The sequence below is a fragment of the Streptomyces sp. SID10853 genome (genome assembly GCF_010548145.1).
Lineage (GTDB): Bacteria > Actinomycetota > Actinomycetes > Streptomycetales > Streptomycetaceae > Streptomyces.
In genome coordinates, this window is sequence record NZ_JAAGLN010000002.1 from 1 (window position 1) to 56,168 (window position 56,168).

Sequence of the window (56,168 nt, forward strand, 5' to 3'; positions counted from 1 at the left end):
TCTACGAGCTCGGCGGCGACGCATCCTTCACCCTGACCGAGCTCGCCGCCGCGATCTCCGCCGCGGCCGGAAAGCAGGTTGCCTACGCCGACCTCCCGGTGACCGACTTCGCCCAGGTACTGGCCGCCGCGGGCCTGCCCGCCGAGCTGGCAGAGGTCCTCGCCGACGCCGACCGCGGCATGAGCCGCGGCGAGATGTACACCGACTCAGGCGACCTGCACCGCCTGATCGGCCGCCCGCCCGTGACCCTGGCCGAGGCACTCGCGGCCGCCCTGACGGGTCAACGCTGACACAGCGTCTGCCGGAGGAGCGCGAGGGCCTCATCGGACGGGGACCCGGCGGGAGTGGTGCACACGATGAGCGCCTGCTCCGGTGAACGGGCGACCGACAGCGTCTGCTGTGTCACCGTCACCGTGCCGACGACGGGATGGCGCAGCTCGTAGGACGCCGCATCGCACGGCGTCACCCGGTGGTCCGCCCACAGAGCGGCGAACTCCGGGCTCTTCATGGACAGTTCACCGATCAGCTCCGCGAGCAGCGGGTCGTCCGGGTGCCTGCCGACGGCGATGCGCAGGTTGCCGACCACCGTGCGTGCCTTGCGCTTCCAGTCCGCGTACAGCTCCTGGCAGTGCGGGTCGAGGAACAGCATCCGGCTCATGTTCGGGCGCCGCGCCGGGTCGTCCGGGCCGTGGAAGTCCAGGTGCCCTGCAAGGAGGGCGTGCCCGAGCGTGTTCCAGGCCAGCACGTCCGTACGGCGGCCCAGCACGATCGCCGGGACGCCGTCGACGGCGCGGAGCAGGTCGTGTGTTTCACCGGCGAGCTTCTCGGTGCGCGGGCGGCGCGGCCGGGGCGTGTGCCGGGCGGCGCCGGCGAGCCGGTCGAGGTGCTCGCGCTCCTGGCCGTCCAGCCGGAGAGCGCGGGCGATCGCGTCGAGCACCTCGGCCGAGGCGCCGCGGGACTGGCCCTGTTCCAGCCGTGCGTAGTACGAGACGCTGACCCCCGCCAGCTGGGCCAGCTCTTCACGCCTGAGCCCGGCCACCCGTCTGCGGGGCCCGAGCTCGCGCAAGCCGACGTCCCCGGGGCGCAGCCGCGCCCGTCGGGCCTGGAGGAAGGTGCCGAGCGGGCCGGGTCCGTTCATCACTCCAGTATTCGGTGGACGGCCCGGCCCAGCCACACCCTGCGAGGGGTAGGACAGACAGGGAGTGGTGCGTGCCCGCCCAGGTGACCAGGCTCGGTCTCATTCGGCAACGACCCGAATCCAGGACCCGAACCGAACCCAGGACCCGAGGACGGACCACATGGATCAGAGCACGGAGCAGAGCACGGAGCAGATCACCCTTGGCGACGTCACCGTCAGCCGTGTCAGAGAGTTCTACGGCTCGTCGGAGATGTCTCCGGAGCAGTTCTTCCCGGACAGTCCCCACGGGTCGTGGGACGAGCACCGCGACTGGCTGGCACCCGACTTCTGGAATACGCGGACGGACGAGTGTCATACGGCGATCCAGTCCTGGCTGCTGCGCAGCGAGGGGCGCACGATCCTGGTCGACACCGGCGTGGGCAACCACAAGGACCGGCCGTACGCGCCGGTGTGGAACCGCCTGGACACCGACTACCTCGACCGGCTCGCCGCCGCGGGGGTGCGGCCCGAGGACGTCGACATCGTGATCAACACCCATCTGCACATCGATCACGTCGGCTGGAACACCCGCCTCGACGGGCGGACCTGGGTGCCGACCTTCCCGAACGCCACGTATCTGATGCCGCGGCTGGACTTCGACTTCTGGAACCCGGCCAACGAGAACAAGAGCGTGCTCGGCCGAGGGAACCAGAACGTCTTCGAGGACAGCGTCACGCCGGTCCACCGGGCCGGACTCACCCACCTGTGGGAGGGGACGTACCGGATCGACAAGAACCTGCGTCTCGATGCCGCTCCCGGGCACACTCCGGGCTCGTCCGTGCTCACCCTGGAATCCGGCGGCGATCAGGCCCTGTTCGTAGGGGACCTGGTGCACACGGCGCTGCAGATCGCGGAGCCGGACACCAATTCCTGCTTCTGCGAGGACCCGGCGGAGTCCCGCGCCACCCGGCACAAGCTGCTCGGCCGCGCCGCCGAGAGCAACGCGCTCGTCTTTCCGGCGCACTTCGGCGGCCGCGGCGCCGCGGAGGTCGCGCGCAGCGGATCGAAGTTCACGGTCAAGGAGTGGGCGGGCTACTCCCGCATGTCCTGACGTCCCCCTCCAGTGACCTGACGTCCCCTCCAGCCTCTGAACTTCTCAGCCGCTGGACTTCACAGCCGCTGAACTTCTCAGCTTCTGAATTCCTGAAAGGAAGCATGTCCGTGTTCCGACAGGCAGCTCCGGTCGTGGAAATCCCGGCAGGCACCGTGCGCGGCCTCCGTGACGGATCGGGCGAGCGCTACCGCGCCCTCCCCTACGCGGCGGCCCCCACCGGCGCCGGCCGATTCGCCGCACCCGCACCGCATCCGGGCTGGTCCGGTGTCCGGGACGGCACCCGGCCCTCGCCCACGGCTCCGCAGCCGGCCCGCGACTTCGGCCGGCTCGACATGACCCCCTACTTCGGGCCGGGCTGGGTGCCCGGCGAGGAGTATCTGACCGTCGATGTCCACACACCCGCGGCCGACGGCGCCAGGCGCCCCGTCATGGTCTTCGTGCACGGCGGCGGCTTCGTCACCGGCTCGAACCGCGCCGCGCTCTACGACGGCAGCGCGTTCGCCCGCGACGGCATCGTCCTCGTCACGGTCAACTACCGGCTCGGCATCCCCGGGTTCCTCGATCTGTCGGGCGCTCCGGCCAACCGCGGACTGCTCGACGTACTCGCGGCGCTCCGCTGGGTACAGGACACCGTCGCGGCATTCGGCGGTGACCCCGAGAACGTCACGGTCTTCGGCCAGTCCGCGGGCGCCACGCTCACGGGCGCGCTGCTCGCGACACCGCGGGCGCGCGGCCTGTTCCGGCGGGCGATCGTCCAGAGCGGCAACGGCGCCGGCGCGTTCACCCCGGAACAAGCACGACGGGTCACCGCCGCGGCGGCCGCCGCACTGGGTGTGGAGCCCACCGCCGATGCGTTCGCCCCGGTCCCGGACGAGCGCTTCCTGTCGGTCCTGCCCGCGCTGGCCGGACTCGGCCTCCGCACCAGCACCGCCACGGACCCGCTGGCCGGGCTCAGCCCGTTCAGCCTGGTCCTGCCGGTCCAGCCCGCCGACGCTCTCGCCGAAGGACCGGCGGCCGACGTCGACCTGCTGATCGGCACCAACACACAGGAGGGGAACCTCTACCTCGCGCCGCAGGGCGCACTGGAGTCCACCACGGAAGCCGACGTCATCGCCCTCGCCACCCAGGTCCATACGGACCCGGAGGCAGCCCTCGCCACGCACCGCGCGGCGCGGCCGGGCGGAACACCGGGCGAGCTGCGCTCCGCCGTGCTCGGGCAGGCCCTGTTCGAGGCCGGTACGGCGCGCATGGCGCAGGCGCACGCCCGGATCTCGGGCGGCCGTACGCACGTCTACTCCTTCGGGTACCGCTCGACGGCCCTGGAGGGACGGCTCGGCGCCGCCCACACCGTCGAACTGCCCTTCGTGTTCGACAACGCCGACGAACCCTGGCTGCACGGGGACACCCGCCTGCTGGGCCCCGGCCCCGCGCCGACGGGACTCGCGGCCCAGGTACACGGCGCCTGGGTCGCGTTCGCCAACACCGGGGACCCCGGCTGGGCTCCGTACACCCCGCAGCGCCCCTCGGTGAAAGCCCTCGGCGAAGACCTCGGCGACGACCTCGGTGAAAGCCCTCGGTGAAAGCCCTGGCGACTCTCAGCTCGACGCGAGCTGGTTGGCGATCTCCTTCTGCCACTTCTCGGCATCGGCGGGGTCGTTCAGGGACTTCTCCCAGTCCTCCACCGTCATGTGCAGGTTTGCGGGGCCCGCCTTCAGCGCGACGAGCAGCTCCCGGGCCGAGGCACGCAACTCGGGCGAGGTCCGCTGCCCGGCCGGGACCTCGGGGCCTGCGGCGAGGCCGAAAAGAGTGCGCGCCATGGCATCACGCTTGCTGTGTTCGACCTTCTTCCAGAACTTCAGCGCTTCCTTGAGGGCGTCCGGGCGGGAGGCGGGCTCGGCAGTGGCCGGATCGCCTTCTTCCTTGGGCGGGGCCCAGCGGTCGGGGTGGCGGGCGCCCTCATAGCGCTTCTGACCGGCCCGCCCGGCCTTGTACGCGGTGACCGAGAGCAGCAGCCCCGCCGCTGTCGCGGCCAGGCCCCAGCCGACCGGGTTGCTCGCCAGCGCCCCGGTGGCGGCCGCTGCGATCGTCACAGCGCCGCCGGCCGTTCTCACGCTGTCTCCGACCGCGCCGACCCCCTGCTTCCAGAGCTTGTTGCGCTGCTTCGCCAGGGCGTAATCCCGGGTGGTGTTCAGGACGTTGATGTCCTTCGCGCGCTGGACGTCCCCCGCGGCCTTCTCGATCGTCGAGAATGCGCCACTGGCGCGGTCCAGGGCGGCACCCAGCCGGTCCGAGAGGCCGTCCTCGTCACCGTCGTGGGCGCGTTCCAACTCGACATAGGCCTGCGCGAGCGCCCAGTGGCTCTCCACCTCCGCCTCGCGGAGCCGGGCGATTTCGGGGTCGTCCACCGGGGCGGGCACATCGATCTTCTTGACGGCCCGGTACTTGCGCGTCGTCAGCCCGACTCGCCGCGCCCCACGGACGGTCTTGACACCCGCGACGGCACCGACCACCCCGCCCCCGGCCTCACCGAGGCTCGCCGCCGTCACGATGGCCTCGGCGGGCAGGGAGTTCTTGGCAAGGCCGATGACATCGGAACCGTAGGACGCCAGGTTCTGGATCGCGTCGAGCGTCTTGGAGGAGAACTTCTTGTGCGGGGCGTGGGAGGCGGGCCCCGTCGGGTTCTCCTTGGACTCCTTGTACGCCTTCCGCGCGTCGATGACGTTGTTGACCGCCGTGACCCCGTCGGTGACGGCATTCTCGGCGCCGGCCACGGTCGAGGAGGTGTGCACCTGCTCCGCCAGCCGCGTGTCGGAGGTCTGGGACGCCTTCCAGCCCATCTCAGCGCCCGCGGGGCTCAGACCGCGCGAGACCAGGGTGTCGAGGACGTCGAGGTGCTTGTTGGCCCGCTCCAGCGCGGCGGCGATCCGCTCCCGGATGTTCAGCCCGCTACGGGACGCCTTCGCCGCCGGCTTGCCCGTCCCGTCGCCGGACACCTTCGCCGCACTGTCCGTCGCCTCAGCGCCCGTCACCTCAGCGCCCGTCACCTCACCGCCCGTCGCGAGACGCTGGACAACCATGGACGCGGCCCTGTTTCCGGCAAGCGCCTGCAGCGACCCCATCATCGGTCCGATGCCGCGCCGGTCCGGCACCCCCGCCAGATGCTCCACGCCGCGGGAGACCGGGCGGGGCCGTGGAGCAGCCGGTTGCCTCGTACGCTCGTCGAAACTGGTGCTACTCACCGGTATCCTCTCGATGCTCGTGCTGACACCGGGCGCGGGGCAAGTCGATGCATCCGGAGGGGCGTTGCCCTCCCCGCAGTATCGTCTGTCTTCCTGCCTCACGGAAGACGCTTCTCGGCTCACCTCGCTCATCTCCCGCGGGCGCGGGCATCCGCGCGGGGCGCGTGGCCGGGGGCGAGGGGCCCGGGGCCCGGGGCGCGGGATGCACCGATGCACCGATGCACCGATGCACCAAGCACAGCACCGCGGTCCCCTCACTCCGAACCCGGGCCTCCCGCCCCCAGCCACGCCAGCGCCGCGACCGTCAGTGCCGCGACGCCCGTGTCCAGGGTCGGCTGGATCACCGGGGCGAAGTGCGGGCTGTGGTTGACCGGGATGTCCTCGGCCACCGTGTCCTCCCTGACCGCCTTCGCGAACTTCTCGGGGTCAGCGCCGCCGAAGCCCCAGTAGGCGAACGGCGCGTCGAAGGCGCCCGGGATCCGGCTGAAGTCCTCGCTGGCCGTCTGGAGTTCGATCGTGCCCGCGTCGTCGCCGAAGTGCGCCGCGAACGCCTTCGCCAGCCGTTCGGCGACATCCGCGTCGTTCACCGTGGCCGGGAACGACGTGATGTGCTCGATCAGCGGCTCCTTCGGCGCGTTCGACGCGACCGCCTCCGCCCGGACGCAGCGTCCGATCGCGTCCAGCACCTGCCGGCGGGTCTTCTCGTCGTACGTGCGCACGTTCAGCTGGATGACGGCGGTGTCCGGGATGACGTTCGGTCCTGTGCCCGCCCGGATGCTGCCGACCGTCAGTACGGCGGGCGTGGTGGCGGCCAGTTCGCGGGAGACGACCGTCTGGAGCCGCACCACGCACAGCGCCGAGAGGACCACCGGGTCGACGGCGAACTGCGGCATCGAACCGTGGCCGCCGCGCCCGTACAGCGTGATGCGCAGGCTGTCCGCCGCCGACAGGAACGAGCCGGAGCGCACCCCCACATAGCCCGCCGGGTACGGCAGGACGTGTTGGCCGAGGGCCACGTCGGGGCGGGGGATCCGGTCGGTGAGGCCGTCGTCGACCATCGCGTCCGCGCCGTCGCCGTTCTCCTCCGATGGCTGGAAAAGCACGGTCAGTGTGCCCTGCCACGCCTTCGGGGACGCGGCCATCAGCCGGGCGAAGCCGAGCATGCACGTGACATGGGTGTCGTGCCCGCAGGCGTGCATCACCGGCAGCTCCACCCCGTCGGCGTCGGTGGTGGTCACCGTCGACGCGTACGGCAGCCCGGTGTCCTCCTCGACCGGCAGCGCGTCCATGTCCGCGCGCAGCAGCACGGTGGGACCGTCGCCGTTGGCCAGGACGCCGACCACGCCGGTGCCGCCGATGCCCTCGGTCACCCGGTACCCCCAGTCCCGCAGCCGCTCGGCCACCCGCGCCGCGGTCCGCCGCTCGGCCAGGCCCAGCTCGGGATGGGCGTGCAGGTCCCGGTAGAAGTCCTCAAGATCGGCGCGGATACCGTCCAGACCGCCGAGGACCTCGTCTGCGCCGGAAGTGCTGGTCATGGTGATCCTTCCCGAAGGCCGAGAGCGAAGGCCGAGAGGCATGGGCATGGACAACGGATCGGTGCCCCACCATCGTGTGCGCCCTCCGGCCGGGCTGTCACCTCCAGCGGACCTCCAGCGCACTTCCGCTTCACCGACCACCGCCGTGCCGTCCCGCCCGGCCCGTCAGGCAGAATCGGTGCATGACCCCTGAGCGCTCCACGCCCAAGCCCCCCGACCCGGTGTACGCCGACCGTGTCTACCGGTCACTCGCCGGGCTCGCGGGCGGCGTGCTGCTGCTCGCCCTCGCGCTCTGGCTGGGTATCGACGCCCTCGTCAGCGGCCACGGAAACACACCCTGGCTGGCTCTCGCCGGACTGCTCTTCGTGCTTCCGCTGGTGATCGCCTTCACCCTGCGGCCCGCCGTGTACGCCAACGACGACCGGCTCAGGATCCGTAACCCCTTCCGTTCGATCACGCTCCCCTGGGCGTGCGTCGACGACATCCGCGCCGCGTACTCGACCGAGGCGTTCGCGGGCGGCGGCAAGTACCAGCTCTGGGCCGTGCCGGTCTCGCTGCGCCGCCGCAAGCGGGCCAACATGCAGCAGCTGCGGGCGTCCGCGCCCGGCGCCCAGCAGCGCCAGAACCGCAATCCGTTCGCCCAGGGCGCGGACACCGACCAGGGCCGCGCGCCATCGGACCAGACCGTCGTCGAGCTGCGTGAGCTCGCGGAGCGCGGCAGCGACCGGCCGACGGCGCAGGGCTCGCCCGAGGTCCGCTGGGCCTACGAGATCATGGCGCCGTGTGTGGCGGGCGCCGTGCTGCTGGCCGTCCTGCTCGCCGTGGGCTGACCCGTACCGCCGGAGCACCGCCCCTCCCGGACAGGGGGTGGGCGGTGTGCCGTGTGTGCCGTGTGTGCCGTGTGTCAGGTGCTGACCGTGGCGACGGGGTCGAGGCCGTAGGTGCGGGCGTAGCCGTTCTCGGTGCCGACGAGGAGGTCGACGACCTCGAAGTAGCGCTCCCAGAACGGGGTCTCGCGCAGGGCGTCGATGAGGAGCTGGTACGCGTGGTGGTCCTCGGCTTCCCACACCCATACGTCGGTGACGCGGGCGGAGTAGAACTCCGTGTCGTAGAAGCGTGACCGGACGCCGCTGGTCCTGGCCTCGATCACGGGCAGAACCTGGGTGCTGAAGGCGTCCACACGTTCCTGGACGGTCAGAGCGAGCCACTCGGGTGTGGTCTTGACGAGCATGAACGCCGTGACCGGCGGTTCGGTTGTCGCAGCGGGCATCAGGGTGTCTCCAAGAACGGTGCAGGTGGAGGGGGATGTGGAAGTGGAGGTGAACGGCCGGGGCGCCTAGGAGAGAACGGCGGGCTTGAGAGTCCGGGCGCACCACTGCTCGAAGCTCGTGGGTGAGGCGGTGTCCCGGGTGCGGGCGACACCGGCGTCCAGGCCCTGGTCCTTGGCCCGTTTCATGTCGACGATGCCCTGGACGAACGCCTCGTTCAGGCCGTAACCGACCAGCGTGGTGCGCAGCTCGTCGAGCGGCTCGCGTACGTAGCGGACGGGGCGGCCGAGCTGTGCGGTCATGATGCGGGCCAGGTCGTTGGGGGACACGTCCTGGGGGCCGAGGACCGGGACGCTGCCGGTGCCGGTCCACGAGCGGTCCAGCAGCAGACCGGCCGCGACGGCCGCGATGTCGGCCACAGCGACGAGGGGCGCCTTGCGGTCGGCGTCGACGGAGTCGGTGAAGACGCCCCTGTCACGGATCGATTCGGACTCCTCCAGGAGGTTCTCGAAGAAGGACGGGTTGGCCAGGGCCCGGTAGGCGACACCGGTACCGGCGATGAGGTCGTCCATGGCGAGGGAGGCCGTGACCAGCCCGGCACGGTCGGCGAGCGGGGTGCCGCGACCGAGCGCCGAGACGCCGACGACATGGCCGACGCCGTGAGCGGCGAGCGCCCTGACGGCGGGGCGGGTGAAGCCGCTGAAAGCGTCCTGCGGGGTCAGGGACGCGTCCGGAGGGACGAGCCAGAAGACGGCGTCGGCGCCTTCGAAGGCCCGGTCGAGGACCTCGGCGTCCCCGTGCGAGCCGGTGACGACATCGACGCGTCCGCGCGCCGCGTCCGGCAGCCGTGCGGGGTCGCGCACGATCACCCGCAGTTCCTCACCCGCGGCGGGGGCGGACTCCAGGAGCCGGGAGAGCAGGGGGCGGCCGATGTTCCCGGTGGGAGCGGTAAGGACGATCATGGAAACCTCGCAGGTCGTGCCGGAGTGGAACACCCCCATCCTGCGAAGGATCACGGTGTTGCCACAATGGGAACTTCGGCACGCAATCTTTGACGGAAATGGAATAACCCTGGTGAGCAGCCCCGATCCGGTCCTCGACGCCAATCTCGCCATCGCGCTGGACGCCCTGCTGGCCGAGCACAGCGTCACTCGCGCCGCCGCACGCCTGCACACCTCACCCGCCGCCATGAGCCGCACCCTCGCCCGCCTGCGCCGCACCCTCCAGGACCCCCTCCTGGTCAGGGCCGGGCAGACCATGGTCCCCACCCCGCGCGCCCAGGCCCTGCGCGAGGAAGCCGCCGCAGTGGTGGGCAGCCTCCGAGCGCTGCTCAGCCCCGGCACGGGCGTCGACCCCGCCGGCCTGCGCGGCACCTTCACCCTCCAGGCCGCCGACCTGGTCGGCGCGGCACTGGCCCCGGGGCTGCTGCGGCTGGGCCGGCAGGAGGCGCCGGGGGTCTCGTTCCGCTTCCGGGCCGAGGAACTGGAGGCCGGAACCGCCCTGCGCGACGGCCGGATCGACCTGGAAATCGGATCCATCGACCACGTGGACCCCGAGACCCAGGTCGAAGACCTGGTCGGCCTCCGCATGATGGCGGCCGTCCGACCGGGCCACCCCCTCACCGAAGGCCCCCTGACCCCGGCCGGGCTTGCCGCCGCCCCTCACGTCGCGGTGAGCCGCCGCGGCCGGTTCAGCGGCCCCCTCGACACGGCGCTGGCCGAGCAGAACCTCCGCCGGCGGGTCACCTTCACCCTCCCCGGCCACCTGGCCGCGATGACGCTCGCCGCCCACAGCGACGTCGTCTGCCTCGTACCGGCCGCCCTTCCCGGCGCCGCGCCCTCGCCCCTCACCGACAACGCCACCGCACTCGGACTGCGCCTCCTCGACATCCCCCTGGCCCTGCCCCCGCTGACCGTCGGCATGGCCTGGCACCCCCGGCACGCAGCCGACGGAGCCCACCGCTGGCTCCGCGACGCCGTCCGCCGGATCCTCCGTACTCCCACGAACCCGACCACCTGACCCACAACCCCCCGGCCCGACCCTTGATCCGACCGCGTGCTCCGACCACCCGGCCCGACCCTTGATCCGACCACCCGCCGCGACTGCTCAACCGCTCGGTCCGCCCCCCCCTGACCCGACCACCCGGTCCGACCACCCGGTCCGGCCCCCGGACCCCCGCGACGCCGAACCACCGTCGCACCGACCACACGGCACCCCGTCCAGGAGCGACGGCGGGCTGCCGACGGCTGCCCCCTGTACAGGTCGCTACGCGCGTAGATATGCTCCTCTGGTGACCATGCCCACCACCGCCCCCTCCCCCGGCGCCCCCAGCGAAGGATCTGCCTCCCGTCCGGGAGACGCCCCCTCCGCCGGCGGTCTCGCCGACGTGACCGCATCCGACAGCGCGCTGCGCCGCTTCCTGCACGGGCTGCCCGGCGTCGACGCCGTCGGCCTCGAAGCGCGCGCCGCCGCCCTCGGCACCCGTTCGATCAAGACCACGGCGAAGGCGTACGCCATCGACCTGGCCATCTCGATGATCGACCTGACGACGCTCGAAGGCGCCGACACCCCGGGCAAGGTCCGGGCGCTCGCCGCCAAGGCCGTCCACCCCGACCCGACCGACCGTACGGCCCCGATGACGGCCGCCGTCTGCGTCTACCCGGACATGGCCGCCACCGCGAAGGCCGCGCTGAACGGCGCGGATGTGAAGGTCGCGTCCGTCGCCACCGCCTTCCCCGCGGGCCGGGCCGCGCTGCCGGTGAAGCTCGCCGATGTGCGGGACGCCGTCGCGGCGGGGGCCGACGAGATCGACATGGTGATCGACCGGGGCGCGTTCCTGTCCGGCCGCTATCTCTCGGTGTTCGAGGAGATCCAGGCCGTCAAGGCCGAGTGCGTACGGCCCGGAGGCACCGCCGCCCGGCTGAAGGTGATCTTCGAGACCGGTGAGCTGTCGACGTACGACAACATCCGCCGCGCCTCCTGGATCGGCATGATGGCGGGCGCCGACTTCATCAAGACCTCGACCGGCAAGGTGGCGGTCAACGCGACCCCCGCCAACACCCTGCTGATGCTGGAGGCCGTCCGCGACTTCCGCGCGCAGACCGGCGTCCAGGTCGGGGTGAAGCCCGCGGGCGGGATCCGCTCCACGAAGGACGCGATCAAGTTCCTGGTGCTGGTCAACGAGACCGCCGGGGCCGACTGGCTGGACAGCCACTGGTTCCGCTTCGGCGCCTCCAGCCTGCTGAACGACCTGCTGATGCAGCGCCAGAAGCTCAGCACCGGCCGCTACTCCGGTCCCGACTACGTGACGGTGGACTGATCACCATGGCTCTCTCATCCGCATTCGAGTACGCACCGGCCCCCGAGTCGCGTTCCGTCGTCGACATCGCCCCCTCGTACGGGCTCTTCATCGACGGCGAGTTCACCGAGGCGGCGGACGGCAAGGTCTTCAAGACCGTCAGCCCCTCCACCGAGGAGGTCCTGTCGGAGGTCGCCCGCGCGGGCACCGCCGATGTGGACCGCGCCGTCCAGGCGGCCCGCAAGGCGTTCACCAAGTGGGCGGCACTGCCCGGCTCCGAGCGCGCCAAGTACCTCTTCCGTATCGCCAGGATCATCCAGGAGCGCTCGCGCGAGCTGGCCGTCCTGGAGACCCTGGACAACGGCAAGCCGATCAAGGAGACCCGCGACGCGGACCTCCCGCTGGTCGCCGCGCACTTCTTCTACTACGCGGGCTGGGCCGACAAGCTGGACCACGCCGGGTTCGGAGCGAATCCCCGGCCGCTGGGCGTCGCGGGCCAGGTCATCCCGTGGAACTTCCCGCTTCTGATGCTCGCCTGGAAGATCGCCCCGGCCCTCGCCACCGGCAACACCGTGGTGCTCAAGCCGGCCGAGACGACCCCGCTGAGCGCGCTGTTCTTCGCCGACATCTGCCGCCAGGCCGGCCTGCCGAAGGGCGTCGTCAACATCCTTCCCGGCTACGGGGACGCGGGCGCCGCACTGGTGGAGCACCCGGACGTGGACAAGGTCGCCTTCACCGGCTCGACCGCCGTCGGCAAGGCCATCGCCCGCTCCGTCGCGGGGACCGACAAGAAGGTCACCCTGGAGCTGGGCGGCAAGGGCGCGAACATCGTCTTCGACGACGCGCCCGTCGACCAGGCCGTCGAGGGCATCGTCACCGGCATCTTCTTCAACCAGGGCCAGGTCTGCTGCGCGGGCTCACGGCTGCTCGTCCAGGAGTCGGTGCAGGAGGAGGTGCTCGACGCGCTCAAGCGGCGGCTGTCCACGCTGCGCCTGGGTGACCCGCTCGACAAGAACACCGACATCGGCGCGATCAACTCCGCCGAGCAGCTGGCCCGTATCCAGAAGCTCGTGGAGACGGGCGAGGCGGAGGGCGCCGAGCGCTGGTCGCCCGCGTGCGAACTCCCCACGTCCGGCTACTGGTTCGCGCCGACGCTCTTCACGGGCGTCACCCAGGCGCACACCGTCGCGCGCGACGAGATCTTCGGCCCGGTGCTCTCGGTGCTGTCGTTCCGTACGCCCGACGAGGCCGTCGCCAAGGCCAACAACACGCAGTACGGCCTGTCGGCCGGCATCTGGACGGAGAAGGGCTCGCGCATCCTCGCGGTCGCGAACAAGCTCCGGGCCGGTGTGGTGTGGGCCAACACGTTCAACAAGTTCGACCCGACCTCGCCCTTCGGCGGCTACAAGGAATCGGGCTACGGCCGCGAGGGCGGCCGGCACGGCCTGGAGGCGTACCTCGCCCCGTCGAGCCCGGAGGGCAAGCGCTGATGAGCACCGAGCAGCAGAACCGGCTGAGCGTCTTCAAGACCTACAAGCTGTACGTCGGGGGCAAGTTCCCCCGCTCCGAAAGCGGGCGCGTGTACGAGGTGACCGACTCCAAGGGCAACTGGCTGGCCAACGCCCCGCAGTCCTCCCGCAAGGACGCGCGGGACGCGGTCGTCGCCGCGCGCAAGGCGTTCGGCGGCTGGTCCGGCGCGACCGCGTACAACAGGGGCCAGGTCCTCTACCGGGTGGCCGAGATGCTGGAGGGCCGCCGGGACCAGTTCGTACGCGAAGTGGCGGACGCCGACGGGATCTCCAGGCAGAAGGCCGGCGCGGTGGTGGACGCGGCGGTCGACCGCTGGGTCTGGTACGCGGGCTGGACCGACAAGATCGGCCAGATCGTGGGCGGCGGGAACCCGGTGGCGGGCCCGTTCTTCAATCTCTCGACCCCGGAGCCGACCGGTGTGGTGGCGGTCCTCGCCCCGCAGGACTCGTCGTTCCTCGGTCTCGTGTCGGTCGTCGCGCCGGTCATCGCGACCGGCAACACGGCGGTCGTCATCGCCTCCGAGAAGTCCCCGCTGCCCGCGCTCTCGCTCGGCGAGGTGCTGGCGACGTCGGACCTGCCGGGCGGCGTGGTCAATGTGCTGTCGGGGAGGACGGCGGAGATCGTCGCGCCGCTCGCCGCGCACCAGGACGTCAACGCCATCGACCTTGCCGGCGCGGACACCGGTCTGGCACGCGAACTGGAGATCGCGGCGGCGGACAACCTCAAGCGGGTGCTGCGTCCACAGGCTGTGGACTTCTCGGCCACGCCGGGCACGGAGCGGCTCACGGCGTTCCTGGAGACGAAGACGGTCTGGCACCCGACGGGCGCCCTGGGCGTGTCGGGCTCGTCGTACTGAGCCGGAACTGAGCCGGTACTGAGCCGGTACACCACCCCGGCCGTCACCGCACCCGCGGTCACCGCACCTGCCGTCACCCCACCCGCGGTCACCGCACCTGCCGTACGGAGGCCCCCGGCCGCCGCTGAACTCCGTGTCCAGCGGCGGCCGGGGGCCTCTGCGGTCCCGTTCAGCTGCCGGGCAGCAGGTCCTTCAGCGCGCCGCCGCTGGTCAGCGGGGAGGTGAGCAGGGCTGTCGAGACGGGCTTGAAGTCGGCGACCTGGGTGCCGACGGCGTTGTCGAGCGGGTCGACACCGGTCTTGGCCAGCGGGTCGAGCTGGAGGTCGGCCACCGGTGCGGTGGCGTAACCGACCGCACCGGTCAGGACCCGGACCGGCGAAGGACCGAGGTGCCCGAGAGCCGCGGCGGGGCCGCTCGAACCGGTGGCCGCGGGCGTGGCGGCCTGTGCGGCCGCGCCGCCCATACCGAGCGCCGCACCGGCCACGGAGACGGTGAGGCCGATACGGAGCAGGGAGTTCCGCCGGGGCTTGGGGGCTGCATGTGATGCCATGGGATGGAGGTTCCTGACTCGCAGAGTAAGCGGATAGGCACGAAGCGTAGTTGCTGGGCGGCGTCCGTTCCAAAGGACCGCGACAACCTCACTCCTGGGAGTAGCCCGGGGCTCCGAATGCGGGAGAATGTTCTCCCGTGAGTTCCTCCCAGCCCATACCGACCCGCGTCGTCCTGCTCGCGGGCCCCTCCGGATCCGGCAAGTCGTCCCTCGCGGAGCGCTCGGGCCTGCCCGTGCTGCGCCTGGACGACTTCTACAAGGAGGGCGACGACCCGACGCTGCCGCAGGTCCCCGGCAGCGCGGACATCGACTGGGACTCACCGCTGTCGTGGGACGCGGACGCGGCGGTCACCGCGATCCAGGAACTGTGCGGGGCGGGCCGTACGACGGTGCCCCTGTACGACCTCGCCGCCAGCGCCCGCGTCGACCGCGAGACGCTGGACATCGGCCCGGCGGCCCTGTTCATCGCGGAGGGCATCTTCGCCGCGGACATCGTGGGACGGTGCGCCGAGCTGGGCGTACTGGCCGACGCGCTCTGCCTGCGCGGCCGCCCGTCCACGACGTTCCGGCGGCGGCTGCTGCGGGATCTGCGCGAGGGCCGGAAGTCGGTGCCGTTCCTGCTGCGCCGGGGCTGGCGCCTGATGCGCGCCGAACGGGGCATCGTGGCCCGGCAGTCGGGCCTCGGCGCACACCCGTGCGACGGCCCGGAGGCACTGGCCCGCCTGGCAGCGGCCGACGGGCGGTCCGAAGCCCCGGGGCGGGTCAGGCCGGTCAGGTCGGTACGGCCGGTCTGAGCTTGGCCGTTGACGCTTGCTCCCCGACCTCTGACGGCGCCGGACCTCAGTGACGTATGACATCGACAGACAGGCTCTGGTCCACTTGTTGTGGCGTGCCCAACGCTGAGTGATGTCGCGACGACTGCCTGAGCCTGGCAGGCGGCGAGACCTATGCTCGGACGCATGATCGATACTGAGCGGCTACTCCTGCGACCGCTGCATGTCGCTGACGTCGACGTTTTCGTCGAGCTCCATGCCGACCCGCAGGTCAACCGCTTCGTCGGGTCCTACTCGCGTCAACAAGCACTGGAACGCCTCACTTCGATCGAGCGGCAGTGGGCTGATCGAGGCCACGGCCTGTGCGCGATCGAACTGAAGTCGAGCGGGGAATTCATCGGCCGAAGCGGTCTGCAGTACTGGGAACAGTTCGACGAGGTGGAACTGGGGTGGACCCTTCGAGCAGACCACTGGGGGCACGGCTATGCGACCGAGGCCGCTCAAGCATGTCTGGACTGGGGGTTTGCCACCCTCGACGACGACTACTTCACGGCTCTCATGCGGCCGGGCAACGAGGCATCCGTGAGGGTTGCCGAGCGCCTGGGGTTCTCGCTGCGTCGGGAGGACCACCTACAGGGCCGCCCAGTCACGGTTTATGCCGTGGACCGTCCGACCCACCTCCCCGCTCGTTGATGTTCCGCATGAGTTCCAGGGCGAACTCAACCGCCACCACGCGAAGATCAACAGTCACCCTGCGTACGCGACCACACGAAGTGGACCAGAACCGGCAGGCAGCTTCACCGCGAGCCGCCAGCCGCCAGCCGCCAGCCGGGCCTGGAACAGCGAATCCGGCCGAGCGGTCACCTTCGGGCTCTCATCCGCGACGGCCGTCACCGCGAATGCCACACCGGCACCCAGCAGGAACGTCGCCACGCCTGTCGCCCCTGTCTCTTGCCCCTCACGGCCACGCCCTCCGCGCTGCGCCACCGGCCCTACCGCGCCACGGGACCATCAACCTGCCTACATCAGACCAGAGTTGGTGTGAGCCACAGCGCGTTCAGACCACGCGGGCGGCGCGCGTCGCGAACACCGGCTGTCAAGCCGCGACCTCAAGCACCAGCTTGCCCGTGGTCGTGCCGGACTCGATGCGGCGGTGCGCATCGGCGGCCTGATCGAGCGGCAGCGTCTCGACCTGCACCCGCAGCTCCCCGGCCGCCGCCGCGGCCACCGCGCGGCGCAGCGCCTTGCCTGTCTCCTCCGGGAAGGCGGCGGAGAAGGCGGCCAGGTTGAAGCCCGAGACGGTCTTGTTGGTGAACCACAGTTCGTTGGCCGGGATGCCGATGTCCTCGGCGCCTGAGGCGTTGCCCATCACCACCAGGCGCCCCATCGGGGAGAGCAGGTCGAGGGAGGCGCGGCGGGTGGGACCGCCGACCATGTCGACCACGACGTCGAACTCACCCGCGTCGGCGGCCTCTTCGCGCAGGATCACCTCGTCGTAGCCGAAGCCCTTGGCGATGTCGATCTTGGCTTCGCTGCCGACGGTTCCGACCACCCGCCCCGCACCCAGCAGGTGAGCGGCCTGGCCGAGCTGGCTTCCCACGCCGCCCGCCGCCGCGTGGACCAGAACGCTCTCGCCGGGCTCGATGCGGGCCACCCGGTCGAGCACGAGGAACGCCGCAGTGCTGTTGGACGGCAGCGCCGCGGCGACGCCCAGACCGACGCCGGGCCCGGAACCGAGGCCGTCCAGCGGTGCGACCAGGCTCGCGGAGGTGAGCACCACCTCGGCATAGCCACCGCTGTCGACGATCGTGAGTGCAGCCACCGGCTGCCCGACGCGCAGGCCCTCGACCCCCTCGCCGACGGCCCGGATCCGCCCCGCCACCTCGATACCGGGCACGAAGGGAAGCGGCACGTCGACGACGCCCCGCCGGTAGAGGATCTCGGCGAAGTTGGCGCCCGCGTACGCCACATCGATGGCGACCTGGCCGGGCCCGGGTTCGGGAACCGGCACGGTGGCGACGCGGAGCACCTCGGCTTCGCCGAACTCGGGGATGGTCACTGCCTTCATCTGCGCGCTGTTGCTGTTCATGGCACCGATCCTGCCGCCACGGCGGCCCGTCGAGCAGTGCCTGCTCATCCTGGGCGTGGCACCACCAGGCTGAAGTGCCGCGCCGGCGTCTCGGCGGCCACGCAGCTCGGCGTGGTGCCCGGGTACTCCGTCAGTCCCAGGCCGATCCGGCGTCTCAGCCGCCCTTGACCGCGACGCCCGCCCAGACCGGGGCGGTGAACTCCTCGCCCGACTCGCGCGACTCCGGGGTATCAGCCGCATCGGCCGCATCGGCCGCATCACCCGCATCGCCCGGCCCAGGCGCATCGGCCCCCTCGTCCGCCGCGTCCCCGTCACCCGCCGCGCCTCCGACCGCCACCAGCCGCCCCGGACGCCAGCGGTGCGGTGGCACGATGCCCGGGGCGAGCAGTGTCAGGCCGTCGAAGAAGCGCGCCACCTCGTCCTTGGTGCGGGCCTTGAGCTGCGAGCCCGACGCCTTGAAGTCGGACTCCAGGCCGCCTGCGCCCGCCTGGTCGAGGTCGCGGGCGAGATGGGTGATCACCAGGTGGCTCCCCGGCGGCAGTTCCTCCATCAGCCGCCGCACCACCGCGTACGGGTCGGAGTCCAGCGGCAGCCAGTGCAGCAGCAGACACATGCTCAGTGCCACCGGCCGGCCGAGGTCCAGCGTCTCGTGCAGCACGCCGGAAGCGAGAATGGCCTCCGGGTCGGCCGCGTCGGCGTCCATGTACGCGGTGCGGCCCGAAGGATGGCCGATGTGCAGCGCACGTGAATGGGCCAGCACGATCGGGTCGTTGTCCACGTACACCACCCGGCTGTCCGGGGCCACGCCCTGCGCGACCTCGTGCAGATTGGGCGATGTCGGTATCCCGGTGCCGATGTCGAGGAACTGCCGGACGCCGGCCTCCGCCGCCAGATACCGCGTCGCCCGGTGGATGAACGACCGGTTGGCCAGCGCTGCCGAGCGGGCCGACGGCAGGTTCACGAGGACCTGTTCGGCCATGGCGCGGTCCGCCGCGTAGTTGGTCTTCCCACCCAGCAGTACGTCGTAGACCCGCGCGGCGTGCGGCCGGTCGGTCCTCAGGTCGAGCGGGGCCCGCGCATCCGCCTGCGCCGGCCGCTCCGGCATACCGCCCATCAGGTCCCGGCCCATCAGATCCCGCTTCCGTGCTGTGCAGCCGGGCTGCCCCTGAGGCCGGCTCCCGCCCGACCCTAGACGGTTCGCGGCACGGCGGCCGAGCCGACGGCGGATACCGGCCATGGGTCGGCCACCGCCCCTGCGACGGACCGTGAACTGTCCGGGACACCCGGTGCGGCCGGGCACGAGACCGCGGCCCAGACGGCCTTCCCGTCGCCGTCGGGCGTCGTCCAGCCCCAGGTCTCACTGAGGCAGTCGATGATGTGCAGGCCGCGGCCCGACTGGGCGAGGAAGTCCGGTTCCTTGATCCGCGGGACCGCCGTGCTGGGGTCGCAGACCGCGAACAGTACGGTCCCGCGCCGCCGCAGCATCCCGAGCCAGACCGCCTGCCCGGGTCCCGACCAGGCCGGCAGGGCCCCGATGCCGTACCGCAGGGCGTTGCTGAGGAGTTCGGAGACGATCAGCGCCGCGTTGTCGACGAGTGGGCTCAACGACCAGTCGTGGAGCAGCGATCCGGTGAACCGGCGCCCCTCACCGACCGCCTGACCGCCGGCCGGCAGCGCGCAGGCCGTGAAGCCGACGGAAGCGGCATCCGTCTCCTCGTGCCGGAAGGCGTCGCGCAACGCACGGCCGAGCAGTCGGTGGACAGTCGGCCCAGGTAAGGCACCTGTTGGTCCGGTCGAGCGGGATGTCATCGCGATCTCCGAGGAGCAGCCAGACGTCACGAGCGGGTGATCGGCGACCACTATCCCCCTCCGAGGGATGGTGTCGCAACTGCATCTGCAATTACAGTTCCGGCTGACGCAATTGCTCCGGCAAGTGCAGCTGCAATTGCATATGCATGATGCCTGGTCAGACATGCGCACCACGACGAGGAGCGGTCAAGATGGGACAGATCGAGAACGGAACACGGTCCGACCTGATCAAAAATGCAAACTGGACGAAGAGTCGACACAGCGCCCCCGGGGGCAACTGCGTAGAGGTCGCCGCACTCCCCGACGGCAGCATCGCGCTGCGCAACTCCCGCCATCCGCAGGGCCCCGCGCTGGTCTACACGCGTGCGGAGATCGCCGCGTTCCTCGCCGGGGCCAAGGACGGCGAGTTCGACGCACTGTCCACCTGAGGCCCTCGGTGGCGGCAGGAACCATCCTGCTGTACGCGACCCGGGGTCGGATGGAACACTGGGAACTCTTCGTGTCCGTCCAGTCGCCTTACGGGAGTTGGCATGACCGCCATACAGCGGCCGAGCAGTGAACAGCTTTCGATAAGGCGGTACCTGGGCACCGAGCACATCGGGCCGACGGCCCTGCGCATCCTGCTGGGGGCGCGGCTGCGCCGCCTCAGGCAGGACCGCGATGTCTCACGCGTGGACGCGGGCAGGGCGATCCGGGCCTCCGACGCCAAGATCACCCGGCTCGAACGCGGCCAGGTCGGATTCAAACAGCGCGATGTCATCGACCTGCTGACCCTCTACCGCGTACTGGACGAGGACTCCCGGGCCGACTACCTGGAGATGACCCGGCAGGCCAATCTGCCGGGATGGTGGCACCGGTACAACGACGTCCTGGAGAGCTGGTTCGAGCTGCACGTCGGCCTGGAAGAGGCCGCGTCGCTCATCCGCACGTACGAGGTCCAGTTCCTCCCCGGGCTGCTCCAGACACCCGATTACGCCCGGGTCGTCACCCGCCTCGGATACCCGAGCGCCCCCGATTCCAGGGTGAACCGCCTGGTCGACCTCCGCATGGAGCGCCAGAAGCTGCTCACCCGCCCGGAGGCGCCCACCCTGTGGGCGGTCGTGGACGAGGCCGTCCTGCGCCGCCCCTTCGGCGGGGCCGATGTGATGCGCGGGCAGCTCGAATACCTCCTCGAAGCAGCCGAACTGCCCAATGTCACGCTGCAGATCGCCCCGTTCAGCGTGGGCGCGATGGCCGCGGCCGGCACGCCCATCACGATCCTGCGGTTCAACGAGCCCGACCTGCCGGACAAGGTCTATCTGGAGCAGCTGACCGGCGCGGTCTACCTGGACAAGCAGGAGGAGATCGACCAGTACTCGCTGATCATGGACCGCCTGGTCACCGAGGCTGACCCGCCGCAGGACGCCCGCGTCTTCATCAAGAAGCTCCTCGACCAGATCTAGGGCCTGTCGTCACACCGCCGCGAGCGCAGGCGCAGGCAAAGGCGCAGGCACAGCCGTCGGCACAGGAAGAAGCGTCGGCACAGGAAGAGGGCCGGACAGGCCCCCCCGGCCTGTCCGGCCCTCTTCCGTCTCCCCCGTGCTCTCCCCCTTGTTCCCCCTGTTCCCCCGTGCCCCCACCCCCGTGGGCACCCCGCCGTCTCCCCCGAAACGGCGGCCCCTCCCCCCGGTCCCTCAGGCGACAAGCTCGCCGAAGGACTCCTGCTCGTCACGGCCGAAGCTGAGGACGTCGTCCTCGCGCAGCCGGCGCAGGGAGCGCCAGATGCTGGACTTCACCGTGCCGACACTGATGTCGAGGATGTCCGCGATCTCCGGATCCGTACGACCCTCGTAGTACCGCAGCACCAGCATCGTGCGCTGCGTCTCGGGCAGCCGGGCCAGCGCCTGCCAGAGCACCGCGCGCAGCTCGGTGCCGCGCATCGCGTCCGTGTCGCCCACCGTCTCCGGGAGCTGCTCGGTCGGGTACTCGCTGAGCTTGCGCCGGCGCCAGGCGCTGATGTGCAGATTGGTCATGGTGCGGCGCAGATACCCGCCGACCGCCGCCTTGTCGCTGATCCGGTCCCAGGCCCGGTACGTCGAGAAGAGCGCGCTCTGCAGCAGGTCCTCGGCCTCGAAACGGTCACCGGTCAGGTGGTAGGCGGTGGCGTACAGGGAGGCGCGGCGCTCCTGTACGTAGGCGGTGAACTCCGCCTCCGACGCGGAGGGCCGTTCCCCCGAGGTCTCCCCGTGCGCCACCGCCTGGCTCGGCACGACCGGCTTCGCGACCGCCGCCGGTGCGTCAACGACCGTCATGTACGACGGGTGCTGACGCCCGGTGCCACGAGAGCACCCCCGCCCTCCCGCGGCACCGGACTTCTCGATGTTGCGTGCGGTCACCACGTCGTGGAGCCGCGTGATTACTGCGCCGGAGTTGTTGCTGTGCAGTGTGTTCATCTCGCGCCCCCCGCCGTGGAGTCGTGCTTCGGTCTGTTGATGAAGAGCTTGCCTGCGCAGTTTCATGGGGTTGTCTGCCGACTGTCACAGGCGCGTCACAAGGGGCGGGGCAGGACGTGACCTGAGTGACAGCAGAGGTCACAGAGGCGGCGCCACGGGGCTCGGCGCGGGGCCGGCAGCGCCCTCCGGGGCGGCCTCCGCTGGTGACTGGCGGGCGGTGACGGTCACCTCCACGCAGAGTCACAAGGTGGCCCGTAACCGCTCCAGAGGTCGAACTCCCCTGTCCCATGGGCCAGAATGACCTCCGTGCCTTTCCTGTTGCTGATCGAGGACGACGACGCCATCCGTACGGCTCTTGAGCTGTCTCTGTCACGCCAGGGGCACCAGGTGGCCACAGCCGCCACCGGCGAGGACGGTCTTCAGCTGCTGCGCGAACAGCGGCCCGATCTGATCGTGCTGGATGTGATGCTGCCCGGAATCGACGGTTTTGAGGTGTGCCGGCGGATCAGACGCACCGACCAGCTGCCGATCATCCTGCTGACCGCGCGCAACGACGACATCGATGTGGTGGTCGGGCTGGAGTCCGGCGCCGACGACTACGTGGTCAAGCCGGTGCAGGGGCGGGTGCTCGACGCCCGTATCCGCGCCGTGCTGCGCCGCGGGGAACGGGAGTCCACCGACTCCGCCGCCTTCGGGAGCCTGGTCATCGACCGTTCGGCGATGACCGTGACGAAGAACGGCGAAGACCTCCAGCTCACCCCGACCGAGCTGCGCCTGCTGCTCGAACTGAGCCGCAGGCCGGGACAGGCGCTCTCCCGCCAGCAGCTGCTGCGGCTGGTCTGGGAGCACGACTACCTCGGTGACTCGCGTCTCGTCGACGCCTGCGTGCAGCGGCTGCGCGCGAAGGTGGAGGACGTGCCGTCCTCGCCGACCCTGATCCGCACGGTCCGCGGTGTCGGCTACCGGCTGGACACGCCTCAGTGACTCGTCCGTCCTTCCACGGGCTGCGCCTCACCAGCCTGCGGCTGCGCCTCGTCGTCGTCTTCGCCCTGGTCGCGCTCACGGCCGCCGTCTCCGCGTCCGGCATCGCGTACTGGCTCAACCGCGAGGCGGTACTGACCCGTACGCAGGACTCCGCGCTCAAGGACTTCCGCCAGGAGATGCAGAACCGGGCGTCCTCGCTGCCGCTGCAGCCCACGCAGAGCGAACTGCAGACGGCTGCGGGGCGGATGGCCGCGTCCAGCAACCCCGGTTACGACGTGCTGCTCGTCGGCGAGCGCGCCAAGGGCAAGCCCGTCATCGGCTACTCCGACCTGGACGCCTTCACGCTCACCGATGTGCCCCGCAGACTCCAGGAGGCGGTGGCCAAGCAGCAGAAGGTCGGCTCGGACGAGCACTCGGCGTACCACCTCTTCTGGCAGCGCGTCACGCTGCACGGGACGCCGTATCTGGTGGGCGGTACGAAGGTCACCGGCGGCGGGCCCACCGGTTACATGCTCACCTCGCTGGACCAGGAGCGGCAGGACCTCAGCTCGCTCGGCTGGTCGCTGGCCATCGCCACCGCGCTGGCGCTGATCGGCTCGGCGCTGCTCGCGCAGGCCGCGGCGACGACGGTGCTGCGGCCCGTGCAGCGGCTCGGGGACGCGGCCCGGCGGCTCGGTGAGGGCAAGCTCGACACCCGGCTCAGGGTCTCGGGCACCGACGAGCTGGCCGAGCTGTCCAGGACGTTCAACAAGACGGCCGCGGCGCTGGAGGAGAAGGTCAGCAACATGAGCGAGCGGGAGGAGGCCAGCCGCCGCTTCGTCGCCGACATGTCGCACGAGCTGCGGACGCCGCTGACCGCGATCACCGCCGTCTCGGAGGTCCTGGAGGAGGAGGCGGACAGCCTCGATCCGATGATCGCGCCCGCGGTCCAGCTGGTGGTGAGCGAGACCCGCAGGCTGAACACGCTGGTGGAGAACTTGATGGAGGTCACCCGCTTCGACGCGGGGACGGCCAGGCTGGTGCTCGACGATGTGGACATCGCCGACCAGATCACCGCCTGCATCGACGCCCGTGCCTGGCTCGACGCGGTGGAGCTGGACGCGGACCGCGGCATCATGGTGCGCCTCGACCCGCGCCGCCTCGACGTGATCCTGGCGAACCTGATCGGCAACGCGCTGAAGCACGGCGGTTCACCGGTCAGGGTCGCCGTGCGGATCGACGGCGGGGATCTGGTCATCGCGGTGCAGGACCACGGCCCCGGCATCCCCGAGGACGTACTCCCGCACGTCTTCGACCGCTTCTACAAGGCGAGCGCGTCCCGGCCCCGCTCCGAGGGCAGCGGGCTGGGCCTCTCCATCGCGATGGAGAACGCGCACATCCACGGCGGCGACATCACCGCGGCGAACGCGGCCGACGGCGGCGCCGTGTTCGAGCTGCGGCTGCCGCGCGACCCGGTGGACCCGGCAGACCCGGACCGGGACGGCCAGGAAGGCGGCGCGTCGTGAGGGCCCGGCGGTCGAGAGCCGCGGTGGTCCTGACGGGCCTGGCCGCGCTGTGCGCCCTGACGGCCGGGTGCGGCATCCGGAACACCTCCGTACCGGTGGACGCAGGCGCGGCGCCGTCGCGGGTGCCGTGCGACCTCCCGGCCGACGACGGCGGTGGCGAAGGGTTCCAGGGCATCCCGGTCCGCGTCTACCTGGTCTGCGGGAGCCGCCTCGTGCCCGTCGACCGTACGGTGCAGATAGCCGAGGGCCGCACGCTGTCGGACGGCGAGCGGGTCGCGGAGAAGCTCCTCGACGAGCTGCGGGAGAAGCCCGGCGCGTCCGAGCGGGAGGCCGGGTTCAGCACCGATGTGCAGGGCTCCCTCTCCGTGAGCGCCGGGCGCAAGAGCGACCCCGCCGGTGCGCTGCGGCTGAGCCGCGACCCGGCGGACCTGCCGGCCAACGCGCTGGCCCAGATCGTCTGTACGTACGCGGAGAGCGCGGCGGCGGAGACGGACGGCTCGGTGGTGCTCGGCGGCCCGGACGGGGACCCGCCGCGTGCGTACTCCTGCACCCAGCAGCTGAAGACCCGCCCGGACGCGGACCCGGAGCTGGGGGACGTACGACGTTAGGCCGTGGTGCGCTTGCCATCGCGCCGGGCCGTGCTGTGCCCGCCTTCGGGCGAGGCCGTGCCGTGCTTGCCCTAGGGCGAGGCCGTGCCGTGCTTGCCTGCTGGCCGTGCTGTGCTGTGCTGTCGCTCCGGGGCCCGGCCCGGGGCGGTCGTGCGGACCCCGTGGGGATTCGGTGACGGCACGGTGACAAAGTCGGCGGAACCGATCCCACCGGTAACCGCGTCTTGGGGGATGTGCGTCAAGGTACGGGCGGTCACTCCGTCATCCGTTTTCGCGTCGTGGGGGTTGTCCTCCTCGCCGCGCATCTCCTGATTGTCGGCTGGCTGACCCTGCGCCCGCTGGACGTGATGTGGGTGACCGCTTCGAACTTCACGCCGTTCGCCGGGATCCGAGCGGATCTGGCTCTGGGCGCCGTGGAGGCCACCCGCCGGATCGGTGAGGCGCTGCTGCTGCTCGCCCCGCTGGGTGTGCTGCTGCCGCTGGCCGGCGGCCGGCCCCGGGTGTCGCCCTGGGCCTCGCTGGCCCGCACGGTCGCGGCGGGCGCGCTGATCTCGCTGGCCATCGAACTGCTGCAGACCGGAGTGCCGGGCCAGGTGGTCGATGTCGACTCGCTGCTGCTGAACACAGTGGGGGTGGCGCTGGCGCACGTGCTCGTGGTGCCTGCCGTGCGGCACCGGCTGCGGCGCAGGGGGGTGGAGCGCGCGGAGCGGGCCGCCGTCCTCCGGGAGGACGTCCCCCAGGGTCCTACCCCGACGATTCCCAGGGTCGGGGTAGCCCCGTAGAGCGATGCTCCGTTCCGCCACGGCGCGTCATGATGGATATACAGGGAGCGCGACAGAGCCGCTCCCGTGACGCCTCGCGAAGGAGCCCCACATGTCCGCACTTGCCCGCCCCCGTGAAGGCCGCGTCCTCGGCGGAGTGTGCGCAGCGCTGGCTCGGCGCTTCGGCACCTCTGCGACCACCATGCGCGTGATCTTCGTCGTCTCCTGTCTGCTGCCCGGTCCGCAGTTCCTGCTGTATCTGGCGCTGTGGATCCTGCTGCCGGGCGAGAAGTCGCCGTCGGCCGCCTGGTAGCCCGGCGGACCGCGGCCGGTGGCCCGGGTCCCCGATCCGACACGGCCCGGTCCTGACCCCGTACACGGCCCGGCCCCCGACCCGTACACGACGGACGGGGCGCACACCCTGGGGATGGGTGTGCGCCCCGTCTTCGCTGTGCGGGGGCAGGCCCGGCCGGTGGCCGATGGCCGGCCGATGGCCGTCAGCCGGTGCTCAGTGGCCGATGCCGCTGACCGCGTTCGTCACGGTCCCGGTCGGCAGCCCGCCGAGCAGGCCCTTGTTGCCCTGGGCGCCGCTGCCGCCCTGCAGCGCACGCTTCGCGCCACCGGTCGCGTGCTGCCCGGACTGCACCGAGTTCCCCTTGCCGGCCGGGATCTTCGACGTCACGCTGTCCAGCGGGAGCGTGCTGGTGACCGAACCCAGCGTGCCCGTCACGTCCGGCGTCACCGGGGCGACGGCCGCGGAGGCGGAACCGGCGGCGGCCGCGGCGAAAGCGGCGCCGAGAACGGCGGCACCGAGGGTCTTGGCAGCAGACTGCTTCATCAGGAAAACGTCCTTGCGGGGGGAGAGGTGATTGAGCGGCTACGCAAGGTAGCCAGCCGGGCCGCTCCCCCGCAAACGCGGCGCGGCGGCCGGAAGCGCCGCTCCCGGCCGCCCGTACGGCGGATCCGTCGGTACGCTCAGCGCGCCCCGGCCGCGGAACCACTGGTCACAGCGGTCTGCCGGAACAGCCACTCGGCCTTGAGTTCCGCGTATCCGGGCTTGATGACGTCGTTGATCATGGCGAGGCGTTCATCGAAAGGAATGAATGAGGATTTCATCGCATTGACTGTGAACCACTGCATGTCGTCGAGCGTGTAGCCGAACGCGTCGACCAGGTGCGCGAATTCACGGCTCATGGTGGTGCCCGACATCAGCCGGTTGTCCGTGTTGACCGTCGTACGGAAGTGCAGTTTCCGCAGCAGGCCGATGGGGTGCCCGGCGTACGAGTCGGCGGCGCCGGTCTGCAGATTCGACGTGGGGCACATCTCCAGCGGGATCCGCTTGTCCCGTACGTACGAGGCGAGACGCCCCAGCTTCACGGTGCCGTCGTCGGCGACCTCGATGTCGTCGATGATCCGCACCCCGTGGCCGAGCCGGTCGGCGCCGCACCACTGGAGCGCCTGCCAGATCGACGGGAGGCCGAACGCCTCACCGGCGTGGATGGTGAAGTGGTTGTTCTCCCGCTTCAGATACTCGAAGGCGTCCAGGTGGCGGGTGGGCGGGAAGCCGGCCTCGGCGCCCGCGATGTCGAAGCCGACGACGCCCAGGTCCCGGTAGCTGTTGGCGAGTTCGGCGATCTCCAGGGCGCGGGCCGCGTGCCGCATCGCCGTGAGCAGGGCGCCGACCCGGATCCGGTCGCCGTTCTCCCTGGCCAGCCGCTCACCCTCGCGGAAACCCTCGTTGACGGCCTCCACGACCTCTTCGAGGGTGAGCCCGCCCTCCAGGTGCTGCTCGGGGGCGTACCGCACCTCGGCGTACACGACGCCGTCCCTGGCCAGGTCCTCGGCACACTCGGCGGCGACACGCACCAGCGCCTCGCGGGTCTGCATGACGGCACAGGTGTGCGCGAAGGTCTCCAGATAGCGCTCCAGCGAACCGGAGTCGGCCGCTTCGCGGAACCAGATGCCGAGCTTGTCGGCGTCCGTCTCGGGAAGGGCCGTGTACCCGTTGGCGTGCGCGAGCTCGACGATCGTGCCGGGGCGCAGGCCCCCGTCGAGGTGATCGTGGAGGAGCACCTTCGGAGCTCGGCCGATCTGATCCGTGGTGGGCGATTGCTTGGTCTGGCTCGTCATCTGCGCACTTTAGCCCCTACGCGCGTAGAACGTGCCCCGTCGATATGTAACAGTGACCGTTCGGAAGGGTGGAGTACACCTCTGCTTCTGAGACTGTTCCGTTATGGCACAGCAAGCACCAGCCCTGCCGGAGGCCAGGCTGGGACCGGCAGTTGGGGCAGGCGGGACACAGTCCGCGGTCAGCGGTGTGGTCCTGCTGCTCCCCGACGGCGACCCGGTCTCCACGCGCCGCTCCTCCCCCCTGCCGTACGCGTCCCTGCGCCCGCCGGCCCGCAGACTGGCCCGCGCGGGCCGCGGCGACGGGCTCGCGGCCCATGTGGTCCGCTACCGCTTCCGCGGCTGGAACGGCACGGACGCGCACCTCGCCGAGGACGCGTCCTGGGCGGTGGACGAGGCGCTGCGGCGGTACGGCGACGTCCCGGTCTGCCTGGCGGGCCACGGCATGGGCGGCCGCGCGGCCCTGCACGCGGCGGGCCACCACGCGGTCACATCGGTGCTGGCCGTCGCTCCGTGGCTGCCGGACGACGATGTGGCCGCCGAGCCCGAACCTGTCAAGCAGCTGGTGGGCCGTCAGGTCCTCCTCGTGCACGGCACCACGGACGCACGCTCCGACCCCGAACTCTCCTACCGGCTGGCGGAGCGCGCCAAGAAGACCAACCGTGACACCTGCCGTTTCGAAGTCCACTCCGACGGCCACTCGTTGCGTCAGCACCGGTCCGAAGTGGTGGCGCTGGCCACGGACTTCGTACGGGGTGCGCTGTTCTCGCACGCGTACGCACGGCCGTTGACCGACGCCTTCGCGGCGCCGCCGCCGCTGGGGCTGCGGATGCCGCTGGCGGCGGGGTTCGGCAGGACGCTCCACTAGAGGCTGTCCGGGCTGAGACCCTCCGGGCTGAGACTGTCCAGGCTGACGCCGCCAGGACCACAGCTGTCCGGACCACAGCCGCCCGGATCACAGCTGTCCGGTCGATCAGGGCGCGGGGAGGCTGGGAGGTCAGGGGCCCGGGGGTCGTCCCGGCCGCCCGGGGCGAAGGCCGTCGCGAGCTGGTCGCGCAGGGGCGCCGCCGAGGGGTGGGGGCCGCGGCGTGGCGTGAGCGTGTAGATACCGCGGGCCGGGGGATCGACAAGGGCCACCGTGGTGACGTCGGCCCGCAGCGCGCACACCAGGACCCCGGGTATCAGCGCGATGGCGTGACCCGTCGCGACCAGGGCCAGCTTGCCGAGCAGATCCGCCGCGGCGAGGTCGATGCGCGGGCTGACCCCGGCGCGGGCGGCCTGCCGGCGCAGCAGCGCCTCCGAACCGTCGTTGTCCTCGACCCAGATCTGGTCGGCCAGCGCCCGCATGTGTACCGGGCCGCGCCCGGCCTGCGGATGACCGACGGGCACGGCGACGACCATCTCGTCCAGCCCGAGGAACCGGCGGTCGACCCGCGGGTCCTGGGGCAGCCCTGGCGGGGCGTCGGTGACGACAGCGATGTCGAGGTCGCCGGCAGTCACGCGGTCGTGCAGCCGCGCGCTCGGACCGGGCAGCAGGCTCCACCGGACGGGCCCGGCCCGCTCCAGCAGGGCGCGGATGGCCTCGGGGACGATTCCCGCCGCGAGCGAGGGTGTCGCGCCGACGGCCAGCGGCCGTCCGGGGGCTCCGTCACGCATGTCCCGCGCGGCGCGGACGGCGCGGTGGGCTTCGCTGAGCACGGACAGGGCGTGGCGGTGGAACACCTCACCGGCCGGTGTGGGGCGCACCCCGCGCGCATGCCGCTCCAGCAGGGCCACGCCCAGCTGCTGCTCGAGCCCGGCGATCTGCCGGGAGACGGCCGACTGCGTGTGGTGGAGCTCGGCGGCCGCCGCGGAGAGCGAGCCGAGCCGGCACACGGTCACGAAGGTCCGCCAGACAGTCAGGTCCATGGCGTCAGTATGGCGAAGGGATATGCGCGCTCCGCAGGGCTGCCCTGCCGTATATGCGCTTGTCGCAGCTGTGGCGGTGCGTGAACCTTGCACTCATGATCACACCGCACACCGTTGCCGTACTCGGCCTGGGACGCATGGGCGACGCGATCGCGACACGACTGGCGACCCAGGGCCACGACGTCGTCGGCTGGACCCGCTCCGGGCACGTCTCAGGCGCTGTCAGGACGGCCGGCGATCCGAACGACGCCGTGGCGAAGGCCGGTCTCGTACTCCTGTCGTTGTTCGACGGACCGGCCTGCCGACAGGTCGTCGAAGCCGTCCGCGGCTCCCTGCGAACGGACACGATCGTGCTGAACACCAGCACCGTCGCCCCCGCCGAAGCCTCGGAGCTGGCCCGGCGTATCGGCCGGTCCTACGTCCACGCGCCGGTGCTCGGCTCTGTGCCGGCGGCCGCCGACGGCGCCCTGCGGATACTCGCCGCAGCCGACCAGGACGCACTCGACCTGGCCCGGCCCGTTCTGCGCACGCTGGGCACCGTGCTGCGCGTCGACGACGCTCCCACCGCCGCTGCGCTCAAACTGATCGCCAACAACAGCCTCTCCGGCGCTGTCCTCGCGCTGCGCGACTCCCTGCGACAGGCCGACGCGCTCGGCCTGCCCCGCGCGCAGGTGCTGGATGTCCTCGAACTCGGCCAGCTCGGCGGGCTCGTGGCGCGCAAACGCGCCTTCCTCACCGGCCGGCCGGCCCCGGTGCCGGCCGAATTCACGGTCGGCGCGCTGGCCAAGGACATGGCTCTGCTGGCCGCCGCGTCGGACACGCCTCTGCGCAGCGCGGCAGGACCGGCCTGCGCTCCTGTCGCCCCTGAGGCCGACATCGCCGTCGCCGCCACGGCCCCCGCGGTGGAAGAGGCCGTGCTCGAACCGCTGCGCGCCTACATCCGCGGGCACGCGACCGGCGCCCCCGCGCACTTCCGTGCCGCGTTTCTTCCCACGGCCCACATCGAGGGACTCCGTGACGGCGTGTTCGTCTCGTGGCGCCTGGACGAGTACTGCGCCCTCTTCGACGGCCGGCCGGGCCCGGACGAACCGGCCCGCTCCCGCCGCATCGACGCCGTCGATGTCCACGGCACCGTCGCCACCGCGACCATGACGCTCTCGCACGGCCCGGACACGTTCACCGACATCTTCCTGCTGGTCCGCGCCGACGACGGCTGGCGTATCGCCAACAAGGCGTACCACCGGCACTCCTGAGCCCCGCACACTGCGCCGAACCCGCCCCCGGCCGGCCGCACCACGCGCGTACGCGTCCGTACCGCTAATCCGGCAGCAGCCGCCCCCGGCGCGCCAGCAGGAACTGTTTGAACGCGGCCACCGGGGCCGTGTCCGGGTGGCCGTCCAGCCACGCGACGCCGATCTCCCGTACCGCCCGCGGCGCGGTCACCGCCAGCTCGACCACCCCCGGTCTGGCCACCGCGGGCGGTGGCAGCAGCGCCACCCCGAGCCCCGCCGCGACCAGCCCGCGCAGCGTCTCCGCCTCCTCGCCCTCGAAGGCGATCCGCGGGGTGAACCCGGCCTGCGCGCACAGGTCGTCGGTGATCCTGCGCAGCCCGAACCCCGGCTCCAGCGTCACGAAGGTCTCGTCGGCGGCCTCGGCGAGCCTGATCCGTCGGCGGCCCGCGAGCCGGTGGTCGTCCGGCACCACCAGCCGCAGCCGCTGCTCGTCCAGCCGCCGGGCGACCAGACCTGGGGCGTCGGGCACCGGTGAGGTCAGACAGAGGTCGAGCTCCCCGGCGCGCAGCCGTTTGATCATCGCCTCGCCGTAGTTCTGGACGAGCTGGAACCGCACCCCCGGGTGGTCGGCCCGGAAGGCGCGGATCAGTCCGGGCACCGTCTCGGACCCCAGGGTGTGCAGGAAGCCGAAGGTGATCCGGCCGGACGCGGGGTCGGCGTCCGCCCGTACGGAGTCCGCGGCCCGGCCGACCTCGGCGAGCGCACGCTCCACGCTCGACAGGAAGGTACGGCCCGCGGGCGTCAGCGAGACGGAGCGGCCGCTGCGGGCGAACAGCGCCACGCCCAGGTCCGCTTCGAGTCCGACGACGGCGCGCGAGAGCGTGGACTGCGGCACCGACAGCTCGTGCGCGGCCCGGGTGACATGTTCGTGGCGCGCGACGGCCTCGAAGTACGCCAGCCGGGGCGCGAGCAGGAGCCGGATGTCTTCTTCGTGACTACTGGATGACAGCCGCGGCTGTGAGCTGTGCTGATGCGCCATGGGAACGATTATGGCCATTTCATGCATTGGACGCATCAGGCTCCCGGACCTACGTTCGGAGCATGCCTCCTGCCAGTACCGGGGCACTCACCACCGTGAGTGCCGCCGCCGCGCCCTCCCCGTCCGGGCAGCTCGAACCGGGCCGCCCCGGCTACCGCCGTATGAGCTTCGCGCTCTTCTCCGCGGGCATGGCGACCTTCGCCCTCCTCTACTCGACCCAGGCCCTGCTGCCCGCGATCAGCTCCGGGCTCGGCGCCACGGCCGGGCAGGCCAGCTGGACGGTCTCGGCGGCGACCGGCGGGCTCGCCGTGTTCGTACTGCCGCTGAGCGCCCTGTCCGAGCGGCTCGGGCGGCGCACCATGATGACCGCGTCCCTCTCGGTCGCGGTGGCCATCGGCCTGCTGGTGCCTTTCGTGCCGGACGTGGGCTCGCTGATCGTGCTGCGCGCCGTGCAGGGGGCCGCGCTCGCCGGGCTCCCGGCGTCGGCGATGGCCTTTCTCGCCGAAGAGGTGCGGCCCAAGGCACTGGTCGCCGCGATCGGGCTGTTCGTCGCAGGGAACTCCATCGGCGGCATGAGCGGCCGGATCCTGGCCGGCTGGGTCGCCCAGGCGGCGGGCTGGCGTACGGCGCTGGGCGCGATCGGCGTCCTGTCGGTCCTCTGCGCGGTCGTCTTCCGGCTGCTGCTCCCCCGCGCCCGGAACTTCACCGCGGTCCCGCTCGACCCGCGCGCCCTGGGCCGTACCGTCGCCACCCATCTCGGCGACCCGCTGCTGCGCAGGCTGTACGCGATCGGCGCGCTGTTCATGACGGTGTTCGGCGCGGTCTACACGGTGATCGGCTACCGGCTGGTGGGCGCGCCGTTCAGCCTGCCGCAGGGGCTGGTCGGCTCGGTCTTCCTGGTCTATCTCGTCGGTACGGTCTCCTCCGCGACGGCCGGCCGGCTCGTCGGCAGGCTGGGGCGCCGCGGCGCGCTCTACCTCGCGGTGTCGACGACTGCGGCGGGGCTGCTGCTCTCGCTGGCCGACACGATCGTGGCGGTGCTGCTCGGCCTCGTCCTGATCACCGCCGGTTTCTTCGCCGGGCACGCCGTCGCCTCCTCGTCGGTGAGCCACACGGCGAAGACGGGCCGCGCCCAGGCGTCGGCGCTCTACCAGTCCGCGTACTACCTGGGCAGCAGCGCGGGCGGCGCGCTGGGCGCCGCCGCGTTCCACGCCGATGGCTGGGCGGGCACGGTGGCGCTGGGTCTGCTCGCGGTGGGCGGCGTCCTCGCGATCACGCTGTACGGGTCGCACAGCGCGCGGGCGGCCGCACGGCGTGCGGTGGCGGGCGGCGTCTGACGGGCGGCCTGGCCCCGAAAAGGTGGTCGGCGGCTGATCCGCATGCCGTTGTCAGTGGGCCCCTGTAGTTTCGGAATCGCTGGTGCGAATCGGGAAACAAGCAGGGGGCACCCCATGAGCGACCTGGCGGCAACAGACCTCGACGCACGTCTGGAGAGACACCGGACAGAGCTCGCCGGTTACTGCTATCGGATGCTCGGTTCGTCCTTCGAGGCGGAGGACGCCGTGCAGGACACGATGGTCCGCGCCTGGCGGAGCTTCGACCGGTTCGAGGGCCGCTCGTCGCTGCGCTCCTGGCTCTACCGGATCGCGACCAACGTCTGCCTGGACATGCTGTCCGCGGGCAACAGACGGGCCCGCCCGATGGACCTGTCCGATGCCACCCCGGTGGCCAGAGCGGCGCTCAACGCCCGGCCCGAGGCGGCCTGGCTGGAGCCGGTGCCGGACGGCCGGGTGCTGCCGTCCCTGGTGGACCCGGCGGAGAAGGCGGTCGAGCGGGAGACGATCCGGCTCGCCTTCGTCGCCGCGCTCCAGCATCTGCCGCCCAAGCAGCGGGCGGTGCTGATCCTCCGCGAGGTGCTGGCCTGGAAGGCGAGCGAGGTCGCCGAGCTGCTCGAAACCACGGTCGCCTCGGTCAACAGCGCACTGCAGCGCGCCCGTTCGACACTCGCCGAGCGCGCGCCCGCCGATACGGACGCGGCCGATCCGCTGGACGAGGAGCAGCAGAAGCTGCTCGCCCGCTATGTCGCGGCCTTCGAGGGGTACGACATGGAGGCGCTGACCGCTCTCCTCCACGAGGACGCCACGCTGTCCATGCCGCCGTACGACCTGTGGCTGCGCGGCCACGACGACATCGTGGGCTGGATGCTGGGCGTCGGCTCGGTCTGCCGCGGCTCACGGCTCGTCCCGACCGTGGCCAACGGGACCCCGGCGTTCGCCCACTACCACCCGGGCGAGTCGGGCGGGTTCGACCCCTGGGCGCTCATGGTCATCGAGATCACGGACGGCCGGGTCGCCGGGATCACCTCGTTCCTGGACACGGAGCGCTGGTTCCCGCTCTTCGGCCTGCCGAAGCACCTGGAGGAGTAGCGGCGGCCCCCGGTGGCGCTGGGACGGTGCGGCGGCTCAGGCGTCAGGGGCTCGGGGCCGTGGCCGTGGCCGTGGTGAGGGTCTGCGAGGGCTGTGGTGAACGGCTCAGGACGGATGCCCGCCGCACGCGGTGTTCTGCTCGGCGGTGGACCGTTTTCCCCTCACCCGCACCGCCGCACCCGCCCCGCCGCACCCGCGCACCCGCCCCGCCGACGGGGGCCGCCCCACCGGCTTGACTTCGAGCGCGCTCCAAGTCCTAGTGTCCGAGGCGTTCTTCCCCCTCTTGACACCGCCCGGTCCGCCGGGCAGGAGGAGTATCCGCGCATGATCACCCGAACCACGCTCGGCTCGCCCGGTCTCACCGTCAGCGCGATGGGCCTGGGCTGCATGGGCATGAGCGAGAGCTACGGCGCCGCCGACTGGGACGGCGGCCTGGCCACCATCGACCGGGCCCTGGAGCTGGGCATCACGTTCCTGGACACCGCCGACGCCTACGGCACCGGGCACAACGAGGTGCTGGTGGGCCGGGCCGTCCACGGCCGCCGGGACCAGGTGCAGCTGGCCACCAAGTTCGGCATCGACCGCAGCGCCGGCGACCGGACGCGCCGCATCCGCGGTGCCCGGGACTACGTGCTGCGCTCCTGCGACGCCTCGCTGCTGCGGCTGGGCGTCGAGGTGATCGACCTGTACTACGCCCACCGCCCGCCCCAGGACGTGGAGATCGAGGAGACCGTCGGGGCGATGGCCGAGCTGGTCGAGGCGGGCAAGGTCCGCCATCTGGGCCTGTCCGAGGTCGACGGCGAGCTGCTGCGCCGGGCGCACGCGGTGCACCCGATCACCGCGGTGCAGAGCGAGTACTCGCTGTGGACCCGCGACGTCGAGGCCGTCACCCCGGTGATGGCCGAGCTGGGGGTCGGGCTGGTGCCGTACTCACCACTGGGGCGTGGGTTCCTCACCGGCACCCTGGACCGCTCCACGCTGGGCGAGAAGGACTTCCGGCGCACCAACCCCCGCTTCGCCGGCGAGGCGGGCAAGGCCAACGAGAAGATCGCACGGACCGTGCGCGAGGCGGCCGACCGGCTGGGTGCCACCCCGGCCCAGGTGGCGTTGGCCTGGGTGTACGCCCAGGCCGAGCGGCTCGGGGTGGCGGTGGCGGCCATTCCCGGCACCCGCAGCCCGGCCCGGCTGGAGCAGAACGCGGCCGCGCTGGACCTCACCCTGGACGCCGAGGCGCTGGCCACGCTGGCCCCGCTGAGCGACCAGGTGACGGGCGAGCGCTACACCCCCGCGCACACCGCCGAGGTCACTCGGGGTTAACCGGCGGCCTCGACGCGCACGCCCCGAAGCGGAGTTCAATGCGGGCTGGGCTCGGAAACAGCTTCTCAGGCGTCCGCGGTCAGGTGGCGCGGGGGACGCCGGTGGCGGCCCTCGGGCTGCGGCGCGAGGGCGATACTGACCCGGGGCACGCGCCTCGCGACGAGCGACACCGACATCGCGCGGCACGCCGTCATCACCACGACGATCGCCGTGACGGACAGCGTCACCGCCGCCCCGCCCCAGGCGATCGCCGTACGTGGCCCCCATGTCTGCGCCACCCAGCTCGCGGCCAGGGTGCCGAGGAACCAGCCTGCCCGGTACACGAGTTGGAAGATCGCCATCACCCGGCCGCGGAACTCCGGCAGCGTCTGGAGCTGCGCCAGGCTGAGCAGGCCCGCCCGCAGGACGAGGGAGACCATGCCGACCGGCAGCAGCACCAGACCGAGGGTCAGCAGGGACGGCATCGCCGCGGTGGCGAGTTCGAGGATCCCGAGCAGGAGACTGCCCACCAGCACCGTGCCCAGGACGACCTTGGTGCGCCAGGTCAGCCAGGCCCCGATGAGGGAGCCGACGGAGATGACGGCGAGCAGGACGCCGTACGCCCCGGCCTGCCCTGCGAGTTCGCGGGACGTCAGCAGGAGGAGCAGCGAGGGGAGACTCGTACCGAAGAGGCCGACGGTGCCGATGACGAGCAGCAGGAGCACGAGGCCGGGGCTGTGCCGCACGTATCCCCAGGCGCCACGCACCCGGGGGCGCCCGCCCGTTCGCCGGGGACGGACGTGGAGTTGCGCCGGGCGTACGAGGAGGAGCGCGGTGAGCATCGTCAGATAGGAGAGCCCGTTGAGCAGGGCCACCCCGCCCAGGCCCACCGCCCCCATGAGGGGGCCCGCCAGGGAGGAGCCGACGACCAACGACAGGTTGAGGATGACGTTGTTGAGCGTGACCGCCCGCCTGAGCAGGGTGTCGCCCGCGACTTCCGATACGAAGACCTGCTCCGTCGGCAGACCGATCGCGTTGATGCTGCCGATGCAGAGCGCGCTGACCACGAGGTGCCACACCGCGAGGGAGCCGCTGTACGCCAACAGGCCGAGCAGCAGGGCCATGAGGGCGAGCAGGGCGTGGGTGCACAGCAGCACCCGGCGCGGCGGGAAGCGGTCGGCGGCCAGCCCGCCCACCTGACTGAACAGCAGCATCGTGAAGATCGGTGCCGCGGTGACGACACCGAGCACGATGGCGTTGTGGCTGAGCCGGTAGGTGAACCAGCCCAGGGCCACGAGCTGTGTGTTGGTGCCGATCTGGGAGACGGTCAGCCCGGCGTAGTAGAGCCGTGGATTACGGGACGCGAGAAGCCCGGGCGACGTCTTGACCGTCCCGTCCGTCATCCGGCGACCTGTGCGTACAGGTGGGACACGCCTTCCATGAAGGCGTCGGCCGACAGCCGTTCCTCCGCCAGCGCCCGTACGGCCTGCCGGTCGCTGTCCAGCGCCTCGCGGATGTCCGCCATGACGAGGGACGGGTGGCGGTCGCTGTCGGCGCCGGTGAGGTTGTACCGCAGGAGGGAGTCGATGTTGTCCGCCGTGATGGGGCCGGCGTAGTGGTGGCCCGCGCAGAGCGTCGGAATACCCGTGGCCATGGCCTCCATCGCGCCGCGCCCGAGGGAGATCACCACGTCCATCTCCGCGAGGAGGTTGGGGATCGACTGGCACGGCACATGGTTGATGAGGATGATCTCGCTGCCGAAGCGGTCGCTCATGTCCCAGAATCCCGGGCCGTCGCCCGCCACGTACACGAGGAGTTCGTCGCGGTCGATGTTCTCGATGATCCGCCCGAGGAGGGCCTCGCGCCCGGAGTCCAGCCGGCAGTAGAGCAGGACCCGTGGCCGCCGGGCGCCGCTCCTGGTGAGGACGGCGGGGAAGCGCTCCAGGTCGACACCCTGGTGGGCGAGGACCGCCCGGCCCGGGGGGAGGTACCTGCGCTGCAGGGACAGCGCGTTCTCCGTCATGCACAGGAAGCGCTCGCAGCGCGCGACGAGGTAGTCGGACGACCGGCGGCCCGCGTGGTGGACGATCCTGAACGCCGGTATGTGCGCGTCGAACCGCATCAGCATCTCGTCGGGCACCTCGTCGACCAGGATCAGATCGGTCTTGTCCGACGGGTCCGTCTCCTTCTCCTCCGCCACGGTGACGGATTCCATGCCGCGGAACGTCGAGGTCAGGGCGAAGCTGGCGGGGGTGTCGACGACGAGCCGGACGGTGTGGCCCGCCCGGCTCATGGTCCGGATCAGGTCGAGGACGAAGCTGTGCTGGCCGTAGGTGTGGAAGCGCCCGTGCCGGCTGTACTTTCCGTCGTAGATGGCGTTGCTGCCGGTGGCGAGCAGGTAGGTGATGTGCACGCTTCCTCATCGGGTCGCTGAGTGGGGGGCGGGGCGTAAACCGTGGCTGATGCAGGACACGCCTGATGCCGGGCACGCCTGATACCGGACACGGACACGCCTCGGGGCGGCGGCTCCATGCGGAACCGTCGCTCGTTTCAAGGCAGTCGGTGGCGGGGCGCTCTGTCGGCGGACGGCGCGGTCAGGCGGCCTTCGGGTACTGCTCGAAGCCGAAGCGCCGGTCGAACTCGGCCTGGCGGTCCTCGTCGAAGAAGCGCACCATCTTGACCATCGGTCCCCAGCGCTCGTCCAGGCTCATGCCCTCGATGCTGAAACCGTGCTTCAACTGGAAGATCATCGCGGTGCGGTTGCTCGGGTGGTGCTCGGACGTCACCCGCTCGTATCCGACGGCCCGCAGGTACTCCAGGAGCTTGACGTAACAGAGCGCGGCGACGCGCTGCGCGCGGTATTCGGGCAGCATTCCGCTGGTGCCCAGGTAGAAGGTGTCGGGGTCGGCCATCCGGCCCTTCAGCCACCCCATGACCTTTCCGTCGCCGTCCTCCATGAGGATCCGCTCCTGGTGGAGCGTCCGGTACTCCGTGACCAGCTCCTGCGACTTGGGGCGGTACGGGTAGGCGTCCCGGTCGGGGAAGACGGACGCGTAGATCTCGCCGACCGCCTCCCGGAACGTCGCTTCGTCGACGCACCGGCCGACTCCGCTGCCCGCGCCCGGGAGCCGCACGGGAAAGAAGCGGCGGCGTATGTCGTCGATGGTCTCTACGGTCACTGCAGGTTCCGCGGTCTCTGTTTTTCGCATCACAGGATTCGATGATCGACTCGGTGGAAAAGTTCCCCACTCGGGCCGGACGGTCCCGATCCCGCCAGGCGCTATGGGTACGTCACGGCTACCGGGGCTCCGCGAGACCGGTCAGGGTCAGCAGTTCGGTCAGCGCGGGCGACGCGTTGCGGAGCCGTAGCCGGCGGCCGTACCGCAGTGCGGTGAGCCTGAGCCCGGCGACCGCCTCCACGGCGGGCAGGCCGGGCCGGACGAGACCGCCCACGTCGCAGTCGACCGCGCCCGCCGCCCGCCCGGCCGCCCCGGCGCCGTGCAGCAGCAGCCGCAGCTCCTCGCACAGGCGCGGGACATCGGCCCGGCCGACCGGGCCGGTGACCACGAAGACGAGCGGCTCGGTGACATCCACATCAGGGAGACCGGCGCGGCGCCCGGAACTCATCGCCGCTGCCGGTCCCACTCGTCCGTACGGTCAGGTGCTGCGGTCCAGGACGGTCAGGTGCTGCGGTCCAGGACGGTCAGGCGATACGGTCCAGGACGATCGGGTTCGCGGTGAACGCGGTGCCCGCGGGCGCGATGTCGTAGGCCCCGGTCAGCGACTCCAGCGCGTACGCGAACTTCTCCGGGGTGTCCGTGTGCAGGGTCAGCAGCGGCTGCCCCCCGGTCACCGTGTCACCGGGCTTGGCGTGCAGTTCGACGCCCGCGCCCGCCTGCACCGGGTCCTCCTTGCGGGCACGGCCCGCGCCGAGACGCCAGGCGGCGACCCCGATGTCGTACGCGTCGAGCCGGGTCAGCACCCCGCTCGACGGGGCGGTGACGACATGCTGCTCGCGGGCGACCGGCAGCGCCGCGTCCGGGTCGCCGCCCTGCGCGGCGATCATCCGCCGCCAGTGGTCCATCGCGGAGCCGTCGGCGAGCGCCTTCGCCGGGTCGGCGTCCTGCAGACCGGCCGCGTCCAGCATCTCGCGGGCCAGCGCGAGAGTCAGCTCCACGACATCGGCGGGCCCGCCGCCCGCGAGCACCTCGACGGACTCGCGCACTTCGAGTGCGTTGCCCGCGGTCAGGCCGAGCGGGGTCGCCATGTCGGTGAGCAGCGCGACCGTGCGGACCCCGTGGTCGGTGCCGAGCCCGACCATGGTCGACGCGAGGTCGCGGGCGTCGTCCAGGTTCTTCATGAAGGCGCCGGAGCCGACCTTGACGTCGAGGACGAGCGACCCGGTGCCCTCGGCGATCTTCTTGGACATGATCGAGGAGGCGATCAGCGGGATCGCCTCGACGGTTCCGGTGACGTCGCGCAGCGCGTACAGCTTCTTGTCGGCGGGGGCCAGACCGTCGCCCGCCGCGCAGATGACCGCGCCGACCGAGTCGAGGACGTCCATCATCTCGGCGTTGGAGAGCAGCGCCCGCCAGCCGGGCACGGACTCCAGCTTGTCGAGCGTGCCACCGGTGTGGCCGAGGCCGCGGCCGGACAGCTGCGGTACGACGGCCCCGCACGCGGCGACCAGCGGAGCGAGCGGCAGCGTGATCTTGTCGCCGACGCCACCGGTGGAGTGCTTGTCGGCGGTCGGCCTGGACAGCGCCGAGAAGTCCATCCGCTCACCGGAGTTGATCATCGCGGCGGTCCAGCGGGCGATCTCGGTGCGGTTCATGCCGTTGAGCAGGATCGCCATCGCCAGCGCCGACATCTGCTCGTCGGCGACCGCACCGCGGGTATAGGCGTCGATCACCCAGTCGATCTGCTCGGGGCTCAGCTCGCCCCGGTCCCGCTTGGTGCGGATGACAGAGATGACGTCCATGGAGTTGGCGTTCCTTCCGGCAGGGGGTTCATGACGTGATGCGTGATGCGTAACGCACGACTCTACGCGCATAGAGGGCAGAGCGAGAGGGGCGGCCCATGGCCCTTCCACGCGGTGGAAGGGCCATGGGCGCCCGTCAGTTCAGATGCTGCGGGCCGAACGCCTGCGGCAGCATCTCGGAGAGCGGCAGCACCCCTTCGGGGGTTTCGAGCAGCAGCCCCGGCCCGCCGAACTCGTACAGCAGCTGGCGGCAGCGCCCGCACGGCACGAGCACCGCGCCCGCACCGTCGACACAGGTGAAGTGGGTCAGCCGGCCGCCGCCGGTCGCCTGGAGCTGGGAGACCAGACCGCACTCGGCGCACAGCCCGATGCCGTACGAGGCGTTCTCGACGTTGCAGCCGACGACCGTGCGCCCGTCGTCCACCAGGGCCGCGACACCGACGGGATACTTCGAGTACGGGGCGTACGCATGGGACATCGCGCCCCGCGCGGCCTCCCGCAGTACGTCCCAGTCGACCTCTGTCACTTGCCCTGGCCCTTCCGGTAGCGCATACCGTCCGCCTTGGGCATCCGCAGCCGCTGCGCGGAGAGCGAGAGCACCAGCAGGGTCACCACATAGGGGGTGGCGCCCACGAAGTCGGACGGGACATCGTCGGTCAACAGGTACCAGACCAGGATGAGTACGGCCATGACCGCGCTGATCGCGCCCTGCAGCACCGCCTTGCGGTAGAGCTTCCACCCGGCGAGCAGCGCGAGGAGCACCACGATGAGCAGCAGCAGGGCGTGTACGGTCTCGCCGCCGTTGCGCAGCTGGAGCGCGTCCGAGAAGCCGAACAGGCCCGCGCCCATGGCGAGTCCGCCCGGCCGCCAGTTGCCGAAGATCATCGCGGCGAGACCGATGTAACCGCGGCCGCCGGTCTGGTTCTCCAGATAGATGTGGGTGGGCACCATCGCGAGGAAGGCACCGCCGAGCCCGGCGAGCCCGCCGGAGATGGCGACCGCCGCGTACTTGTACGTGTAGACGTTGACGCCCAGCGACTCGGCGGCGATCGGGTTCTCGCCGCAGGAGCGCAGCCGCAGCCCGAACGCGGTCTTCCACAGCACCCACCAGGTGCCCACGAAGAGCAGCACGGCGATGATCGTCAGCACCGACACATCGGTGACCAGGCCGCCGAGCACACCGGCCAGGTCGGAGACGAAGAACCAGTGGTGCTTCTCGACGGAGGACAGCCCGTCCGAGAGACCCGGCACGGTGACGTTCGGCATCGAGTCGACGGGCGGGGACTGCTTCGGGTTGCCTCCGGCGGCCGCGGCGGCGCCGTGGTTGAAGAAAATCTTGGCGAGGTACTGGGTGAGGCCCAGCGCGAGCAGGTTGATCGCCACACCGGAGACGATGTGGTCGACACCGAAGGTGATGGTGACGATCCCGTGGATCAGCCCGCCGAGCATGCCGAAGGTGATGCCCGCGAGCAGTCCGAGCCAGGGGCTGGACTGCCAGCCGATCCAGCCGGCCCCGAAGGTGCCGAGGATCATCATGCCTTCGAGGCCGATGTTGACCACACCGGCCCGCTCGGACCAGAGACCGGCGAGACCGGCGAGGCCGATCGGCACCGCGAGTCCGAGCGAGGCGCTGATCTGGCCCTCGGAGGTCAGCTGGTCGGCGCCGGTGACGATCCGCACCAGCGAGAGCAGGACCAGGGCGCCGGCGACGATCAGCAGGATCTTCGGGAGCGAGAGCCTGGAACGGCCGGACTTGGCGTTCGCCGCCTTGGGAGCCGCTGGCGGCGGAGTCTCGGTCATGGTCGCGGTCATGCCGTCACCTCCTGCTGGTTCGAGTGGGCGGCGGCCTGCGCGGCGAGTTCGGCGCCGACCTTCTGCTGCTGGCGCTTGAGTCCGTAACGGCGCACGACTTCATAGGCGATGACGACGCACAGGACGATGACGCCCTGGATCACGCCGAGGATCTCCTTGTCGTACCCCATGAATTCGAGGTGGTTGGTGGTGCGCTCCAGGAAGCCCCACAGGAGGGCGCCGAGCGCGATGCCGACCGGGTGGTTGCGGCCCAGGAGCGCGATGGCGATCCCGGTGAAGCCGATACCCAGCGGGAAGTCGTTGCTGTACATGTGGCTGTCGTTGAGCAGCGTCGGCATCCCGATCAGACCGGCCATCGCACCCGAGATGATCATGCTGGTGGCGACCATCTTCCTCACGCTGACACCGCTGGCCGATGCCGCGGACTCGGACTGGCCGACGGCCCGCAGGTCGTAGCCGAAGCGGGTGCGGCCCAGCACGAACCAGTACGCGACACCGGCCAGCGCCGCGATGAAGATGAAGCCCCAGAGCATCCCGGCCGGGCCGGTGTCGATGGAGAAGAACCAGGAGGACTCCGGCAGCGGCTTGGTGGAGACCAGGGTGCCCGCGTCGTCGAGCTGGCCGAGCCGGCCCGGCTGCATCAGATAGGCGATGACCGCGGTGGCGATCGAGTTCAGCATGATGGTCGAGATGACCTCGCTGACGCCCCGGGTCACCTTCAGTACGCCCGCGATACCGGCCCACATCGCACCGACCAGCATGGCGGTGACGATCATCAGCGGGATCTGGACGATGCCGGGCAGCGTCAGCGCGCCGCCGACGACGGCCGCGAAGAAGGCCGCCATCCGGTACTGGCCATCGACGCCGATGTTGAAGAGGTTCATCCGGAAGCCGACGGCCACCGCGATACCGGCGAGGTAGTACGTGGTCGCCTTGTTGAGGATGTAGATCTGGCTGTCACTGGCCGAGCCGTACGTCAGCATGTCGCTGAACGCGGACAGCGGGTTCTTGCCGGTGGCCAGGATGACCAGGGCGGTGACGACGAGGGCCGCCACCACCGCGAGCAGGGGGGCCGCTATCCCGAGGAGCAGCCGCTCCCGGTCGATGCGCGAGGTGTACTTCTTCATCGGTCCTCTCCCCCAGCTTCGCCGCCGGCGGTGTCCGGGGTCTCCGGGGTCTCCGGGGTCTCCGGGGTGTCCTGGGTCGTGCGGCTCTCCCGGGTCCTGCGGGGCTGCGGGATCCCCGGGGTTTTCGGAGCCTTCGGGGTGCCGGAGGTATTCGGGGCCTTCGGGGCGCCGGGGGCCTTCGGTGCGCCCGTCCCGTCCGGCAGGGCGTTGTCGCCGTTCCCGCCGTGTTCCAGGTGGCCGGCCGTGGCTCCGGTCATCGCCGAGCCCAGTTCCTCGGGGGTGATCGTCGCGGGGTCCGCGTCCGCGACCAGCCGTCCGCGGTACATCACCCGCAGGGTGTCGGACAGGCCGATCAGCTCGTCCAGGTCGGCGGAGATCAGCAGGACGGCCAGCCCTTCGCGGCGGGCCTCCTTGATCTGGTCCCAGATCTGGGCCTGCGCGCCGACGTCCACACCCCGGGTGGGGTGTGCGGCGATCAGCAGCTTGGGGCGGTGGCTCATCTCGCGGCCGACGATCAGCTTCTGCTGGTTGCCGCCGGAGAGGGAGGCCGCGGTGACGTCGATCCCGGGGGTACGCACGTCGTACTCGGCGACGATCCGTTCGGTGTCGGCGCGGGCCGCCTTGGCGTCGATCAGCCCGCGGCGGGAGTTGGGCCGCTCCGTGACATGGCCGAGTATCCGGTTCTCCCAGAGCGGTGCCTCCAGGAGCAGGCCGTGCCGGTGGCGGTCCTCGGGGATGTAGCCGACGCCGCTCTCCCGGCGCTTGCGGGTGGGCGCGTGCGAGATGTCGGTGGTGTCGAGGGTGATGACACCGCCGTCGGGGTCCCGCATGCCCATGATCGCTTCGACGAGTTCGGCCTGGCCGTTGCCCTCCACGCCCGCGATGCCGAGGACTTCGCCCTGGTGGATGGTGAAGGAGATCCCGGAGAGCACCTCACGTACGACACCGTCGGTGTCGACCGCGGTGAGCTTCAGACCGTCGAGGGTGAGCATCGGCGCGTCGGTGACCGTCGACTCACGCGTCTCGGGTGAGGGCAGCTCGCTGCCGACCATCAGCTCGGCCAGCTGCTTCGACGTGGTGGTCGCCGGGTCGGCGCTGCCCACGGTCGTACCGCGCCGGATGACGGTGATCTCGTCGGCGACGGAGAGCACCTCACCGAGCTTGTGCGAGATGAAGATGACCGTCAGGCCCTCGGACTTGAGCTCGCGGAGGTTGTCGAAGAGCGCGTCGACCTCCTGCGGGACCAGGACCGCGGTCGGCTCGTCGAGGATGAGCGTACGGGCGCCGCGGTAGAGGACCTTGAGGATCTCCACACGCTGGCGGTCGGCGACGCCGAGGTTCTCGACGAGAACGTCCGGGCGGACGTTCAGGCCGTACGCGTCCGAGATCTCCCGGATCTTGTTGCGGGCCTTGGCGCCGATCCCGTACAGCTTCTCGCCGCCGAGGACCACGTTCTCCAGGACCGTGAGGTTGTCGGCGAGCATGAAGTGCTGGTGCACCATCCCGATGCCGCGGGCGATGGCGTCGGCGGGGCTCGCGAACACGGCCTGGTCACCGTCGACGGCGATGGTGCCCTCGTCCGGCTTCTGCATGCCGTAGAGGATCTTCATCAGGGTCGACTTGCCGGCCCCGTTCTCACCGCACAGCGCGTGCACGGTGCCCTTGCGGACGGTGATGTCGATGTCGCGGTTGGCGACGACACCGGGGAATCGTTTGGTGATGCCGCGCAGTTCGACGGCGGGAGGGCTGGACGCGTTGATGGCGCACTCTCCTCGGGAGAAGGAGCGATGGGGCGGCGGAGCCCCGGCGGAGGCGGGGATGCGGTGAGACGCTAACGCGTCAACTATGCGCTACACGCGTAGAGTTGACACATTGTTATGGGCCCGGCGAGAGGTACGCAACCCTCGCACCGGGCCCAGGGTCTGCCGTGGGGAACAGCAGGGTCAGGGGGTCGTCCTGACCTTGACCTTGCCGTCCACGATCTTCTTCTGCGCGGCGGCGAGCTGGGTCTTGATGTCGTCGATGAAGCCACCGCTGGTGGCCAGCGAGACGCCGCCCTCGGCGAGCGAGTAGGTGTGCGTGCCGGTCATCGGCTTGCCCGCCCTGACCGACTTGACCAGGTCGTAGACGCCGATGTCGACGTTCTTGACGACGGAGGTCAGGATCGAGGACTTGTACTTCGCCAGCGAGGCGATGTTGTACTGGTCCGAGTCGACGCCGATCGCCCAGGCGCCCTTCTTGCCGTTGACGGCCTCGATGGCACCGTTGCCGGAGGAGCCGGCCGCCGAGTAGACGACGTCCGCGCCCTTGTCGAGCATGCCCTGCGCCGCCTCCTTGCCCTTGTCGGGGCTGGCGAAGCCGGAGGTGTCCGAGCCGTGGCTGAGGTACTGCCGGTCGATCTTGATCTTGCTGTTGGTGTCCTTGACGCCCTGGACGTAACCCGCCTCGAACTTCTTGATCAGCGGGACGTCCACACCGCCGATGAAGCCGACGTGGTGCGTCTTGGACTTGAGCGCCGCGGCGACACCCGCGAGGTAGGAGCCCTGCTCCTCGGTGAAGACGATGTTGTCGACGTTCTTGGCGTCGACGACCGAGTCCACGATGCCGAAGGTGACCTTCGGGTACTTCGCGGCGACCTGCTTCATCGAGTTCGCGTAGGCGTAACCGATGCCGACGATCGGGTTGTAGCCCGCGTCCGCGAGGTCGGTGAGCCGCTGGATGCGGTCGGCCTCGGTGTCGGTGGTCTTCGCGGTGAGTTCCTTGATGCTGCCGCCGAACTCCTTCTTCGCCTTGTCCATTCCGCGGGCGGCCGAGTCGTTGAAGGAGTGGTCCCCGCGGCCACCGACGTCGTACGCGACACCGACCTTGACGCCCTTGGACGAGCCGGACGAGGAGGACTTGGAGTCCTCCTGCTGGGTCGACGTGCTGCCACAGGCGGAGACGGAGAGAGCGAGAGCAGCGGTGGCTATGCCAGACGCGGCGATCTTGGTTACCCGGCGCAAGAGGAGGTCCCTTCAAACCAAACCTGGAAGCGCCTCTTCCGGCGCTGGTTTTCGCGAGGATCGTAACGCGCGTAGATGTCAGGTAAAGGCCCCTTCGGAACCTGTTATCGGATCGACGCGAACGGGGCCGGCCCATCCGGTGACCTGTGTGCCTACATCCGGTGTCCATCCAGCAGCGCGGCCGCGGTGAACAGTTCCACGGCGACCTCGACCGACGCCTCATCGGGGTCGAAGTCGCCCCGGTGCAGGTCGCCTCGGGCACTGTCGCCGGGCGTGCGCACACCGAGCCTGGCCATCGCACCCGGCACCTGCTCCAGGTACCAGGAGAAGTCCTCGCCGCCCAGGCTCTGCTCGGTGTCCTCGACCGAGTTCGGGCCGCGGCGCGCGGTCATGGCGTCACGCAACAGCTCGGCCACGGCGCCGTCGTTGACGACGGGCGGCACCCCGCGTACGTAATTGATCACCGACTTGGCCCGGTGCAGGTCGGCCACCTCGGCGATGGCCGCGTGCACCAGGTCGGGGGCGGCCCGCCAGGCGTCCAGGTCCAGGCAGCGCACGGTGCCGGAGAGTTCGGCGTGCTGCGGAATGACGTTGCAGGCGTGGCCGGCCTCGATCCGCCCCCAGGTCACCGCGAGCCCCGCCCGGGCGTCGACCCGCCGGGCCAGCAGCGCGGGGACCTCGGAGACGACCTTGGCGGCGGCGGTCACCAGATCGGTGGTGAGGTGGGGCCGCGCGGTGTGCCCGCCGGGGCCGTCCAGACTGACTTCGAGCCGGTCGCAGGCGGAGGTGATGGGCCCGGCCCGCAGCCCGATCCGCCCGGCGTCGACCTTGGGGTCGCAGTGCACACCGATGATCCGTCCGACGCCTTCGAGCACTCCGGACTCGATGGCGTCGGGGGCGCCGCCCGGGAGCACCTCCTCGGCGGGCTGGAAGATCAGCCGCACCGGGTACGGCAGCTGCCCGGCACGGTGCAGCCGGGCGAGCACGAGCCCGGCGCCGAGCACGGCGGTGGTGTGCACGTCGTGCCCGCAGGCATGGGCCATACCGGGCACGGTGGAGCGGTAGTCGCAGTCGGCCTTGGTGTCCGGGATGGGCAGCGCGTCGATGTCGGCACGGAGGGCGAGCATGGGGCGGGGCCCGGCGCCACCGTGAGTCCCCGGGGCGTCGCCACCACTGTCACCCCCGTCGGCGCCATTAGCACCATCGATGCCGTCGGCGCCATCGACGCCGATGTCGCAGATGAGGCCGGTCCCGGTGTTGAGCACCCGGGGCGCGAGCCCGGCCAGTTCCAGCCGCGCCTTGAGGGCGGCGGTGGTACGGAACTCGTGGTTGCCCAGCTCCGGGTGCCGGTGCAGATCACGGCGGAAGGCGATCAGCTCGGCACGGAGGGCGGCGGGCAGCACACCGGGCAGGGCCACGTCGGAGGCGGGGCGGCCACCACCAAGGGCATCACCGGCGCCGCCGGAGGGGCCGGGCTGCTCGGCATCGGACTCACGGGACATCAACTGGTTCACCTGTTCAAGGTTAGGCCCCTTCACTGCTCAACTAACCATCGATCAACAAAAGTTCAGCCGCTTAGGCGAAAGAATCATGGCGCGGCGGGCTTGGGCTGAGGGTTTGGTGGGTATTGCAGGGGGCTGCTCCGACCCGGGCGGGCCCGAGTGGCCGCAGGGCTTTCCCTAGGCTGGTGGGGAGGCGGTTCCCGTACCGGGGCCGCCGTGACCGTGGCCGTGAGCCGGGATGCGACCGGACGGCAGACATGAGGTGGCTGAACGTGACGAATCCGGTGTCGGACGCGGAAGCGCAGCAGGACGTCCGGGCGGAGGAGGGGGCGCGGGGCAGACGGCGGACCTCGCTGCTGCTGGCCGTGGCGGGGATCGCGTACGCCGTCGACCTGGGCAGCAAGCTGGCCGTGGTCGCGAAGCTGGAGGGCCACGCCCCCGTCAAGGTGATCGGCGGCTGGCTGGAGCTGAGCGCGATCCGCAACCCCGGTGCGGCGTTCGGCATCGGCGGGGCGACGACCATCCTGTTCACGGTGATCGCGGTGGCCATCGCCCTGGTGATCATCCGCATGGCGCGCCGCCTGTACAGCGGCCCGTGGGCGATCGCGCTGGGGCTGCTGCTCGGCGGCGCCCTCGGCAACCTGACGGACCGCCTCTTCCGCTCGCCTGGCGGCCTGCGAGGGGCGGTCGTCGACTTCATCGCGGTCCGCGATTTCAGCGTGATGAACCTGGCCGACTGGGCGATCTCCTGCGGGGGCGCCCTGATGGTGGTGCTCGCGTTCCTCGGGCGGGGTCTGGACGGAACCAGAAACGTCAAGGAGCAGCCGGGGGGCGGGGCCGAGTGACGGGGGCGGCCCCGGACGACTGGACGAGGGGTGATCGGCCGCGGCCGAGTGTCGGCTGAGGATCGCCGGTGCGGGACATCTGGCTCGCGCGAATACCTGCGGTGGAGAGCGCACGGAGTTGAGCCACCAGGTCCGTCTCGCGGCCTACGGAGGCCACAGTCGGCTCCCATGCGGTCGGGCGTGGCACATGCGATCCGCTCGGCGTCGGCCATTACGCCGGACAGGCGGCGACTCCGGACAGGCGGCGCCTATGGGGCGGCCGGACTCGGATCACCTGGGCCGGCGAGCGAAGCGTCCGCCGACGCCGGCCACCGCACCACCACGGTGCCCGCCGCACGGTCGAACTTGCTCTGCCAGTACGGCCGGTTCGACAGCAGTTGCACGAGCAGGACCGCTCCGACCAGAACATTGGCGACCGGAACCACGGTGGCCAAACACGCCGCGGCCTCCCTGACCGCCGCTGCCCGGCGTGTGAGCGGCACCGTTCCATCGGTCCACAGCGGAACAACCTTCAGCCCGCACAGCCACTTGCCCAGCGACCGGCCCCACCGCTGCACCACTCTCACGTGCACGCGGACCGTCACGACGGGAACACCCACGAGCAGCAGAACAGAGAGAAGAAACGCCGCACCGTCCGAAGCGTCCGGATAGACGCTGTCAAAGACGACAGCAGCCAGAACACACAAGGCTGCGGCAAACACCGTCAGCACAACGAAGTCGACCAACCGCGCCACAATCCGCCTGAGCGGACCCGCCAGCATCAACGTACCCGGACCAGCCGTTTCACCACCGGTGACGTAGTGAACCGACACTATGCCCGGGCGCACACCAAAGAGCGCCGAATAAATTATTCCTGAGGCTTCGTCAGCCACGATCAAGTATCTTTTCCACTTCCGCCTTGATGGCTTCCATGCTTTCACCATCCACCGCAAGTGGCGCTGCAAGCGTTTCGACCCATTGCCGCATTTCGACCGTCGTCAGATCTCGAACATGTGGATGCAAGACAGCCCTTCGGGTGATTATGACCCATCTGTGCGGATGGGCAGAAATTTGATACCAGTCCACGTAGGACTGCGCGTTGCCCGAAGATGGGCCGGAACGAACCGCTGCGATCAGCCCATCTCGAAGGCTGTTCAGCGCTCCAGCGAAGACGGGACTTCCATTGAGGATCTCGGAATCCTCAGACAGTTCGAACTTCAGCTCAATTCCAGCACGGAGCAGGACTTCCACCTGCTGCAGATCATCGAACTCAACCAGCTCCGCCATCAGATGGGGTTCCTTTTATGGAAGAGAACAGCTCCCGCCACAGCACTCGCCCGCTGATGTTGGGCCTGTCGGGTCCGTTCACAGGTTCCGTCTACGGCCGGTCGAATGTCATGACCTCAGTTCGGTGACCCGCACTCGGCGCAATCTCGTCTGCGATCTCGACGACGAAATCAGGAAGCGCACCAGCAGAGGGCTTCCCGTTGGCCTCAAGCATCCCCGGCTCCGCCTTCCAGTCGATGAGGTGAACAAGAACCGAGTACCGGCCTGGATCAAGAGGAATCTCCACGCGGTGCGCACGGGTATAGCTCCCGACTGCCTCCAGGCCCCCCAATTCGATCTTCCCCTTCGATACCAAGAGGTACGGAGTTGACGAGACCAGACGGTAGTTCTGCTCACGCTCATCCAGGCCCCCCAAGGCAGATACGCCCCGCACCGAGACCTGAAACGCCCCGTCAGCTCCGATATTGATAGGGACGAAGACTCCCGCAGCGATGTGCCGAACCAGCGCCGCGTCTTCGGCAATCTCGTCCTCCCAAGAGTCCAGGTCAGTTACCTCGGCAAAGCTCTCGGGCTGCCAGAGGGCACACATCCCAGCCCCAGTGCCAACAGGGACAGAGACGTTCAGATCAAGAAGGCCCATCGGGATTATCCACCTAACATCTGGGACTGATTGTTACCTTGCAGACTAGGTCACCTGGCTGAAGGCCATGTTTCTTCATCTGCGCCGAAATTTGAGCACCGAAGCTGCGATTAACCGAACTGTCGAGTGGCGTCATGTTCGACACATCATCAGCCCCACCGAGTTGCAACTCAATTATGTGGTCAATATCCGAACCTTCCACCGTTTGATTTCCTGCTGCACGCCACATATCTGCTGCGCTCCCAGACCGATCAACTGCCGTCACGACAAGCTGGTCGGCAGAATTTAGAGCGGCAACCTTTTTGTCAGCTGCGGCTGTCTGATCCGGCGTCCAACTCTTCTTGTACTTCAAATCCAGGGTCGCGCCATTGCAGTTGTGCACCAAGATCGGCGTGGTCCCCGCCAGCACATAGTACGTATGCAGCTGCCGGACCGTGAGGTTGTACATGTCTGCCGCACCGGCACGTACGGCAACCTTCGCGACGAATACCTGGCTGTCCGTAGCAGTGTTGAGCGCATGCCCTGCCACAAGGTGGCCCGCCGGCACCCAGCCGTGAGTGGTGTCGTCCCAGTAGGGGTGCTTGGACGTCGTGTGCAGGACCGCAGCGCTGCCGTCCGCTCTGCGGATCGTGAGATCGATCAGGTCGTTGTCGTGGTTGACCCACCGGGCCGTGACTTCGCGAGGGCCCTGGTGTTTTCCGGTGTTCGGATCGGCCGCTTCTACCTTGTCACCAGACTTGATCTTCCCGATCGGCTTTGTCTTGCCGTCCATCATCAGGACCCGGGTGGACGGGGTGAAGCTGCACGTGATGCCCGACGAGGAGCCGCTCTTGGGCGCCGCCTTGGACGCCCGCTCGCCGCCCTTCGTCGGACCCGCCGACGCCGTGTCCTCCGCTGCGGACGACGCTGCCGGGGCACCGGCAGATGTCGCCGCCTCCTCCTTGGTCGCCGTCTTCGAGGAAGCCGCCGCGAGTTCATCGATGTCTCTGGCCGCGACAGCAGCCGTCACCCCGAGGCTTCCGACCGCACCGACCGCACCGAGGACACCGCCGACAACGGGCGCGCCTACCTCTGCCCCTGCGGTGACCCCCTCGGCCACGCCAGTCAGAACGGCCGCACACACCGCGGCTGCAGCCACGCATCCGGCCACTGCGGCCACCACGACAACTGTCCCGATCACCGCCGCCATCACCGGATGCTGCTGCACATAATGGTAGGTTTTATGGACGATATGGCTCATATGGCACGAAAACGACCATCCGCACCCGTGGTGAGTGGTGCCGCCTCCCCCGCCGGTGTCACCGCCACCGGCCATCCCTCCTCCGCCGTGCGTGTACGCACCGCCGCCCGAATTCTTGGACCAGTCGTTACTCGTACAGCTCGCCGAGTGGCTGGACCCGGCGCAGGCCCGGGAGGTGGACGGATCGTTCCCGTTGCCGGCGCCCGTGTACATCTGCAGCAGGCCTGTGGGGTCCGAGCCTGAGACGGGGTTGTCGGCCGCGTAGCTGTAACCGTTGATCTGCTGCGGGTCCGTGAGTTCCATGATCGGGTCGAGCGAGACGAACCGGCCGATGGTGGGGTCGTACTCACGGGCGCCCAGATGGGTCAGGTCACTGGTGGTGTCCTGTATCCCGCCGACAAAGCCCTTGTCGCCCAACCATGCCCCAGTTGAGGGCTGTTGCCCTCGCGGGTTACCGAAGGGGTCCATCCGGCGGAAGGTGACTGCCTGCGTGGTGGAGTCCACCTGGGTCTCGGCTGTTCCGTGCCGGTCGGACAGCTGCCACTGCAGGCCATCGCTGGTCCGTGCGGCGATGGTCTGCCCAGCCCACGAGTAGTAGCGCGTGGCTTTCGTGCCCCCCGACTTCGCGAGACGGATCTCGGTGTCGCCGAGGAAGAGGGTGGTACCTGTGCTGTCGCGCGAGAGCAGGCGGTTGCCGTCGGCGTCGCACAGATAGGAGGAAGAAGTGCCGTCGGCATTGGTGACTTTCGCCAGGTGGCCCTCGTCGTCCCAGTCAAGGCTCTGCTTCTTGCCGTCCAGGGTGCGGGCGGTGGTGTTGCCCGACGAGTCGTAGGTGTACGAGTCGTCAGTGGTGGCACCGTCCGCTTGGGTGGTCGTCGCCGAGGTCAGGGTGTGCGGCTGGTCCGCCTTGGCGGCCGGGTACGTGTAGTTGGTGGTCGTGTCGCCCGGGCCACCGGGCCCAGCGACCGGCCCGGTGGTCGCGTGGTCGACCTGCTTGGTGCGGTTGCCCAGGTCGTCGTAGGTGTACGACTGCCAGTACGCGGCCGGTCCGCCCAGGACCGCCGTGGACGGGCCGGATGCGCAGGCGTCCGTCGCGGTCCAGGCCTGAGTAAGCCGGGCGTGGCCGTCGTAGCGGAAACACTGGACGTCGTCGCCGGCCGTGGAATGCGTGGCGATCTTGGTGGGGTTGCCCGCGTCGTCGTAGGTGTACGAGGTGTCCTGCACCGGCGCGGTCGCATTGTCGTCCGTGACCAGCTGATCGCTCAGACGGCGGGTGCCGTCCTCGTACTTGTTGGTCACCTGGGGCCATTTGGCACTGTCCGAAGCAGAGACGCCGAGGGTGAGCTGGGAGACATCGCCCTGCTTCGTGTACGTCGTGTTCTGGACGTATCCGGTCTTGCCGGACAGCTCGGTAGGCATACCGAGCCCGTTGTAGCGGTACGTCATCGACTCACTGGGCAGATCGCCTGCCGCTGGATCCGATGTGGTCTGAACCGTGCCGTCCAGGTTGTACCCAGTGCTCGACGTGTAGGTACCCGCCAGGGGCTCCTCGCCCGCAACGGACGGAACAACAGTGCGCGTCGCTGTGGGCCGGTAGAGCCCGTCGTACGTCACGACCTGGCTGATGTACGCCTTGCCGCCGCTCCCCGAACCCCCGACGTAACGAACCGACGCACTCGGCTTGCCCTTGGCGATGGAGTCGAAGGTCCACTTGGTCAGCTGATGGGCGGCATCCTGGGTGGCCCCGTCGTACATGCCTGTCTTGCGGCCAAGCTCGTCGTACGTGTAGCTGAGCGTCTTGGAGCGCGAATCCGTAGTGGACGTCACCTGGTCCAGGTCGTCGTACGCCGTGCGGATCGTGCCCGCGTCAGGGTCGGTTGACGTGACCTTCCGGCCCATCAGGTCGTAGGTGTAGGACCAGGTGTTGCCATCCGTGTCATGCACCTCGGACAGCCGGCTCTTGGCGTCGTACGTGTACTTGATGGAGCTGTAGGTGTGACGTACACAGAAAGCTCACACCCCCGGTGCCAGCCGCTGTACGTCGCGTGCCGTCCCCGTCACCCCCGCCAGGAATCCCTGCGCCCTGGGGGACGCCGTGTCCGTGAGCCACGCGGGGTCGATGTCGCAGACCGCCACGCGGACCTCCGTGCCTGCCAGGGCGAGCGGGAGGGTGTGGACCACCGTGGACGGGAAGCTCACGATCGTGCGGCCGATCGGGCCGCGGCGGGCGATCAGTTCCAGCGGGAGGTCGGGGCGGACGATCTCCAGGCCCGTCTCCGCGTGCAGCCGGTGCAGCTTCTCGGTGGATTCGCGCCGGTGGGCGAAGTACCGCGTCACCTGGTGCGTACGGGCAAGCCCCGTCACCGCCGCGAGGTAGCGGTCCTCGTCCACCACCCCGGTCTCCACGAGCGAGGTGCCCACCAGGTCCGATGTGCGGGTGATTCTCGGCGGGCCGAAGCGGGAGCGCGTCCAGGCGAAGTCGTTGGCCGTGAGCGTCAGACCGGGCGGTGCCTCCGCCACCGGCATCGAGCTGAAGACCTCGACCGCGCGCCGGCCGGACGGGGTGAGGCGGCGGCGGGCCGCCGACGCCATCGGGGCGAACAGCAGGTCGCGGGGGCCGCGGCGGCCGCGTCTGTGCCAGCGGACCAGGGGCTCCCCCGCGGCGAGTTGGGCGATGAACTCCATGGTGGCCGTGCCGTCGTCCACCACCGTCAGGTCCCGGGCACCGGTCAGGGCGAGGAGGAGCTGCACGTACCGCGAGAACGGGTCACCGATGACGATCCGGCCCGCCCCGCGCAGCAGGGGTGCCAGCCCGCCGATGGTCTGGAACGGCGCCGCCACTCCGCCACGCGCCTCCTCCCAGCGCACCGTGATCCCCTCGCCCCGGGCCAGTTCGGCCATCCGGCGGAGCTGGCCCCTGGACATGGGGTCGAGCGGTGAGAGGACGACCACGGTCAGGTCCCTGGTCGTCGTGTGGGCCCACTCCAGCAGGTTGAGCAGCTGGACGGGGCTCTCCACGAAGGCGAGCGTGGCGGGGGCGCTCTTCACAGTGGCGGTTCTCCGGTCTCGGGTCTCCGGGCTCGGGGGCCGGTCTCAGGCCGGGTCCCGGTTCTCAGGGCCGGTCTCAGGAGCCGGTTCCGGTTCTCCTGGTCGGCTTCTCCGGCCTGGGCGGCCGGTCTCAGACCGACGCGGGCTCGCGGTCCGCGCCCTCGGCGACGACGCCCGCGACCCGGCGCAGCTTCTTCATCGGGGCCAGCTCCGACTCGTAGACCTTCTTGACGCCGTCGCCGAGCGACGCCTCGATGGTGCGGATGTCACGCACCAGCCGCTGCAGTCCCTGCGGCTCGACAGACGCCGCCTGGTCGGAGCCCCACATGGCGCGGTCCAGGGTGATGTGGCGCTCGACGAAGGCCGCGCCGAGCGCGACCGCCGCGAGGGTGGTCTGGAGGCCGGTCTCGTGGCCGCTGTAGCCGATCGGGACGTTCGGGTACTCGCCCTGGAGCGTGTTGATGACCCGGAGGTTCAGCTCCTCTGCCTTCGCCGGGTACGTCGAAGTGGCGTGGCAGAGCAGGATGTTGTCGCTGCCGAGCACCTCGACCGCGTGCCTGATCTGCTTCGGGGTCGACATGCCGGTGGAGAGGATCACCGTACGGCCGGTGGCCCGCAGCGCGCGCAGCAGCTCGTCGTCGGTGAGCGAGGCGGAGGCGACCTTGTGCGCCGGTACGTCGAACTTCTCCAGGAACGCGACGGCCTCGGTGTCCCACGGCGATGCGAACCAGTCGATGCCGCGCTCGGCGCAGTGCTCGCTGATCGCGCGGTACTCGGCCTCGCCGAACTCGACGCGGTGCCGGTAGTCGATGTACGTCATCCGGCCCCACGGGGTGTCGCGCTCGATGTCCCACTGGTCGCGCGGGGTGCAGATCTCCGGCGTGCGCTTCTGGAACTTGACCGCGTCGCAGCCGGCTTCGGCGGCGATGTCGATCAGGGCGAGGGCGTTGTCGAGCTCGCCGTTGTGGTTGATGCCGATCTCGCCCGTGATGTAGACGGGGTTGCCGGGGCCCGCGGTCTTGGCGCCGAGGGTACGGAGGCGGGTGGTGCTCATGAGGGGGTTCCTTACTTGTTGAGGGTGGGGCCCAGGAGCCAGGCGGCGATCTCGCGGATCGCTCCTTCGCCGCCGGGGGTGGTGGTGACCGCGCGTGCGGCGCCGCGTACGGCGTCGTGGGCCTGGGCGACCGCGACGGGCCACCCGACGAGGCC

The 56,168-nt window shown here is 70.5% G+C and carries 54 protein-coding genes and 2 pseudogenes (1 of these 56 running past the window's edge); 23 read left to right on the plus strand and 33 right to left on the minus strand.

The features are described from left to right. A pseudogene (locus G3I19_RS00930) lies at positions 1-290 on the plus strand (NAD(P)-dependent oxidoreductase); the annotation flags it as partial. Here G3I19_RS00930 and G3I19_RS00935 read toward each other — a convergent pair. After that, positions 281-1,138, minus strand: coding sequence for a helix-turn-helix transcriptional regulator (locus G3I19_RS00935; RefSeq protein ID WP_164258373.1), 858 nt, complete (start codon positions 1,136-1,138; stop codon positions 281-283). The pseudogene G3I19_RS00930 and the gene G3I19_RS00935 overlap by 10 nt on opposite strands. Positions 1,139-1,298: 160 nt before the next feature. Between G3I19_RS00935 and G3I19_RS00940 the strand changes: the two genes are divergently transcribed. Next, complete coding sequence (locus G3I19_RS00940; RefSeq protein WP_164258375.1) at positions 1,299-2,228, plus strand: MBL fold metallo-hydrolase; 930 nt, start codon at positions 1,299-1,301, stop codon at positions 2,226-2,228. 110 nt (positions 2,229-2,338) lie between these two features. Beyond that, positions 2,339-3,811: a carboxylesterase family protein gene (locus G3I19_RS00945; RefSeq protein ID WP_164258592.1), complete on the plus strand. Its 1,473-nt coding sequence runs from the start codon at positions 2,339-2,341 to the stop codon at positions 3,809-3,811. A 15-nt stretch (positions 3,812-3,826) separates the two neighbouring features. Here the strand turns inward: G3I19_RS00945 and G3I19_RS00950 are convergent, their stop codons facing one another. Both G3I19_RS00950 and G3I19_RS00955 read right to left on the minus strand, forming a co-directional pair. After that, entirely contained in the window at positions 3,827-5,470 is a 1,644-nt protein-coding gene (locus G3I19_RS00950; protein WP_164258377.1) for a hypothetical protein, read from the minus strand. Positions 5,471-5,724: 254 nt separating this feature from the next. Further along, positions 5,725-7,005 carry an amidohydrolase gene (locus G3I19_RS00955; protein ID WP_164258379.1) on the minus strand — a complete coding sequence of 427 codons (1,281 nt, stop codon included), beginning with the start codon at positions 7,003-7,005 and terminating at the stop codon, positions 5,725-5,727. 182 nt (positions 7,006-7,187) lie between these two features. On the opposite strand from G3I19_RS00955, the gene G3I19_RS00960 reads away from it, so the two are divergent. Then, the gene (locus G3I19_RS00960) at positions 7,188-7,835 is read left to right on the plus strand and encodes a PH domain-containing protein (protein WP_164258381.1); all 648 of its coding nucleotides are present in this window, start codon (positions 7,188-7,190) and stop codon (positions 7,833-7,835) included. A gap of 74 nt (positions 7,836-7,909) precedes the next feature. On the opposite strand, the gene G3I19_RS00965 is transcribed toward G3I19_RS00960, so the two are convergent. Both G3I19_RS00965 and G3I19_RS00970 read right to left on the minus strand, forming a co-directional pair. Further along, complete coding sequence (locus tag G3I19_RS00965; RefSeq protein WP_164258383.1) at positions 7,910-8,275, minus strand: darcynin family protein; 366 nt, start codon at positions 8,273-8,275, stop codon at positions 7,910-7,912. 66 nt (positions 8,276-8,341) lie between these two features. Next, positions 8,342-9,235, minus strand: a complete 894-nt coding sequence (locus G3I19_RS00970) for an NAD(P)H-binding protein (protein ID WP_164258385.1) — start codon at positions 9,233-9,235, stop codon at positions 8,342-8,344. Positions 9,236-9,347: 112 nt separating this feature from the next. On the opposite strand from G3I19_RS00970, the gene G3I19_RS00975 reads away from it, so the two are divergent. From G3I19_RS00975 to G3I19_RS00990, 4 genes are all read left to right on the plus strand, one after another. After that, positions 9,348-10,292, plus strand: coding sequence for a LysR family transcriptional regulator (locus tag G3I19_RS00975; protein WP_343234944.1), 945 nt, complete (start codon positions 9,348-9,350; stop codon positions 10,290-10,292). A gap of 277 nt (positions 10,293-10,569) precedes the next feature. After that, positions 10,570-11,592, plus strand: coding sequence for a deoxyribose-phosphate aldolase (gene deoC / locus G3I19_RS00980; RefSeq protein ID WP_239073885.1), 1,023 nt, complete (start codon positions 10,570-10,572; stop codon positions 11,590-11,592). Positions 11,593-11,597: 5 nt separating this feature from the next. Continuing rightward, entirely contained in the window at positions 11,598-13,061 is a 1,464-nt protein-coding gene (locus G3I19_RS00985; RefSeq protein ID WP_164258387.1) for an aldehyde dehydrogenase family protein, read from the plus strand. After that, positions 13,061-13,957 (plus strand): aldehyde dehydrogenase family protein, encoded by an 897-nt coding sequence (locus G3I19_RS00990; RefSeq protein ID WP_164258389.1) that lies wholly within the window; start codon positions 13,061-13,063, stop codon positions 13,955-13,957. Before G3I19_RS00985 ends, G3I19_RS00990 begins: the two co-directional genes overlap by 1 nt. 169 nt (positions 13,958-14,126) lie before the next feature. Here the strand turns inward: G3I19_RS00990 and G3I19_RS00995 are convergent, their stop codons facing one another. Continuing rightward, positions 14,127-14,507, minus strand: a complete 381-nt coding sequence (locus tag G3I19_RS00995) for a hypothetical protein (protein WP_164258391.1) — start codon at positions 14,505-14,507, stop codon at positions 14,127-14,129. 137 nt (positions 14,508-14,644) lie between these two features. Between G3I19_RS00995 and G3I19_RS01000 the strand changes: the two genes are divergently transcribed. Together G3I19_RS01000 and G3I19_RS01005 are read left to right on the plus strand one after the other, a co-directional pair. After that, entirely contained in the window at positions 14,645-15,301 is a 657-nt protein-coding gene (locus tag G3I19_RS01000) for a uridine kinase (protein WP_164258393.1), read from the plus strand. Between the two features lie 165 nt (positions 15,302-15,466). Then, a complete protein-coding gene (locus G3I19_RS01005) occupies positions 15,467-15,973 on the plus strand; it encodes a GNAT family N-acetyltransferase (RefSeq protein ID WP_239073880.1) in 507 nt (168 codons plus the stop codon). 54 nt (positions 15,974-16,027) lie between these two features. On the opposite strand, the gene G3I19_RS01010 is transcribed toward G3I19_RS01005, so the two are convergent. The 4 genes from G3I19_RS01010 to G3I19_RS01025 all read right to left on the minus strand — a co-directional run bounded on the left by G3I19_RS01010 (position 16,028) and on the right by G3I19_RS01025 (position 19,178). Further along, positions 16,028-16,213: a hypothetical protein gene (locus G3I19_RS01010; RefSeq protein ID WP_164258397.1), complete on the minus strand. Its 186-nt coding sequence runs from the start codon at positions 16,211-16,213 to the stop codon at positions 16,028-16,030. 163 nt (positions 16,214-16,376) lie between these two features. Further along, entirely contained in the window at positions 16,377-17,369 is a 993-nt protein-coding gene (locus G3I19_RS01015) for a zinc-binding dehydrogenase (RefSeq protein WP_164258399.1), read from the minus strand. A 154-nt stretch (positions 17,370-17,523) separates the two neighbouring features. Next, a complete protein-coding gene (locus G3I19_RS01020) occupies positions 17,524-18,498 on the minus strand; it encodes an SAM-dependent methyltransferase (RefSeq protein WP_239073881.1) in 975 nt (324 codons plus the stop codon). Positions 18,499-18,557: 59 nt separating this feature from the next. Then, entirely contained in the window at positions 18,558-19,178 is a 621-nt protein-coding gene (locus tag G3I19_RS01025) for an ATP-binding protein (RefSeq protein WP_164258402.1), read from the minus strand. Between the two features lie 191 nt (positions 19,179-19,369). Here G3I19_RS01025 and G3I19_RS01030 point away from each other — a divergent pair, with 191 nt between their 5' ends. Beyond that, positions 19,370-19,606, plus strand: a complete 237-nt coding sequence (locus tag G3I19_RS01030) for a DUF397 domain-containing protein (RefSeq protein WP_164258404.1) — start codon at positions 19,370-19,372, stop codon at positions 19,604-19,606. A 102-nt stretch (positions 19,607-19,708) separates the two neighbouring features. After that, a complete protein-coding gene (locus G3I19_RS01035; RefSeq protein WP_164258406.1) occupies positions 19,709-20,620 on the plus strand; it encodes a DUF5753 domain-containing protein in 912 nt (303 codons plus the stop codon). A 231-nt stretch (positions 20,621-20,851) separates the two neighbouring features. Here the strand turns inward: G3I19_RS01035 and G3I19_RS01040 are convergent, their stop codons facing one another. Next, positions 20,852-21,610: a SigE family RNA polymerase sigma factor gene (locus tag G3I19_RS01040; protein WP_164258408.1), complete on the minus strand. Its 759-nt coding sequence runs from the start codon at positions 21,608-21,610 to the stop codon at positions 20,852-20,854. A 306-nt stretch (positions 21,611-21,916) separates the two neighbouring features. Between G3I19_RS01040 and afsQ1 the strand changes: the two genes are divergently transcribed. From afsQ1 to G3I19_RS01065, 5 genes are all read left to right on the plus strand, one after another. Then, positions 21,917-22,594, plus strand: a complete 678-nt coding sequence (gene afsQ1 / locus G3I19_RS01045; protein WP_343234946.1) for a two-component system response regulator AfsQ1 — start codon at positions 21,917-21,919, stop codon at positions 22,592-22,594. Beyond that, positions 22,591-24,099, plus strand: coding sequence for a HAMP domain-containing sensor histidine kinase (locus G3I19_RS01050; protein WP_164258411.1), 1,509 nt, complete (start codon positions 22,591-22,593; stop codon positions 24,097-24,099). Before afsQ1 ends, G3I19_RS01050 begins: the two co-directional genes overlap by 4 nt. Next, positions 24,096-24,707: a hypothetical protein gene (locus tag G3I19_RS01055; RefSeq protein WP_164258413.1), complete on the plus strand. Its 612-nt coding sequence runs from the start codon at positions 24,096-24,098 to the stop codon at positions 24,705-24,707. Before G3I19_RS01050 ends, G3I19_RS01055 begins: the two co-directional genes overlap by 4 nt. Before the next feature lie 233 nt (positions 24,708-24,940). Then, entirely contained in the window at positions 24,941-25,489 is a 549-nt protein-coding gene (locus tag G3I19_RS01060; RefSeq protein WP_164258415.1) for a VanZ family protein, read from the plus strand. A 91-nt stretch (positions 25,490-25,580) separates the two neighbouring features. Beyond that, entirely contained in the window at positions 25,581-25,781 is a 201-nt protein-coding gene (locus tag G3I19_RS01065; protein ID WP_164258416.1) for a PspC domain-containing protein, read from the plus strand. Between the two features lie 195 nt (positions 25,782-25,976). Here the strand turns inward: G3I19_RS01065 and G3I19_RS01070 are convergent, their stop codons facing one another. Both G3I19_RS01070 and G3I19_RS01075 read right to left on the minus strand, forming a co-directional pair. Continuing rightward, positions 25,977-26,306, minus strand: coding sequence for an ATP-binding protein (locus G3I19_RS01070; RefSeq protein WP_164258418.1), 330 nt, complete (start codon positions 26,304-26,306; stop codon positions 25,977-25,979). A 137-nt stretch (positions 26,307-26,443) separates the two neighbouring features. Then, a complete protein-coding gene (locus tag G3I19_RS01075) occupies positions 26,444-27,598 on the minus strand; it encodes an adenosine deaminase (RefSeq protein WP_164258420.1) in 1,155 nt (384 codons plus the stop codon). Positions 27,599-27,701: 103 nt separating this feature from the next. Here G3I19_RS01075 and G3I19_RS01080 point away from each other — a divergent pair, with 103 nt between their 5' ends. Continuing rightward, positions 27,702-28,463, plus strand: a complete 762-nt coding sequence (locus G3I19_RS01080) for an alpha/beta hydrolase (RefSeq protein ID WP_164258422.1) — start codon at positions 27,702-27,704, stop codon at positions 28,461-28,463. On the opposite strand, the gene G3I19_RS01085 is transcribed toward G3I19_RS01080, so the two are convergent. Next, complete coding sequence (locus G3I19_RS01085) at positions 28,460-29,503, minus strand: LysR family transcriptional regulator (RefSeq protein WP_164258424.1); 1,044 nt, start codon at positions 29,501-29,503, stop codon at positions 28,460-28,462. The genes G3I19_RS01080 and G3I19_RS01085 overlap by 4 nt on opposite strands. Positions 29,504-29,598: 95 nt before the next feature. On the opposite strand from G3I19_RS01085, the gene G3I19_RS01090 reads away from it, so the two are divergent. Next, positions 29,599-30,756, plus strand: coding sequence for a nuclear transport factor 2 family protein (locus tag G3I19_RS01090; RefSeq protein ID WP_164258425.1), 1,158 nt, complete (start codon positions 29,599-29,601; stop codon positions 30,754-30,756). A 64-nt stretch (positions 30,757-30,820) separates the two neighbouring features. Here the strand turns inward: G3I19_RS01090 and G3I19_RS01095 are convergent, their stop codons facing one another. Beyond that, a complete protein-coding gene (locus tag G3I19_RS01095; protein WP_164258427.1) occupies positions 30,821-31,774 on the minus strand; it encodes a LysR family transcriptional regulator in 954 nt (317 codons plus the stop codon). A 62-nt stretch (positions 31,775-31,836) separates the two neighbouring features. On the opposite strand from G3I19_RS01095, the gene G3I19_RS01100 reads away from it, so the two are divergent. The 3 genes from G3I19_RS01100 (at position 31,837) to G3I19_RS01110 (ending at position 35,517) form a co-directional block, all read left to right on the plus strand. Continuing rightward, positions 31,837-33,111, plus strand: coding sequence for an MFS transporter (locus G3I19_RS01100; protein ID WP_164258429.1), 1,275 nt, complete (start codon positions 31,837-31,839; stop codon positions 33,109-33,111). A gap of 75 nt (positions 33,112-33,186) precedes the next feature. Further along, positions 33,187-34,200 carry a sigma-70 family RNA polymerase sigma factor gene (locus tag G3I19_RS01105; protein WP_343234950.1) on the plus strand — a complete coding sequence of 338 codons (1,014 nt, stop codon included), beginning with the start codon at positions 33,187-33,189 and terminating at the stop codon, positions 34,198-34,200. Between the two features lie 324 nt (positions 34,201-34,524). Further along, positions 34,525-35,517, plus strand: coding sequence for an aldo/keto reductase (locus tag G3I19_RS01110; RefSeq protein WP_164258433.1), 993 nt, complete (start codon positions 34,525-34,527; stop codon positions 35,515-35,517). A gap of 65 nt (positions 35,518-35,582) precedes the next feature. Here the strand turns inward: G3I19_RS01110 and G3I19_RS01115 are convergent, their stop codons facing one another. The 11 genes and pseudogenes from G3I19_RS01115 to G3I19_RS01165 all read right to left on the minus strand — a co-directional run bounded on the left by G3I19_RS01115 (position 35,583) and on the right by G3I19_RS01165 (position 47,920). After that, complete coding sequence (locus tag G3I19_RS01115; RefSeq protein ID WP_164258435.1) at positions 35,583-36,899, minus strand: MFS transporter; 1,317 nt, start codon at positions 36,897-36,899, stop codon at positions 35,583-35,585. Further along, positions 36,896-37,909: a glycosyltransferase family 4 protein gene (locus tag G3I19_RS01120; protein WP_164258437.1), complete on the minus strand. Its 1,014-nt coding sequence runs from the start codon at positions 37,907-37,909 to the stop codon at positions 36,896-36,898. Before G3I19_RS01120 ends, G3I19_RS01115 begins: the two co-directional genes overlap by 4 nt. Before the next feature lie 181 nt (positions 37,910-38,090). Continuing rightward, on the minus strand, positions 38,091-38,675 hold the full coding sequence (locus tag G3I19_RS01125; RefSeq protein ID WP_343234947.1) for a GNAT family N-acetyltransferase: 585 nt from the start codon (positions 38,673-38,675) through the stop codon (positions 38,091-38,093). Between the two features lie 118 nt (positions 38,676-38,793). Further along, positions 38,794-39,123, minus strand: coding sequence for an STAS domain-containing protein (locus G3I19_RS01130; RefSeq protein WP_164258441.1), 330 nt, complete (start codon positions 39,121-39,123; stop codon positions 38,794-38,796). A 76-nt stretch (positions 39,124-39,199) separates the two neighbouring features. Further along, complete coding sequence (locus G3I19_RS01135) at positions 39,200-40,477, minus strand: thymidine phosphorylase (protein ID WP_164258443.1); 1,278 nt, start codon at positions 40,475-40,477, stop codon at positions 39,200-39,202. A 136-nt stretch (positions 40,478-40,613) separates the two neighbouring features. Further along, positions 40,614-41,003 carry a cytidine deaminase gene (locus G3I19_RS37185; RefSeq protein WP_164258445.1) on the minus strand — a complete coding sequence of 130 codons (390 nt, stop codon included), beginning with the start codon at positions 41,001-41,003 and terminating at the stop codon, positions 40,614-40,616. Then, positions 41,000-42,289, minus strand: coding sequence for an ABC transporter permease (locus G3I19_RS37190; RefSeq protein ID WP_164258447.1), 1,290 nt, complete (start codon positions 42,287-42,289; stop codon positions 41,000-41,002). Before G3I19_RS37190 ends, G3I19_RS37185 begins: the two co-directional genes overlap by 4 nt. Further along, positions 42,286-43,416 (minus strand): ABC transporter permease, encoded by a 1,131-nt coding sequence (locus G3I19_RS01150; RefSeq protein ID WP_164258449.1) that lies wholly within the window; start codon positions 43,414-43,416, stop codon positions 42,286-42,288. The genes G3I19_RS37190 and G3I19_RS01150 overlap by 4 nt, the downstream gene beginning before the upstream one ends. 227 nt (positions 43,417-43,643) lie before the next feature. Beyond that, positions 43,644-45,176, minus strand: a pseudogene (locus tag G3I19_RS01155) (ABC transporter ATP-binding protein); the annotation flags it as partial. Positions 45,177-45,359: 183 nt separating this feature from the next. Then, complete coding sequence (locus G3I19_RS01160; RefSeq protein WP_164258451.1) at positions 45,360-46,418, minus strand: BMP family ABC transporter substrate-binding protein; 1,059 nt, start codon at positions 46,416-46,418, stop codon at positions 45,360-45,362. Positions 46,419-46,570: 152 nt separating this feature from the next. Continuing rightward, on the minus strand, positions 46,571-47,920 hold the full coding sequence (locus tag G3I19_RS01165) for an amidohydrolase (RefSeq protein ID WP_164258602.1): 1,350 nt from the start codon (positions 47,918-47,920) through the stop codon (positions 46,571-46,573). Positions 47,921-48,204: 284 nt separating this feature from the next. On the opposite strand from G3I19_RS01165, the gene lspA reads away from it, so the two are divergent. Further along, positions 48,205-48,765 (plus strand): signal peptidase II, encoded by a 561-nt coding sequence (lspA, locus tag G3I19_RS01170; RefSeq protein WP_343234951.1) that lies wholly within the window; start codon positions 48,205-48,207, stop codon positions 48,763-48,765. Positions 48,766-49,013: 248 nt separating this feature from the next. On the opposite strand, the gene G3I19_RS01175 is transcribed toward lspA, so the two are convergent. From G3I19_RS01175 to G3I19_RS01205, 7 genes are all read right to left on the minus strand, one after another. Next, positions 49,014-49,637 (minus strand): RDD family protein, encoded by a 624-nt coding sequence (locus G3I19_RS01175; RefSeq protein WP_164258455.1) that lies wholly within the window; start codon positions 49,635-49,637, stop codon positions 49,014-49,016. Further along, positions 49,630-50,031, minus strand: coding sequence for a hypothetical protein (locus tag G3I19_RS01180; protein ID WP_164258457.1), 402 nt, complete (start codon positions 50,029-50,031; stop codon positions 49,630-49,632). Before G3I19_RS01180 ends, G3I19_RS01175 begins: the two co-directional genes overlap by 8 nt. A 91-nt stretch (positions 50,032-50,122) precedes the next feature. Further along, positions 50,123-50,671: a hypothetical protein gene (locus G3I19_RS01185; RefSeq protein WP_164258459.1), complete on the minus strand. Its 549-nt coding sequence runs from the start codon at positions 50,669-50,671 to the stop codon at positions 50,123-50,125. 13 nt (positions 50,672-50,684) lie between these two features. Continuing rightward, the gene (locus G3I19_RS01190) at positions 50,685-53,894 is read right to left on the minus strand and encodes a polymorphic toxin-type HINT domain-containing protein (protein WP_343234952.1); all 3,210 of its coding nucleotides are present in this window, start codon (positions 53,892-53,894) and stop codon (positions 50,685-50,687) included. A gap of 30 nt (positions 53,895-53,924) precedes the next feature. After that, on the minus strand, positions 53,925-54,959 hold the full coding sequence (locus G3I19_RS01195; RefSeq protein ID WP_164258463.1) for a hypothetical protein: 1,035 nt from the start codon (positions 54,957-54,959) through the stop codon (positions 53,925-53,927). Between the two features lie 130 nt (positions 54,960-55,089). Beyond that, positions 55,090-56,013, minus strand: coding sequence for an N-acetylneuraminate synthase family protein (locus G3I19_RS01200; protein WP_164258465.1), 924 nt, complete (start codon positions 56,011-56,013; stop codon positions 55,090-55,092). An 11-nt stretch (positions 56,014-56,024) separates the two neighbouring features. Then, a protein-coding gene (locus tag G3I19_RS01205) for an acylneuraminate cytidylyltransferase (protein ID WP_164258467.1) crosses the window boundary here: on the minus strand, positions 56,025-56,168 show its 3' portion. 1,218 nt of this gene lie beyond the right edge of the window; 144 of the gene's 1,362 nt are visible here — the last part of the coding sequence; its start codon lies beyond the right edge, outside the window; it ends in the stop codon at positions 56,025-56,027.

What these genes read in the sequence shown, in the direction of transcription:
- G3I19_RS00985 (WP_164258387.1), top strand. Translation starts at nt 11,598, where the DNA reads ATGGCTCTCTCATCCGCATTCGAGTACGCACCGGCCCCCGAGTCGCGT.
- G3I19_RS00965 (WP_164258383.1), bottom strand. Translation starts at nt 8,275, where the DNA reads ATGCCCGCTGCGACAACCGAACCGCCGGTCACGGCGTTCATGCTCGTC.
- G3I19_RS01080 (WP_164258422.1), top strand. Translation starts at nt 27,702, where the DNA reads ATGGCACAGCAAGCACCAGCCCTGCCGGAGGCCAGGCTGGGACCGGCA.
- G3I19_RS01085 (WP_164258424.1), bottom strand. Translation starts at nt 29,503, where the DNA reads ATGGACCTGACTGTCTGGCGGACCTTCGTGACCGTGTGCCGGCTCGGC.
- G3I19_RS01115 (WP_164258435.1), bottom strand. Translation starts at nt 36,899, where the DNA reads ATGACGGACGGGACGGTCAAGACGTCGCCCGGGCTTCTCGCGTCCCGT.
- G3I19_RS01070 (WP_164258418.1), bottom strand. Translation starts at nt 26,306, where the DNA reads ATGAAGCAGTCTGCTGCCAAGACCCTCGGTGCCGCCGTTCTCGGCGCC.
- G3I19_RS37190 (WP_164258447.1), bottom strand. Translation starts at nt 42,289, where the DNA reads ATGACCGCGACCATGACCGAGACTCCGCCGCCAGCGGCTCCCAAGGCG.
- G3I19_RS00990 (WP_164258389.1), top strand. Translation starts at nt 13,061, where the DNA reads ATGAGCACCGAGCAGCAGAACCGGCTGAGCGTCTTCAAGACCTACAAG.
- G3I19_RS00960 (WP_164258381.1), top strand. Translation starts at nt 7,188, where the DNA reads ATGACCCCTGAGCGCTCCACGCCCAAGCCCCCCGACCCGGTGTACGCC.
- G3I19_RS01025 (WP_164258402.1), bottom strand. Translation starts at nt 19,178, where the DNA reads ATGACATCCCGCTCGACCGGACCAACAGGTGCCTTACCTGGGCCGACT.
- G3I19_RS01130 (WP_164258441.1), bottom strand. Translation starts at nt 39,123, where the DNA reads ATGAGTTCCGGGCGCCGCGCCGGTCTCCCTGATGTGGATGTCACCGAG.
- G3I19_RS01040 (WP_164258408.1), bottom strand. Translation starts at nt 21,610, where the DNA reads ATGAACACACTGCACAGCAACAACTCCGGCGCAGTAATCACGCGGCTC.
- G3I19_RS01100 (WP_164258429.1), top strand. Translation starts at nt 31,837, where the DNA reads ATGCCTCCTGCCAGTACCGGGGCACTCACCACCGTGAGTGCCGCCGCC.
- G3I19_RS01200 (WP_164258465.1), bottom strand. Translation starts at nt 56,013, where the DNA reads ATGAGCACCACCCGCCTCCGTACCCTCGGCGCCAAGACCGCGGGCCCC.
- G3I19_RS01065 (WP_164258416.1), top strand. Translation starts at nt 25,581, where the DNA reads ATGTCCGCACTTGCCCGCCCCCGTGAAGGCCGCGTCCTCGGCGGAGTG.
- G3I19_RS01180 (WP_164258457.1), bottom strand. Translation starts at nt 50,031, where the DNA reads ATGGCGGAGCTGGTTGAGTTCGATGATCTGCAGCAGGTGGAAGTCCTG.
- G3I19_RS01090 (WP_164258425.1), top strand. Translation starts at nt 29,599, where the DNA reads ATGATCACACCGCACACCGTTGCCGTACTCGGCCTGGGACGCATGGGC.
- G3I19_RS00940 (WP_164258375.1), top strand. Translation starts at nt 1,299, where the DNA reads ATGGATCAGAGCACGGAGCAGAGCACGGAGCAGATCACCCTTGGCGAC.
- G3I19_RS00935 (WP_164258373.1), bottom strand. Translation starts at nt 1,138, where the DNA reads ATGAACGGACCCGGCCCGCTCGGCACCTTCCTCCAGGCCCGACGGGCG.
- deoC (WP_239073885.1), top strand. Translation starts at nt 10,570, where the DNA reads ATGCCCACCACCGCCCCCTCCCCCGGCGCCCCCAGCGAAGGATCTGCC.
- G3I19_RS01075 (WP_164258420.1), bottom strand. Translation starts at nt 27,598, where the DNA reads ATGACGAGCCAGACCAAGCAATCGCCCACCACGGATCAGATCGGCCGA.
- G3I19_RS01150 (WP_164258449.1), bottom strand. Translation starts at nt 43,416, where the DNA reads ATGAAGAAGTACACCTCGCGCATCGACCGGGAGCGGCTGCTCCTCGGG.
- G3I19_RS01020 (WP_239073881.1), bottom strand. Translation starts at nt 18,498, where the DNA reads ATGGGCCGGGACCTGATGGGCGGTATGCCGGAGCGGCCGGCGCAGGCG.
- G3I19_RS01035 (WP_164258406.1), top strand. Translation starts at nt 19,709, where the DNA reads ATGACCGCCATACAGCGGCCGAGCAGTGAACAGCTTTCGATAAGGCGG.
- G3I19_RS01005 (WP_239073880.1), top strand. Translation starts at nt 15,467, where the DNA reads ATGATCGATACTGAGCGGCTACTCCTGCGACCGCTGCATGTCGCTGAC.
- G3I19_RS01185 (WP_164258459.1), bottom strand. Translation starts at nt 50,671, where the DNA reads ATGGGCCTTCTTGATCTGAACGTCTCTGTCCCTGTTGGCACTGGGGCT.
- G3I19_RS01030 (WP_164258404.1), top strand. Translation starts at nt 19,370, where the DNA reads ATGGGACAGATCGAGAACGGAACACGGTCCGACCTGATCAAAAATGCA.
- G3I19_RS00995 (WP_164258391.1), bottom strand. Translation starts at nt 14,507, where the DNA reads ATGGCATCACATGCAGCCCCCAAGCCCCGGCGGAACTCCCTGCTCCGT.
- G3I19_RS01165 (WP_164258602.1), bottom strand. Translation starts at nt 47,920, where the DNA reads ATGTCCCGTGAGTCCGATGCCGAGCAGCCCGGCCCCTCCGGCGGCGCC.
- G3I19_RS01095 (WP_164258427.1), bottom strand. Translation starts at nt 31,774, where the DNA reads ATGGCGCATCAGCACAGCTCACAGCCGCGGCTGTCATCCAGTAGTCAC.
- G3I19_RS00970 (WP_164258385.1), bottom strand. Translation starts at nt 9,235, where the DNA reads ATGATCGTCCTTACCGCTCCCACCGGGAACATCGGCCGCCCCCTGCTC.
- G3I19_RS01110 (WP_164258433.1), top strand. Translation starts at nt 34,525, where the DNA reads ATGATCACCCGAACCACGCTCGGCTCGCCCGGTCTCACCGTCAGCGCG.
- G3I19_RS01015 (WP_164258399.1), bottom strand. Translation starts at nt 17,369, where the DNA reads ATGAACAGCAACAGCGCGCAGATGAAGGCAGTGACCATCCCCGAGTTC.
- G3I19_RS01135 (WP_164258443.1), bottom strand. Translation starts at nt 40,477, where the DNA reads ATGGACGTCATCTCTGTCATCCGCACCAAGCGGGACCGGGGCGAGCTG.
- G3I19_RS00955 (WP_164258379.1), bottom strand. Translation starts at nt 7,005, where the DNA reads ATGACCAGCACTTCCGGCGCAGACGAGGTCCTCGGCGGTCTGGACGGT.